The organism is Lactococcus taiwanensis (assembly GCF_014905395.1).
Lineage (GTDB): Bacteria > Bacillota > Bacilli > Lactobacillales > Streptococcaceae > Lactococcus > Lactococcus taiwanensis.
Genome location: NZ_BNDT01000007.1, coordinates 57,672 through 110,907 on the forward strand (window position 1 = coordinate 57,672; position 53,236 = coordinate 110,907).

Sequence of the window (53,236 nt, forward strand, 5' to 3'; positions counted from 1 at the left end):
TCTTCGTCATCCTTACACCAGTCAATATGAAGAGATTGATCTCTCTAGTCCATAGCCTTCTATTAAGGCACTTTCCATATAGCATTTTATTCAATCCTCCGAAATATGTATTATTGCTTTAACATTATACTACGTTTTTAAAGAAACTCCTAAAATTTTCTAAATAATGAAAGAGGACTTCTGCTCCTTACACTAAAAAACACAGCAAAGCTGCTGTATTTTTTAGTGTAAATTTTGATATGATTTCCCAAGCTATCTGCCTGTTAAAATCTTAATCTTCTGTATACCAGTCGTAGTGGAAGGTTCCTGCCTTGTCATTACGCTCGTAAGTATGCGCACCGAAATAGTCACGTTGAGCTTGGATGAGGTTCGCTGGCAGGTTTGCTGAACGATAGCTATCGTAGTAGCTAATTGCTGAAGTGAAGGTTGGTACAGGAATTCCTGCTTGAACAGCGAGTGTTACAACGTCACGAACTGATTCTTGATAACGTTTTGTGATGTCTACAAAGTAGTCATCAAGCAAAAGATTCTCAAGGTTCTTATTTTTGTTGAATGCATCTGTAATGTTTTGGAGGAATTCAGCACGAATGATACATCCTGCACGCCAGATTTGTGCGATAGTTGCGTAAGGAAGATCCCAATCGTATTCTTTAGAAGCTTGGCGAAGTTGAGCAAAGCCTTGCGCATATGACATGATTTTAGAGAAATAAAGCGCTTTGCGAATTTTTTCTACGATTTCAGCCTTATCGCCTGTGAAGTTTGCTGCTGGACCTGACAAGACTTGACTTGCTTTGACGCGTTCGTCTTTATAAGTTGAGATGAAGCGTGCAAAGACTGATTCAGTAATCAGCGGAAGAGGAACTCCGAGATCAAGGGAACTTTGAGAAGTCCATTTACCAGTTCCTTTATTTCCTGCTTTATCAAGAATTTTATCTACGATGTAGCCTTCGCCTTCATCATCTTTACGTTTCAAGACTTCTTTAGTAATTTCGATGAGGTAACTATCAAGTTCGCCTTCGTTCCATTCTTCAAAAATCGCTTGAATTTCAGCGTTATCCAAACCAAGCACACGTTTCAAGAGGTCGTAGGATTCCGCAATCAATTGCATGTCGCCATATTCAATTCCATTATGTACCATTTTTACATAATGACCAGCACCATTAGGGCCCATATAAGCGACACAAGGTTTACCATCTTGTGGTGCTTTCCCTGCGATTTGTTCAAAAATGGGTGCAATAAGATCATAAGCTTCTTTTTGTCCACCAGGCATGATAGATGGGCCTTCAAGTGCACCTTTTTCTCCACCTGAAACGCCCGTACCAATGAAGTTAATGCCAGAATCTGCAAGTTCTGCATTACGACGCATTGTATCAGGGAAATGAGTGTTTCCCCCATCAATGAGGATATCTCCTTTATCCAAGTGGGGAAGGAGAGATTTGATTGTGGCATCTGTTGCTGCTCCAGCTTGAACCATCAACATGATACGACGTGGTTTTTCAATTGTTGCAACAAATTCTTCAACTGTTTTTGTCAAGACAAAATTTTTGTCTGGGTGCTCTGCAACAACTTCTTCTGTTTTTGAGGTTGTACGATTGAAAAGGGCAACGGTGTAGCCACGTGATTCAACATTAAGGGCTAGGTTTTTCCCCATTACTGCCATACCAACAACACCAAAGTTTGCTTGTGCCATTTAAAAATCCTCCGGATTATTCTTTTATTTATAGACTACTCTAGTATAACGCAATTTTTTTCCAATTGCCACATTTATGTATGTAAATTATTTACATTAAAAAAGCTACCAGAGGCAGCTTTCTAATTTTTACCACTTTTCACTCGGATGGTTCGTCAATTCTTTCGCTTTTTCAGCAATTTTATTGGCTTCTTCTGCTAAAGGCTCAGTGTCAAGCGCTTGTGCACTATCATTGAGCTTTTCTTTAATTGTATCACTTGCTTCATCTTCTTTGTCTTTAAACTGAGCAACAACTTGAGCCACTTCATCAGCCATTTCTGATTCATCTTCATCAAAAAGCTCTTCGCCACTTTCTTTCATAGCATTGAGTTTATCCATAATTGCTTCGCGTGTTTCATTGAAAAAGTCAACTACAGTATCTTTTGAAAGCTCACCTGAATCTACTTTGTCTTTGATCATGTCACGCTTAGCCATCAAATATTCTTTCGCTTTTTCGGCTGAAATTTCACCTGAATCAAACTTTTCTTTGATTTCATTGAATTTATCGGCTGAAAAATCCACTGCATTATCTTTTAGGACATTGAGCGTCTCTTGGGGGTTTTCTTTGAAATCATCATAGATTTTTCCTGCTTCTTCACGAAGCTCGCTTCCTTTTTTAGGAGCGAGAAAAAGTGCTGCAGCGGCCCCGACGAGGGCTCCAACGAGAAATCCTGTTTTCTTAGACATAGCATAGTTCCTTTCTGTTTTGGACATTATTGACTGGGTTGTTTCGCCGCTTTCTTATCCTTTTTAACAAAGAATTTTTTGGCTGTTTTAGCAAGAACGACAGCTGAAGCTGCACTGGTTTTCCGCCCCGTTGAGGTTCTATTGAGGCGCCCAACAAGATTACGGCTTGAGGTATTGATATCTGAAACACTGACAGATAAATCAGCCACAGCGGTAAATAAGGGATCGATTGTGGCTACTTTTCCGTTTACATCTTCAAGCAAAGTGTTAGCTTTTGCCATAATATCATCTGCCTGATGAAGTAAAACATCTACGTCACTTGAAACGAGCTTAACCGTACGGTTTGCTTCCTCCACTACTTTTGAGACTTTGTGCAAGACAATGACTAAAAAGATAACTAGTATAGCGAAAGCAATCGCGATGATGAGTAATGCAATATTTCCCACGTTTCCTCCTTTTTAGGGTAGTTAAACTTTACCCCTTCAATCACATTTCATTTTAATGAAAGCGATTCTTTTTTAACTTATTATAACAAATTATTCATTTTATTTCTAATATAACTTGCTGAAAAATTTAAACAACTAAAAAACTGCCTAGGGCAGTTTAATTGAGATTTTCTTGCTTTTTTAACCGCCGCTGGATAAACAATGCACCACCTACAATTACGAGTAGAACAGAAAGCCACTGTGACACTCTAACGGGACCTAACATAAGGCTGTCAGTGCGCATCCCTTCGACAGTAAATCTCACTAGACCATACCATACTAAGTAAAAACTGAAGATATCCCCACGTTTTAAACCTTTTAGGCGGTGTCGTAAGAGAATAACCAGAAGGAAACCTGTCAATGTTCCAATACTTTCAAAAAGAAAGGTCGGCATTCGATAGTGCCCATCAATAAACATCTGATTTCTGATGAATAAAGGAAGACCGTTTAGGTTTGAGACGACTTTACCGTAGGCCTCTTGATTAACAAAGTTTCCCCAGCGCCCTAGCGCTTGAGCAAGAAAGACACCTGGAATCGTAATATCTAAGAGGTCCAAGGGATTAATCATGCGATAATAACAAAAGATGAAAAGTACAATGGCACCCGCAATAAGACTACCGTAAATTGCTCCGCCGCCATCCCACATTGCAATAATCTGCTCTGGATGCTGACTATAGTAGGACCACTCAAAAATAACATAATAGGCACGCGCACCAACTATACCTATCGGAAAGGCAAAAAGAACAAAATCAATGACATCATCACTTGTAATTTGACGTCGGGGAGCTTCTTTACAAGCCAACCATACGGCAATTGCTACGCCAGTTACAATAAAAATGGCATACCAGTGAATAGCTAGCGGACCTAGATGGAGCGCTATTTTATCAATGGCTAAAAAAGGAAAAAGATTATTCATAGTTTATTTTATTTTCTTGACTGACAAGTCTGTCAGTACTTTTTAGTTGACTGACAGGCTTGTCAGTAAGTGTTGAGCTTAGTCTTCTTCTTTGTTTTGACTAATGAGATTAGTGAGGCGATCTTCAAAAGTTTTGGTAGCATCAAAGCCCATTTGTTTAGCCCTAAAATTCATGACCGCCGCTTCAACAATGACAGATACATTCCGTCCTGTTTTTACAGGAATACGTGTTTGAGGAAGTTCAACGTCAGAAAAAGAAACGATGGCTGGCGCATTTCCTAAACGATCAAAATCTTTACTGGTGTCGTAATATTCAAGATAGATGGCCATATCGATATCAGTTGCATCTTTGACAGCCCCAGCACCAAAAAGGCTCATTACGTCAATAATCCCAACACCGCGAATTTCAATCATATTTCGCAAAATTTCGGCTGGTTCACCTGCTAAGGTAAAGGCATCACGTTGGAAAACGTCCACCCGATCATCAGCCACAAGACGGTGTCCACGCTTGACTAATTCAAGACCGGTTTCAGACTTACCAATGCCGCTAGCGCCTTGGATCAGAACCCCTACACCAAAAATATCCATCAGTACCCCATGAACAGTTGTTCGTTCTGCTAATTTTTCATCTAAGAAGGAGGTCAAAACGGAGTTGAGTCGACTTGTCGCTTCACGGGATTGCAAAAGCACGATATCAGACTTTTTGGCTGCTGCAACCATTTCACTCGGTATCTCTAAATTACGCGCGACAATGACAACTGGTGTTTCAGGTGCCATGACTTTTTTAAGCAAGTCGTAGCGATTATCCCCTACAACAGTCATCATATAAGACCACTCTTTCATCCCAAAAAGCTGAATGCGTTCGGGGGTAAAGTAATCAAAATATCCTGCCATTTCAAGCCCAGGGCGCATAATCTCGGAAGTGGTAATCTCCTTTTTTAGCGCGGTCTCTGTAGAATAAATTACGTGAAAATGAATTTTGTCAATAAGCTCTTGGACTGAAACTCCCATTTTTCTTTCTCCTGTTACTCTTACTTACTGATAGCGCTGTCAGTTAAAAAATAGAATTTTCCCACCTGTAAGCTGTCAGTTTTTTAGTTATCTATTATAAAACCGAGCAGAAAAATTAGATTTTCATTTCTCGGATCAGTTTATCAAGTCTATAAGCTAGCCAAATGCGTCGTACAAGCAGCACTCCAAAGAAGCTAGCAAAAAACCAGTCACCTGAAAGGAACGTCCAGCTGAAAATCCAAGCTTCAATGACTGTTCCAATCATAAAAGAATAAAATCGTTGTTTAGGCATGCCTCTATTATGACATTTTTAAGTAAAGGATGTCAACGCATAACGCGCCTTTTTGAGGTGCAAAAAGGGCAACCCACTTTTCCTTGTTTTATTCAAGTTCCCGCTCTTTCTTCTTTTTTGATATAATGACTTTATGAAAAAGCTTAAATATTTTCTTCAATCTGAAACGCTACGCTACATCATCTTCGGAGTACTCGCTACAGCTGTCTATGCCCTAGTCAAATGGCTGAGTTGGCAAGCTTGGCATTCTGGTTGGGCCTCAGAAACTGTCGCTCAATCTTGTAGTATCCTTTTTGCCTTTGTTACCAATAAAATTTTTGTCTTTCATCATAAGTCTGACCAACTTCTGCGCGATTTTATTAGTTTTGTATCGGGTCGTATCGTATTGCTGTTGCTGGCAATTGTTATTAACTGGTGGTTTGTCGACCAACATCCGCAGCTTCTCATGAACCTTTTTGGTCTCTCTAAGAATCGTATGGTTGCTGAATTGAACGTCTTTATTCAAGTCCTCACAATTGTCCTTAATTATCTTTATTCGAAATTTTTTGTCTTTAAAAATAAAAAAAATTCAGCTTCGTAAGCTGAATTTTTTTTTACTGACCAGTCTGTCAGTCATTATTTCTAATTTCTTTAATAAATTCCACGATTTCTCCTCGACGAGTTTCAATTTTACCTAGCTGAGTTTTTTGGTAAACCGCATTTAAGATTGCCCCTATAATCAAGACTCGAGCAATAAAGATAAACCAGATCATAAGAGCAAACACCACCAAAGACCCAATCAGCTTTAGGTCATCAAGCTGATTTAAAGCAAAACTAACATACTTTGCAATAAAGTTTGTTAAAAACACTAAGACAAACGTAGAAAAAATTGTTCCTGGCATCGTGTATCTTAACTTCCTGATTTTAACATTTGGCAAGATGAAATAAAGCAGCATCAAAGATAGAAAGACAGCAACAGCAACAGCAGGTAGGGTCATGTTGTGTAGCGTTCGGTAGAGACTACGATCAAAAGGAAAGACTCGGTAAACTTGCTCTAGTATCAATTGTCCAAAGGTTGAAAGGACAATCGAAAAATATAAGAAGAGTAAAATAGCAAACCCCGAAGCCAAACCAATAATCCGACTGATAATAAAATCACGGTGGTTAAACACTTCATAGGCTTTATTCATTGACATCTGCAAAGCGGATAAGGCACGAGAAAAAGTCCAAAAACCAGCAAGTACAGAAACGGAAAGCAAACCAGTATTGCGTTGGCTCAGTAAGTTATTAACCACTGGCTCTACACCTTTATAAATATCATTAGGTAAGTTATTCGACAGAAAAACGAGCAAGCCTGAAGTGTCAATCTGTAAGAAAGGTAAAATATTTCCCACAATCAACACCAGAGGAAAGATCGCCAATAATAGGTAGTAAGCAACAGCGATGGATGAAAGACTCATTTCCGAGCTCTTGAAAAAAGTCATGAAAGTCCTGGTTAACTCACCAGCAGTTTGGATAATTTTCTTCATTTTTTCTTTCAATTCTGCACTTTCCTCACTTCTCCTCCTAGCCACAAGCAGTAGTCATCTAAAAACTACATTCGTACTCTGACCTTTCTCTTAAGGACTCAGTAAGTTCGTTCTTCACCTTGAGAAGTCAAAATTACTGGCCCATCTTTTGTTATCACAAACTGATGCTCATATTGGCAAGAGAGACTACCATCAAAAGTGACATATCCTCTTTCTCCATCATGGTCAATTTCCCAACCCCCAGTGTTAATCATTGGTTCAATGGTTAAGACCATTCCTTCACGTAAACGAAGGCCACGTCCAGCACGTCCGTAGTGGGGCACCATTGGTTCTTCATGCATGGTTGGTCCAACGCCATGTCCTACAAGGTCACGAACAACACCATAGCCACGACTTTCAGCATATTCTTGAATAGCGGCCCCAATATCACCAATACGGTTGCCTACTTTGGCTTGTTCAATTCCAAGATAGAGACATTCGCGGGTCACATCCATCAAGTTTTTTACTTCGTCAGAAACTTCACCTACAGCATAAGCCCAGCAAGAGTCAGCAACGCCACCGCGGAATTCTTCTTGATATTTAACCATTGATTTGGCATCGTCAAAATTAAGTTTTGAAACATCAACAGAACCATCTTCAACCAAACCAAGAACCATGTCCACCTTAATCAAATCACCCTCTTTAAGAACTTGATGACGTGGAAATGCGTGAGCCACTTCATCATTCAAGCAGCAGCAAGTCGCATAAGGGAATGGATTATAATTTCCTTCATCCACTCCAATTTGTAAAGGTAAAACATTTTTTTCTTTACAAACTTTGCGGACATATTCTTCAATTTCCCACATGTCAATCCCTGGTTTAATCAGTTCTCGCAGTCCAATGTGGATATCCGCAAGGATTTTACTAGAGCGTTCCATTTGTTCGATTTCACGTTGCGATTTTAGAGTAATCAATTTTTTCTTTCCTTTATACTTAAATTATTTATTTGAAGTGTTTCATACTTCGCCAGAGGATAAATTAAGATTTACCCCAGCCACTGAATCTCTCGAAGATAGTATTTATCGCTTTATTTCCAGAGATTTCCTCCGACAATCATGAACCTTTTCAAAATCTGCTTGATGTTAAATACACTCTATTTTAACATAAATTCTCTTTTTCTTTCATCTTTTTTCTACTAATAGCAGAGCTAGCCCTTTTGTTCAAGCTCCTTCTTATAGTTTTAAGTATTGATTTGTTATGAATTTTGATATAATGTGAGTGAATGCTTTTCATTGTAATATTATTATTTTACCCAGAAGGAGATAGGAAAATGCCTTTAGCAAAAATTGTATATGCCAGCATGACAGGAAACACCGAAGCGTGTGCGGATATTGTTGCCGATAAACTTGAAGAATTAGGTTGGGAAGTAGAGCTCGATGAGTGCACGTCGGTTGATGCCGAAGATATGATGGATGCGGACCTATGTATTGTAGGGACCTACACTTACGGCGATGGAGAATTGCCTGATGAAATCGTAGATTTCTATGAAGAATTAAAAGATGTTGATTTGACTGGAAAAACTTACGGAGTCTTTGGTTCTGGTGACACTTTTTATGATGATTTCTGTTTGTGCGTTGATATGTTTGATGAAACCTTGGCAATGACAGGCGCTACTAAAGGTGCGGAATCTGTCAAAGTCGATCTATCACCCGAAGACGAAGATGAAGCGGCTCTTGAAAACTTCGCCGAAACGTTAGCTAATCAATTCTAAGCAAAAAACGCGCTAGTTAATACGCGTTTTTTTATTTAATCTTCTACCAAGTCAACTTGAGCATCAAAATACTGTTCTTGAAAGTGGACTGCCTGTAGGATTTCAGCTTGAGTGAAAGTCTCTTTTTCTGTAGTCAAAACCCATTTGTCCTCGACATCATCTTTTCTAGTGATTATAGCGATTAACTTGCCAGTGAACGTTTGAAGGGGTTTGTTGTACTCGGGCAATCGTGAAAGAATATAAACATCTTGTTCCTCACCGTCTCCCGCTATGATATGCTCAATGTAACCATAGTTTATGGGATAAACCGTACCATGGTGGACATAGCCAACAGGACGATCTATGATCGCTTTAAAAATTTCCATCTTTATCTCCCTCTCAACTCTGACCAGCTGGTCAGTAGTTTTCAAACTTGTTAGCGAAAAGTTGTTCGAATAAGCATTACATTGAAAACATCAAAATTCCTGCGGCAACTGCGACATTTAGAGACTCAGCTTGACCTGGCATTTCAATATGTACCAAAATATCCGCAGCTTTAACTGCTTCTTCTGATACGCCTGCGCCTTCATTTCCCATGACAAGAGCAAAACGCTCCTTGTGGATGGTTTGGTAAGCTACAGAGTCTGCTGATAGCGTGGTTGTTAGGATAGGCAACTTAGCCTTTTGCAAGTCTTTGAACCCTTCAGTCACACTGCTTTTAATCACAGGCAAATGAAAATGAGAGCCTTGCATGGCACGGATAACTTTTGGACTGTAAGGATCGGCAGTTTCTCCTAGGAGTAATACCCCATCGAACCCTGCAGCATCTGCTGTACGTATCATTGTGCCGACATTGCCGGGATCTTGCACATGCTCAAGTACAAGATACTTATCGCCTGAAAAGTCAACTTTTCGATTGATAAAACCAACCTCCGCTATTACGCCTTGAGGATGCTCGCTCTCAGCCAAACTTTTCAGCACTTCTGGTGTCACAAAGTTTACTGACAAACCTGTCAGTTCGGATGATTGTTTTACGGCTGTGATTGGGCGGCCGACTTTTGCTAAAAGCTTTTCTAATTTTTCTTCTTTGGAGGCTTCAACAAAGATCTGTAGCACAGGGTGATCAGCCTTGAGTGCTTCTTCTAAGAGGTGAAAGCCTTCGACTAAATAAGAGGTCTTCCGATACTTTTTCGTCAGTAACTTACGAGCTTCTTTAATTTTTTTATTTTCTTTTGAACTGATAATTTCCATACCCTCATTTTAACAGAATTTTGCGAATCTTGCTGAGGCTTATGGTATAATTGAATAAACCGTTTACAAAGGAGGACATAGGATGGTTCTTTTCAAACAGAAAAACAAGCCCACTAACTCAGAAATTCCAGTTCATCACAAGGACTCGGGTTCACGAGAACAAACTTATCGTTTACGAAGACGTTCCTCTTTTCTATTTTGTATTCTATTTGTTCTTTTAACACTCTACTTTCTACGCTAACATTACAATAAGGAGGCTGCTATGCAAAAAGTAAAAATGCTTGTTTCAGGTAAAGTCCAAGGAGTAGGCTTTCGATACTTTGTGATTATTACCGCTCGTGAACTCGGTATTTGGGGACGGGTATGGAATAATGATGACGGAACAGTGGGTATCTATGCTCAAACAGATCATCCCGAAGCACTGACTAAATTTACTGCTACTATACGCGGTGAAGCTAGTGCAAAAAGGAAACTTCCACCTTTTGCAAAAGTGACTTATGTTGAGAGTACCCCTGCACAATTCCCCGATTTTACTACTTTTGATGTGACCTACTAAATCAATGACGCCTCCTGATGAAAGCTTTCATCAAGAAGCAGTCATTTTTTAATTGTCCAAAAATTCAAGGACGCGCATGAGATCTCGCTCATCAAGAACGTACGAAACAGACGCTTTAACCAGCGGTTTAGCATTAAAAGCCACACCAGTTCCAACGCTCTGTAGCATAGGAATATCATTTGCTCCATCCCCAAGGGCAATGACCTCATCAAGACCGAGTTCATTCTCCTTTGCCCATCGCTTAACTTGTTCAAGTTTAACTGTTTTATCCACTATGACCCCAGCTGTTTTACCCGTCAGAATATTTTTTTCAATAGCTAAATGATTAGCACATACATAATCAATTTTTAACTTTTTGACAAGGGGATGCAGGACTTCATAAAAACCACCTGAAACAAGCCCAACCTTCCACTGATGAGCATGAGCATACTGAATAAGTTCCTGAGCTCCCTTTGTCAGATGAAGCTGCTTATAAATTTTTTTAACTTCTTCTATATCCAAACCTTTCAAGTAAGCCACGCGTTCTTCAAGAGCCGCTTTAAACTCTAAGTCCCCTCGCATTGCAGCAGCGGTAATCTTCGCCATCTGCTGACCCTTCCCGACCTTTTGCCCCAATAAATCAATGACCTCTTCCTCAATCAACGTTCCATCAACATCCATGACAAGAAGACGTTTTGCTTTCATCACATTCCCCTCTTATTTTTTATTAAGCGAACTCGCACTACATTATCTGCTTTAGAGAAACGTTCAATGAGCGCTTTGATTTTCTCCTCATCTTGCTCATCCAGATCAAGCAGCGTATAAGCATAATCTCCCTGCCCACGATTGACAATATTGGCAATATTGATATTTTCTTTTGCCACCGCCATTGATATTTGGGCCACGACATTGGGGACATTTTTATTAATTAAAGTAATCCGATAAGGCGAGAGTAATTCTTGAGTAACTCTTGGAAAATTAACAGCGTTAATAATCTCACCAGTTTGTAGATATGTCTGTACAGAATCTAAAGCCATTCTCGTGCAGTTCAAACCGGCTTCTTTTGTTGATCCGCCTAAGTGAGGTGTTAAAAATACTTGAGCACAATTGTTAAAGCATTCAGAACCAAAATCTGTTCCAAAAAACTTGACAATTCCTGCATCAATCGCTCTTAAAATATCCTTTTTGTTACTAATTTCATCCCGAGCATAGTTAAGTAAGATCACACCTTTTTTACATTGAGAAAGATTTGCCCAATTCAATAACCCTTGCGTTTCTGGCGTGGCTGGCATATGAACGGTGATATAATCCGATTTTTGAAGTAGCTCTGTAAGTTGATGAACACGTTTAACATGATGAGATAAATTCCAAGCATGTTCGATAGAAAGGTAAGGGTCATACCCCAATACTTTCATTCCTAGACGGCGTGCATCATTAGCAACACGTGAACCAATATTTCCCAGTCCAATCACGCCTAAAGTTTTTCCAGCAAGCTCTGAGCCTGAAAAAACTTTTTTCGCTTCCTCTACCCTCTGATCTATTTCTTCATCTGTACCAGTTTGAGCGCGGAGCCATTGATTGGCTTGTTCTAGATTGCGGGTTCCAAAGATCATCATACCTAAGACTAACTCTTTTACCGCATTCGCATTTCCACCGGGCGCATTAAAAACTACTATTCCCTCTTGGGCACATCTTTCTATTGGAATATTATTAAAACCAGCCCCTGCACGTCCTATAGCGAGGAGTTTTTTAGAAAAAGTATAATTGTGAAAAGGCTGTGCTCGGCAAATAAATGCATCGGCTTGGTCCTCCTCAACTTCATTGACCACAAAAGGTGCTTCGACTTCTGCTAAAGCAATCTGATCAATATTATTACCAATTGTTTTAATATGAAAAGTCATTTATTCTCCTCCTCAAAATCCTTCATAAATTCGATTAGCTTCCTAACTCCTTCGATAGGAAAAGCATTATAAAGACTTGCACGTAAGCCTCCTACAGAACGATGACCTTTTAACGCTAGCAACCCTCTTTTTTCAGCCTCATTAGCAAACTCCACATCAAGGTTTTGATGTGGACACCTAAAAATGACATTACAAATAGAGCGTTCATTTATGTTATAGACAGGATTATCATAAAAATCTGATTGATCAATATAATCATAAAGTAATTTCGCTTTTTTTCGATTTTGCCTTTCAAGCTCTTTTACTCCCCCTTGCGCTTTAACCCATTTAAAAATTAAGCCTGCTACATAAATAGCAAAAGTAGGTGGAGTATTATACATCGATTGATGCTCAGCTAAAACCTGATAATCAAGCATAGAGGGGAGCGCTTGATCCTTAGAGAGTAAATCTTTTTTGATAATCACTACTGTCAAACCGGCTATACCTAAGTTCTTTTGTGCGCCAGCATAAACCATACCAAACTTAGAAATATCATAATCCACAGCCATAATATTAGAACTCATGTCTGCAATAAGGGGAACTTCGTGGCTTTCAGGTAAATTCTCAGGAAAAATAGCTGTTCCTTCAACCGTATTATTGGTGGTCAAATGTAAATAGGCGGCTTTTTGGAAATCTATTTTCTCTAAATCAATTTTAAGGAGACGATCATAGTGATGATGCGCTGTTGAGCCTAAGCTAACAACATCTATGTTTTCCAATCGGCTGGCCTTAACCGCTTCTTCGTAAGCTTTTTTACCAAATATCCCAGAAATCGCATAATAGGCGGTTTTGTTCTGAGCTAAATTAAGAGGGAGCATCATAAACTGTGTAGAGGCTCCTCCTTGCAAAAATAAAATCTCATAATCTGCAGGTATGCCCATCAACGCTCGTAAATCATTCTTTGCATCTGATATAAGAGCTTGAAAATCCAAGGAGCGATGAGAAGTTTCTAATATTGATAACCCAGTATGATTAAAATTCATTATTTCACGCTTAATTACTTCCAAAACTTCCTGGGGAACAACACTCGGTCCTGCGCCAAAATTATAGTCAGCCATCTTCATCACTCCATCTTCATCTTTTTTAGGTTTTCTTTATTATAATATAATTTTCTGATAATTCAAATTAAAAAAAGTAAATTCACTGCATCCGTAGAATTTACTTTTTTTATTATTTTAGAATTAGTAAGAGATTTATTACCAATTTAATAAGTCTAGTAAGTACATGTTCCAAGCGACTTCTTTAGCATAGAAAATATTTCCTCCGTTGGAATAAAGTTTGCCTTTATTGTAAAGGAGGGAGTCTAGTGTCACATGATAGTAGGTTTGGCCGGATGTATTTCCCAAACTGGGTGCTACAACATCTCGGGAATACGCTTTTGAGAGTTTGATTGTGTTCTTTCCTCCATGTTTAGCAATATAATCCACATACGATTTCCCATAATTATAGGCTTGTACGCCAGTCCAAACATCCACATTTTTTTCTTCAGCGTATTCAAGTACCTTTGAAAGGTTTAAAATTCCTTGTTGAATACTGTCCTCTTCATTAGAAATTTCATTTGCCTTCCCATTTAAACTTTCGCTGGACTGCATGATATCTGCTTCTTTACCTTTTGTTTCTGTATAGATGATGGCTAAAGCAAGTTGAGTATCTCCGCTCAAACCTTGCGCCTTCAAACTTTTTTTAACGGCTGCTTCATACGACATAACATGTTTAACGTTCTGATGTGCCCGATAAACATAAAAACCACCGCACATTACCAGGAGCAGCACTACAATTCCAACTATTTTTTTCAACATTTTACTTACCTAATTTTAGTCGCTAAGTTCTTCTTTTACATTTCAGTTTCTATATTCTCTATTTCATGTCATATTTTGTCGCGACTATTTCTAAATCTCTTTTATTATACCATTTTTAATTTAAATAGAGCTTAATTTTGGACGTAAGAAAAAAGCAAGCCCTGCAAGCTTGCTCTACTATTAATATAAAGGAAATTCATCGGTTAAGTCTAAAACAGCCTGACGAACTTCTTCTAATTTTTCTTTATTATCATGATTGACCAATGCTTTTGAAACGAGTTGGGCAACTTGACGTGCATGTTCTTCTTTAAAGCCACGCGAGGTAATCGCTGCTGCACCAATTCGTACACCTGAGGTTTTAAAAGGAGAGAGTGTTTCATCGGGGATTGCTTCTTTATTCAAGGTGATATGGACCGTATCCAATAAATCTTGAGCTTCTTTTCCGTTGATTCCAAGATCTAAAACTTTCAAGTTAAGTAAATGATTATCGGATCCTCCAGCAATCAGGCGGAGCCCTTTTACATTTGCAAATTCTTCAGCCATAACTTGAGTATTTTTTACAACCTGATTAATATAAGTGGTGAATGCAGGGTCAAGGGCTTCTTTAAAAGCAACTGCCTTGGCCGCGATAACGTGTTCCAAGGGGCCGCCTTGTGTCCCTGGAAAAATTGCGGAATTGATTTTTTTCGCCAAAAGCTCATCATTGGTTAAAATCATCCCGCCGCGAGGACCTCTTAAGGTTTTATGTGTGGTGGTGGTTACTACATCAGCATAGGGAATAGGACTTGGGTGGACTCCTGTCGCTACTAGACCAGCGATGTGGGCCATATCCACCATCAATTTAGCCCCTACTTCATCAGCTATTTCTCGAAATTTTTTAAAATCAATGGTGCGAGAATAGGCGGAAGCTCCTGCAACAATAAGTTTTGGTTTTACCTTTTGTGCAAGCTGAAGAATTTCTTCATAATCCAATCGTTCTGTCTCTGCATTTACACCATAAGGAACAAAATGGTACATCTTACCAGAAAAATTAACTGCAGCACCATGCGTTAAATGTCCCCCCGCATTAAGATCCATTCCCAAGACCGTGTCCCCAGGCTCAATAAGTGCCATATAAGCTGCTGCATTCGCTTGTGATCCTGAATGAGGTTGCACATTAGCAAATTGGACACCGAAAAGCTCTTTAGCCCGCTCAATTGCTAGATTTTCCACTACATCAACAGCTTCTGTTCCTCCATAATACCGCTTTCCAGGATAACCTTCTGCATATTTATTTGTCAAGACAGAGCCTTGTGCGGCAAGTACAGCCTTAGATACTATATTTTCTGAAGCAATAAGTTCTATATTTTGCTGTTGGCGCTTTTCTTCTGCGTGAATTGCAGCCCAAAGCTCAGGGTCAAAACTTTCAAAATCTACTTTATCAAAAATCATAATCTCTCCTTATTTATCGCTATTTTTATTATATCTTACTCTACACGAGATATTAAAATAACTTGTTTTCTAATCAGGAATCTAATTAGAAACGTTCGGAAATACAGCCCTAACTCCCCGACAGTCTATTGGATATCTGCCAACTCAGGAACTTCTCTCAACAATTGCTCACGCGTAATCGCTCCCTGACGCAGTAAACGAGGGGTCTTGCCAGTTAAATCAATAATTGTCGTGTCCAGCCCATAAATACTGTCGTCTTGAATCGCCACTTGCGCATTTTCTAAAATCTGGGGACTCAAATCAGCAAAAAATTGCGGGCTTGGATCTCCTGTTAAATTAGCGGAAGGTCCCACTAGAACCCCTACCTTTTCAATCACTTTTTGGGTGATTTTAATACTTGGCATTCTAAAACCAACGGTCGTCTTCCCGATATGAATCCACTCAGGAACAGCATTTGAGGCTTCAAGAATAATTGTTAAGGGTCCAGGTAAAAAAGATCCTACCAATTTTTCAAGGTAAACTGGTTGATGTTTGCTATATTTCAAGATATCCGCGTAACTGGCAACATTCATATTCAAAGCTTTTTCTGTTGGACGACCTTTGACAGCATAGAGTTTCTTGACTGCTTTTTCATCCAGTGCATTCGCAAAGAGTCCATAGACGGTTTCGGTAGGTAAGATTGCAAGTTCGCTTGTTTGAAGGGCTTTGGCTGCTTTAGCTACATTGCGATCAAGTTTATTCCGATTTTTTTCGGAATTTTTAGCCAAAAGTTTTTGAAGTCTTTCCGCTTCTTGAAACAGTGCTTCACGAAGTTTCTTTATGTCATCTGGAACATGATAAGCCCGACGGAATAAGATACCGACGAGACCGTAAAATCCACCATCAACTTTTTCAATTTCATTGGCAAAATTCTTCAAGCCACCCTGAGTAAAGTTTAATGCTTCCTGAGCCTTATCCTCTTTTTCTTGAGCAATCAAAGTCTCAACATCTTTCAATTGAGCTTGGAGAAAGGAAGCCATTGTGCGTAAATCATTTTCAATTTTCATTTTAAATTCTTTCTTAAATATACTTTATCTTTTAGCTGACACCCTCTGTCAAAGAGAGCATGTTCATAATGCTCAACAAAATAATTCTTCAAAATCTGCGTTTCTTCAAAACCACATTTTTTATAAAACTGAACGTTTCCGGATACATCATCTGTACCAACCATCAGGACATCTGCGCGATTCTGATACTGCTTGATTAAGTGTTCCATCATTACTTTGCCATAACCTTGCCTTTGATATTCAGTAGCAACCGCAAAATTTTCAATTTCATATTGTCTTGGGTATTTTTCTGTCACAACAACAGCACCAATGACAGCACCGTCAGTAACTGACAGGATAAAAAGCTCGCCCTTTTTCAAATAATTTCTCAAGTGCGGTCCGTCATCAGCTAAAAGGAGCAAAGGCAAGAAGTCTTCTTTTTGTTGCGTGATTTTATCCAACTTTATCTTTTGCATACTCTAACCTCAACTCACACTAATCATGCGATCTTTACCAAAAACATCCTGATGGATACTGACAGTTTGGTCAGTAAAGTGTGCTTGAAAAAGTTGCTGTAAAAAAGGGCCCTGCTTATATCCAATTTCAAAGTAGAGTTTTCCGCCGGGCTTAAGATGAGCCCCTGCCTGACGTGCTATCTTTTCATAGATGGCGTAGCCTTGGTGAGCTGCAAATAACGCTGACTCCGGTTCATATTTGATGACCGACTTGTCCATTTCATATGTTTCATCAAATGCAATATAGGGGGGATTTGAGACAATCAAATCAAATTTTTCATCAGTAAACTGGTCCATGACGTCAGACTGTACGAACTCTACTAAGAGACCATGTTCCTTCGCATTTTCTGAGGCAAGTTCTAAGGCGGACTCTGACAAATCAGAAGCTGTTACTTGCCACTCTTTATGGGCTTTGGCTAAAGCGAGCGCAATGGCACCAGAACCGGTCCCGATATCTAACACGTGCAACTTCTCTTTTTTATTTTCTTTCAGAATGAGAGCCACTAGCTCTTCTGTCTCTGGACGCGGAATAAGCACTCGCTGATCCACTTTTAAACGTAAATCACAAAATTCAGCCCAGCCGACAAGATATTGAGGGGGTTCATCTTCTTTTAGACGTGCTGACAGCTCTGTCAGTAACTTTAAATCATTTTCACCAATTTTTTCGCGCATTAAATTCAACCAAGCCAACTTATCCAAATTATATTTGTGACGCCAGACAAATTCTAGCGCAAAAGGTTCATTTAACTCCGCTGATAGAGTGCGTACCGCTTCAATCCACAGCATTTCTCTCTTTTTCCCATCCTTGTTTATTTCGATTTTATCTCTACAAGTATAGCAAAAAAGCCTGATAAAATCAGGTTTTATGCCCCTCTCAGGATAAAGTAAAGCCTTGTTGTTTCAAAAAATTAGCAACATCTTTCCGGCGGGGCTCGCTAAGAAATTGACTCATTTCTTGCGTCCAATCGGTATCTTTTTGATGACTAGTGCGTTGCTTATAATAATTAGCGCTCGTCGCTTTATATGCTGACAGATCCGTCAGTTTCTGACGATCGTAGCCATCGACTGAAAATATATTATGCTGAGGCAAACGAGGTTTAACTTCATTGCGAAAGTTCGGATAACCAACTGACAGGCCAAATAAAGGTACCGTCAGCTCTGGCAGATCAAGAATTTGAGCGACTTTTGCTAAGTTATTGCGGATGCCGCCAATATAACAGACTCCTAGGTCCATAGACTCAGCAGCGATAGCCATATTCTGTGCTGCAATAGTAGTATCAACGACTGCCACGGTTAAAGCTTCCATATTTCGTAACGCTGCCAATTCTTGTTCATGATCACGTAAAATTTCCGCTTGGCGATACCAATCTGCCACAAAAAGATAAAAAGCACCAGTTTGATTGACGTATGCCGCCGATCCTGAGATTTCAGCTATCTCACGTCTTACAGATTCATCTGCAATTTCGATAATTGTATACGCCTGAACGAAATTTGAAGAAGAGCCAGACTGGGCCGCCGTTATTAGCAGATTTTTGGTTTCCAACGGCAGCGCTTCAGGTTTGAAATTTCTAACAGAGGCATGTTGTAACATTTTTTCGATTGTTGGATACATTTTTTCTCCTTGTCCGTAAAATAAATTCTGTCAGTACTGACAGAATTTATTTTACAACGTTTTTCTATTTTTAACCTATTTCAAAGATGGAGTAAGAATGTACTAATTTTAAATGAGCGGTAGGACACGTGTTAAAAGGTAAGCACATAAAGGAACTTGCAAATTCTCTGAAGAAAAAAGCACGCCAAACTGCTTACGATTCATATTTGTCTCACACACCAACTCTTCTAAGGTACCAAGCTTGGCTCCCAAAGATGTAAAAAATGAGCGGACAGGAGTCTGGCTGTATTTTCCGATTTCAGATAAAGGGAGTCGTTTTTTTGTTTGACTCCAATCTTTATCCTTCTTCACTTCTTGCCACAAACGACAATACTGCTGATTTTCAAATTTTTCAATGGACATACGCGTCCGTTGAGCCCGATGAAGATGCTCCGATTCTGATACGACATTTTCGGCAACAACCCAAGTATCCCCGTTGCTTCCAGTACAATGCAGTAGCTCAAAAGAAATACTCTCGCGTATTGCTCTAAAAACCGTGACTTCTGTTAAGATATTGTTCACTTTCTTAGAAGTCTGCATGCGCCTTTGTTCCTGTCCAACTTCACAAATGTTGAAACCTTCAAACTCAAATTTCATTATTTATTTAATTCTTCTAATTTCTGAGTTTGATCATAAACAATCAAAGCATCAATCACTTCGTCCATTTTCCCAGATAAAATACTATCCAACTTTTGCAAAGTCAAACCAATTCGGTGGTCAGTCACACGGTTTTGTGGGAAATTGTAAGTTCTAATCCGCTCAGAACGATCCCCAGTTCCGACAGTTGATTTACGTTCTGCATTTTGCTTATCCAATTCAATTTGTTGATAGTAATCAAAGACTTTTGTATTCAACAATTTAATAGCTTTATCCCGATTTTTTTGTTGCGTCCGTTCTTCTTGCATTTCCACTTTAATCCCAGTTGGCAAATGGACCATGCGGACCGCAGTAGCAACCTTATTGACGTTCTGTCCACCAGCACCAGAGGCATGGTAAATATCCACACGTAAATCTTTTTGGTCGATTGTCATCTCAAATTCTTCAACTTCAGGCATAACAAGCACGGTAGCCGTTGATGTATGGACACGCCCTTGTGTTTCGGTTACAGGAACACGTTGTACTCGGTGAGCACCTGATTCATATTTCAATTTAGAATAAACAGATGGACCAGAAATTAAAGCTGAAACCTCTTTATACCCCCCAATTCCCGTGATATTTGCTTCCATGATTTCGAACTTCCACCCTTGAGCTTCAGCGTAGTGCTGATACATGTTCAATAAATCACCAGCAAACAGTGCAGCTTCATCACCACCAGCAGCGCCGCGAATTTCTAAAATAATATTTTTCCCATCATTAGGATCTTTGGGAAGAAGTAAAATTTTGATTTGTTCTTCTAATTCTTCCTTTTGAGTTTTAGCATTGGAAAGTTCCTCCTTGAGCATTTCTTTCATCTCATCATCAAGGCCACTCTCTCCAAGCATCTCTTCACTATCTTGAATAGTATCGAGTACTTTCTTATATTCTTTGTAAGTCGCAACTTTATCGCGTAAATCAGCTTCTTCTCGTGAGAGCTCCATGAAACGTTTCGTGTTGGAGACCACTTCTGGGTCAGACAAAAGTTCTCCTAATTCTTCATATCTACCGATTATTGACTCTAATTGATCAAACATATTTTTTTCCTTTTATTTTTTAGTTTTTTTCAGAGGTAAATTTTGTGCCATTTTAACAAAGGATTCCCACTGTGTCACATCCTGCAACATTTCTTTTTTCAATATCAACACTTTATTTTTTCCTTCAAAAAAATGGACTCGATCAGAAAAAATCTCTACATTTCTCACATTCATTTGCGCTTTGATTTGCTCCTCGGTGAGATAAATATCAAGTGTCTGAGGTTTAAAATTTTTTAAAAAGCGACTTTTTAGTTGCCAGCTCAGAAATAAATTACCCAAAACTACGATTAAGATTCCAGATAAAAGAGGCCATAACCATTGCCCTTGACTTCTTACTAGATTAATTACCATAACGATAACCATGATACCTGAAAAAACGAGCATTAAACGCTTCGTCATCACTGACAAAATCCGTGAGTAATCCTGGGCAGTAATTGTTCCTTTAAAATGATAAAACATTTCTTTTCCCCCTACAGTTCTGGTTTAAAATAGTGCTTTCTACATACAGGGATGTAGGTTTCATTGCCACCGATTTGTAACTGTTTGCCTTCGTAAACCGGTTGACCGTCAATTGTACGAATGACCATAGTTGCTTTTTTACTGCAAAACCAGCATATGGTCTTGATTTCCTCAATCTTATCTGCTAATAAAAGCAAATATTTTGAGCCTTCAAAGAGCTCATTACGAAAATCATTCTTTAAGCCAAAAGCCATCACGGGCACTTTCAACTCATCAACAACTCGCGCAAAATCATAGACATGTTTTTTACTTAAAAACTGAGCTTCGTCAACCAAAACACAAAATGGCTTCTGAGGCAAAGCATCTACATAATCAAAAACAGCCGTTTCAGCATCAATAGCGACTGCCTCAGCCTTCATACCAATTCGACTTGCTACTGTCCCAACACCAGCCCGCGTGTCGAGGCTCGATGTCATTAGTAATACTGGCTTTCCCTGTTCTTCATAATTATGAGCAACTTTTAATATTTCAATTGACTTCCCCGAATTCATCGTCCCATATTTAAAATATAATTGCGCCATCCCTTTTCCCTTTACTATTTATTCAAAAAAATTTTTACTAAGTAAAAGTCTCATTGACCTCCACTTAGTAAAACTAATCCAGCTTCTTACTACCATATTAGCCAGTAACATAAAACTCAATTTAAATTATATCATATTTCATTTTCTTTTTAATGTTCACCTTGTACTTTTTATCATCACCAACGAGAAGTGACACTAGCTAGTTCTTAAAAAACTATTCCTTTTCCTGTTGACACTTTATCAAAAAATATTTTTTGAATAGATAATATTATTTCCATTAGTCTGAATTAATCAGTATAATTATACTATCAGAACGAATTTTATATCATACAACCTAGTCGTTTAAAAAATACTAACTCAAATGAATAGGTCTAGAATAACTTGGAAGTGAGGAAATCTATGATTAAACTTTATCTAACCTCTTCTTGTGGCTCTTGCCGAAAAGCCCGAAAATGGTTAATTGATAACCAATTAGAATACCAAGAGATTAATCTAGCGACCGGATTAAACCGCGCATCGCTCATCGAGATTCTCTCACTAACTGAGGGTGGAACAGGAGATATACTTTCCGTACAAAGTGATCTTTATAAAGAGCTTAATCTAGATTTTTCAAAAATGAGACTGGAACAATTCCTCAAAACTATCGAAGCATACCCCCTCTTATTAAAACGCCCCATTATTATTGATGAGAACAATATACAAGTGGGTTTCAATGAAGATGATATCCGCAAATTTCTCCCACGCGAATTTCGTGAAATTCAGCGCAGCGGAGCCTATTCTGTTTTTCTTAAACAATGGTTAGAATCTTTAGCATAAAATAAGAATTTAATTTAAAAACGAATCAGATTTCTTGAAGACGTTTTCTTAATGTGTTAGATTAATATTAAAGATGTATGCTATTGCATACTAGAAAGAGGTATTTTATGATTTGGTCGTTAATTGTTGGCGCTCTAATTGGATTGATTGCAGGGGCAATCACAAATAAAGGAAGCTCAATGGGCTGGATAGCTAATATCTTGGCAGGTCTAGTGGGATCCTTTGTAGGTCAGTCGCTTCTTGGAACTTGGGGCCCTTCTCTAGCGGGTATGGCATTAATCCCATCAATTATTGGAGCAGTAATTGTTGTTGCTGTCGTATCGTTTATTCTATCGCGATTGAACAATTAATCAAAAGAAAGATAAAAGAAATACTATCCTAACCTAAAAACTTTTGCTGCGAGGAAATTATATTGCATCAGCTGACATAGGTAGAGTAAGTAAAGCGTAAAAAGAAAGAGAATAGGAGAAAACAAGATGGAAAAAAACATGCAAAATTTCGAAAAAATGGAAGAACATTTTAATCAATCCTCTCACCCCTCTGGTGATTCCTCTGATATCAGAGGTGAACTTACTTATGAAGACAAAGTCGTTCAAAAGATTGTAGGTTATGCGCTCGAGCACGTGGATGGACTTCTTTCTGTTGAAGGTGGCTTCTTCTCCAACTTGACAGGCAAGTTAGTCAACACAAACAATGTTACTTCTGGTGTTGATGTAGAAGTGGGCAAAACTCAAGTTGCCGTTGATTTAAAAATCATCACAGAATATGGCAAAAATGTACCCGATATTTATGAAGAAATTAAGAACGTCATTACTAAAAAAGTGGCAGATATTACAGCACTTGATGTTGTGGAAGTCAATGTGACCGTGACAGATATCAAAACTAAATCTGAGCAAGAGGAGGATGAAGTAACGGTACAAGATCGTGTAGTTGATGCCGCCCAAAGTACTGGTGAATTTACCTCTAAACAAGTAGGTAAAGTAAAAGGTAAAGTGGATGACATGACACCAGATAAGCGCCGTGTAGATTAAATTTTTCTTAGATACAAATGACCTCTCAACAGAGGTCTTTTGTATCTAAGGCCCTCTTCTTTAAACATTCAAAAAAACTTTTAAAACGAGACCAACAATTTTATTCCAAAAAGTTTGTCCGAACTCTTATTACCTATTCAAAAAGGAGAAAATATGTCAAAAACATCTCACTTAAAAACATTTTTATACTTTATTGCTTTTATCCTAATTGTTGAGGGGATTGGCGCTTTATCAAGTCTTTTTGCAGGAGATATAAAGTCAATATATAATAACATGAAGCTCCCTCCCCTAGCACCTCCTGACTATCTCTTTGGTATCGTTTGGCCTTTGTTGTATGCTCTTATAGCAATTTCCGGTTTTCTTATTTTTCGTTTGCTCGGTACATACAAAACAGAGGCAAGACTAGCACTCACTTACTTTGTATTACAACTCTTCATCAATTTTATTTGGAGTATTATCTTCTTCAAAGGTTATTATTGGAGCGGAGTCATAACAATTCTACTTCTTGATCTCATCGTCTTTATCTGTCTTATTAAATTCCTAAAATTAGATAAAGTGTCTGGAATTTGCTTGATTCCCTATTTGATCTGGATTCTCTTTGCTACTTATCTGAGTATCGGGGTTGCACTGTTAAATTAATTAAAAAAACTGCTTCACAGCAGTTTTTTCTATATTAGTGTTTTTATCCCTCTTCATTTAAAGGCTTTTTATAAAGATAAAAAATTCCTCCAATAAGTAGAAGACATATTCCTCCTACAATCATATTATCCATTTTTTCCCCCGTTTTCGGCAAAACTTTTTTTGCTTTTTTGCTAGCAGATGTCTTTGTGTTCAAGCCACTACGAGATGAGGAAATAGAATTTTCAGTCCTGTTAGTTCCGTCATCATTAGAACTTGCCTGCGGTGTTACTGGTGTTACTGGTGTTTTTGAGTCTGAAGTAGATGAAGTACTTGTACTTGTACTTGTACTTGAATCTATGGTTGATGTAGAACTACTTGAACCTGTTTCCGTGGTAGAATTGTCTTCTTCTTCACCTTGCGATAATTTATTGACAATAGTAAAGCTGTTACCATCTTTTGTCACCGAACTTTCAAATTGTTCAGGTATATCTAATTCTGTAACTTGATATTCAAAATTATCCCCATTATTATTATACACTGGCAGATTCATAGCAACACCATTCACAGGTAACGTTTCATAAGTTTTGTTGAACCCCTCATCCTTACTAAGCGTTATCTTATCGCTTTTAGTCCATGTGTCAGAGGTAGAATTTTTTCGAGTGACCATAAAGTTTATAGAATCAGGTATTAACGGTGTTGCAACATTTATCCATTGTTTTTCAACATTTAAAATGACTTTCGGTGCTTTGATAGACGGTACTGGGAATTCTAAATATTGTTCCGTATCACTTTCTGGGTCTAATGTTGTTTCACCATTACATTGATACCATGTTTCTCCTTTAAAATCAGCGCTCTCGGTATTTATACGAACGTGGTAGGTCATGGTAATACGTTCATCCTGACCGAGGCTAACATTTTCTAGTGTCAAAATATTGTTCTCTTCACTAACTTGAATGTCTTTCGTTACATCGTCTGCTTTTTCCCATGCTCCGTCTTCATTTTTACGCCAACCTTGGAGCACATAATTTTCGGATGTAAAATTACCTGCACCTTGCAAGAGAATATCCTTCCCCATTGGATCCGTAATCGTCCCCTTTGGGATAGTCTTATCAATATTATCTGCAATATTTCCTAGAGCTTCGCCAAGTCCAGCTAAATTTTCATCAATAGTAAAATAGTTATTTGGCGTAGAAGCAATATTTTTAGCAATATATACCCCTCGATCACTTGGAGCCACACCAATTGAATAGCAGTTAATATTACTTTCTTTAATTTGAACAACTGTACCTAGTGTTGCATCGGTAACTATACTCTTATCAACTAAAGTTCCTTGTGCATCAGTAGTCCCTGATTTATCACTTGTATTATAGGCATCAGAACTGACTTGAAAATCCTTGTTGTACTTATCGGTATGATAATTATTATAATCAGTGATTTCACCCTGATTGGTGTATTCCGGTGCTCCCTCTACCGGCAAATAGCTTCGATTAGCACTCCCATCACCGATATGGATTAACATATGTTCAGCATTAGCTCGTCCACCTTGGTCTAATAATTTTTTCCCCTCTATCATCCCCTTCTGAACGAAAGTGCCCGCATGACTTTCAGCAGTATTTTTTAAGAAGTTTTCTAAAGTTGAAATATCACCAGTTAAGCCATCCGTAGCGTAAACATATCGATTATAAGCGACAATACCGACTCTTATATTGCCACTTTGAAGAGAATTTTTTAGCTCAGCACCAAATTCATCCAAACCTTTTAAGGCATTAGTAAGTTTTTCCCCCTTCATCGAAGAAGAAAAGTCGATGACAAGGACAATGTCGACTGGATGGTCAACTTGATTGCCCTTTACATCTAATGTCACATCGAACAGCCCCTGTTTACTTGCATTCGCCTGAACACTTTTTTTGAGGTAAGCCTTATCAGAATAGTTGACATAGCCCTCGTCATCAAAAGCCACACCATTGACTGCCCCATAATTGTAATTGTAAGTATCCCCATTTGGTATTCCGTTCTCAATATATACCCCATTACTGTCATTATTATACTTAAATGACGCGGTATCAGCATGAGCTGGCGATTTGATGTTAAAAAAAGAAATAAAAAATAGGGCTAAAATAATAGTTAGTCCACATTTTACTATCCTATTCTCATTAAAAAATCTCACTTTTAAAACTGCCTCCTTTTTAAATGTTATCCTTCTCCCAAATGAACAACTGAAGTTTATTAAACTTTCAGTCTTTCACATAAAAGGTCATCTTTAGAATAACTTAACTTTTAAGAGATTTCAAGGAAGAATTTAAGAGCAGCGTACCTATTATAAAAAGAGAGTAAAGAATCTTTTTTTAACAAGTAAGCATTAAAGCTTGGTTTAAGGCATTTTCTCCTCTTTTAAAATGAAAAGTTATTGGATATTTTTAGCGAAAACCGAAAAAACGACTTCTAGAGTCTATTTTTTGGTTGGGTTAGCGAGTAACCGTTTGTTTTATCTTTTGAACTAATGTTTGAATAAGAGGATCACGCTCATCAGCAAAAGTCACACCTAGAAATTCTCTCTGATATTTTTCACCAAGTTCCTGATAAGGAATTTCTTTGGTGATAAATTGCTTGGAAATTAAAGAGGCTCCTAACCCTGCACGGATGTGAGCAATGATCATTTCATTGCTACTCATTCTCACAATATTCTTAGGCAAGACCTTCTCCTCTTTCAGAAATTTTTTGACGTAATGGCCTACGCCTGAGCCTACTTCGCGTATAAAGAAAGTCCCTGTTTCCGTACTCCCTGCTAAAACCAATTCATCCTGTCCCAAAGGAAAAGTTTCCGTTTGTTCATTTGCAAGTGGTTTTTCAACCACTCCGAAGTGCAAATCATGATTTGAAACAAGATCAAACACTGTTTCTGAATCATACATTGAGATTTCTACATCCAGATGCTCTAGATCCTTTTCAAAACTCTTAAAGATATTTGGCATGAGGCTAATTGCAGCACTGTGTGAAACACCAATCTTAAAGGGGTGTTTTTTTAATTGTTTCTCTTGAATCTCAGCTTGTAATTTTTCCCAATTTTTTATATATTTGAGCGCTGGCGCATAGAGATGCATAGCAGCTTCAGTCGGGATTACTTCTTGATTTTGCCCTCTAGAAAATAATGAAGTCCCTAATTCTTCTTCTAATTTTCGGATGCGAACAGTAACAGTGGGTTGAGAGATAAATAAGTATTTACTCGCGCGTGTAAAGCTTTTGGTTTCATAAACAGCAATGAAAGTTTCAAATAATGGAAACATGGCTTCTCCTTTACTAGATTATTAAGTAGACTCGTTTAATTATCTTTTTTAATTTATTCTATTATAATAATTCATTTTACAAATTAAAACAAGTCATTTATACTGTAAGAAGTAATAAAGTACAAATATATATTAGGAGGCTACGTGTCTTTATGAAAGAAAAACTTATCTATTTTTTAGAAAAACTCCCCCTCCCTATTTGTGGGCTAATCTTAGCCCTTATCTCTTTAGGAAATCTTCTCTTAACAGTTGGACATAAAACGCTAGGAATTTTCTATATTCTTGCTGGTTTACTTTTAATGTGTCTAGTCTTTGCCAAGATAGTGTTAACTCCAAAACATGCGATAAGGAGTTTAAGAGATCCCATCATTGCTTCCGTGTCGCCAACTTTTACAATGAGTTTGATGGTTATTAGTAGCGTTCTCTGTCGTGCTTTCCCAGATATTAAGTTCATCGACGGTCTTTGGTGGTTCGCGGTAGTACTTCATTTTATATTGATGATTTATTTTTTCCTCTTACATATTATTAAAGTTCCCAAACTAAAAATGGAAAATATCTATCCAAGCTGGTTTATTACCTTTGTAGGCATCGGTGTAATTGCCAGTACTTGTCCTGCTTTTCATTTAAAGACAGGTCAGATTGTCATTTACTTTGCTCTTTTCTTCTATTTTTTGCTCCTCCCTCTAATTATTAAGCGTATATTTATTTTTAAACAGTTACATGAATCTGCTCTGCCTCTTATCACAATTCTTACTGCCCCAGGTTCTCTTTGTTTAGTTGGTTATCTCTCTGTTTTTGGAACGCAAGGCAAAAATTTTATAATTTTTCTCTTCATATTATCTCAATCGATTTACTTTCTTACCCTTTTTACGATTAGAAAAATATCACATGCTAACTTCTATCCTAGCTATGCTGCTTTTACTTTTCCCTTAGTCATTTCAGCTACAGCTGTACACCTTGTGCTCCAAAATGGTCTTCTCTCTCATCCTTTTTTCACACTTCTTTCTTATCTTGAACTCCTTATTGCTCTTATGATGGTAACTTATGTCTTGGTACGTTACCTCATCTTTCTCCTAACAAACGTAGCGTTCATATGCAAACATTAATAAAACCATTTTTTGCGCTTCTTCAGTTCGCTTTTAGAACTTGAAGTACCTCTACTTTTGTATTAGGATAAGAGAAAGAATCTTAATAAATACTGGAGAAAGATATGATAGGTTGTAGTAGTTTCACACTAGAAACAGAAGATAAAAAGCATCTCTTGTCACGTACTATGGATTTCCAAATAGAAATGGCAGAGCAAGTTGTTTTCATTCCAAGAGATAAAACTTTCAAAACCTCTTATCGTTCACAAACAACGATAACTTCCGAATATTGTTGCCTCGGGATGGGTGAACTTTCTGAAAGTGGGCCTATTCTTTTTGATGGTATTAATGAGATGGGGGTCACCGCAGCAACACTCTATTTCCCAAGGTTTGCCGAATATAGTAAAGAAGCATTAGACAAACAAGCGATTGCACCAGACAAAGTGGTTCCCACTGTCCTCACAAGGGCTCAAAACCTCCAAGAAGTCCGACAACTTTTCGAGCAAGAGATTACTATTGTTGATGAGAGTAACCCTACTTTGAATGTTACTCCACCACTTCATTACATCTTTTCTGATAAGTCTGGTCAATCCTTGATTATTGAGCCTAGAGCTGGTGGAATAGTGATTATTGAGGACTCTATGGGCGTCATGACAAATAGTCCTGACTACCATTGGCACGAAACCAACCTAAGAAATTATTTATCTTTTACGCCCCATCAACGTGAATCCGTCAATTTTTTGGGAGGAAGGCTGGATCCTTTTGGGCAAGGTTCAGGAACATTTGGTTTACCTGGAGATTTTACCCCACCTTCTCGTTTTGTTCGAACAGCTTTTTTAAAAAATTATACAACTGTTGCTGCGAATGAGATTGAAGGTGTTACCCTTTCTCATCATATTTTAGAATCTGTAAGTCTTCCTAAAGGTATTGTAATTACTGCTTCCAACTCGATTGACTATACTTGTTATACTGCATCTATGTGCTCAGAATCTGGGAGCTATTACTATTCGACCTACAATAACCAACGGATTCGTAAAATTTCCTTAACTCCAGCATTAAAAAATGAATTAGACTATAAAGAATTTCCTGTTAATAATGAAGAGGATATTCTTTCACTAAACTAATAAAAAACGTCCTGTTCTGGACGTTTTTTAATTACGAGATTAACTTGCAACCACTTCATTTAACCAATCTTTACAGAGATCGTACATTTCGATTTTTTGTTTAGGAGAAAGTTCTTCAAATATTTCATTGACGGATTCAATTTGCATACTATTGGACTTACCAAGCAGATAATCGGGCGTTACTTTAAAGTAATCTGCGATTTCCATCAACCTCACACCGGAAGGCATTTGGTGATTTTTATAGTTATTTAACGAATTTCTAGGATAGCCCAATTCTTTTTCAACTTGATTAAGGGATTTTCCGAGTTTATGACTCAGTGTTCTTAAGCGCGTATAAAATATATTATCTGTACTCATAGTTTCTCTATATTTTCTAATCTTACCTTTATTTTAAAATTAAAAAGCTCACTAAATTATCAATTTTGGCAAGCTCTAGCTAAAACATTATATCGTCTTAAATCTTTACTACGATATTTTTATACTTCAAATTCTTGATCTTCATTTTTTTCTTTCTTTTAATCTGTTTTTTGAAAATAGGATTTTTTCGTTTAGTCATCACTTTTAGTCCACCTTCTCATTCATTTCAAAGAATTATGAGTCCTCCGTCAACCAGAAGGACATTGCTCTTTTATTATAACAAACCTAAAGAGAGCTTTTTGTTCGTTTTTTGAACTCTAAAAGTCCAAATAGTGGGATTTATATTTTTAAAGGGAGATGATTAACCGCTTTCTTCCTTTTGTTTTAAGACTTTTTATTAATAAATGATTCATTTCTTTACTTTTTAAAGAGGGTATTGCTCAGTGACAGGCTTTCGGCTATACTAGTATTAGATAGAATACGATATTCATTGGAGATAAAGAATGTTTGAGAAAGATAAAGAAGCCTATTATGAGCCACTTTTTAATCGTGATATTACACATAAGGTTGTCATTTTAAAGTTACTTTACAATAAAATAGATGGTGTCAATATTGAACAGTTGATTGCTGCTACTGGCTTAGATCGGAGGACTATTTACAAATACATTAATCAATTAAATGATTTTTCACTTAAGGTTTATAATAAGGAGGCGATTGTTTATTCTCCGAATAACAATTATCGTTTTCTTGGGAATAAGTTAGATCTTCAAAATTTGAAGGTAGCCATCATTGAATCAACTCCAATTTATGCATTGGTCAAACTTTTTCTTTCAAATAAAACCGTTAACCTCCATACCTTCTGCGTGGAAAATTATATTGGTGAAAGTACTTTTAAACGTCAAATTCGCAAAGTAAACCAGCTCTTAAAATATGTAAAAGCTTCTATTTCTATACGAAAAGGCGAGCTGGTGATTTTAGGAGACGAGGCTACCATTCGTTACTGCTTTATTACTTTTTTATGGCGGACTTATCGCGGATTAGATTGGCCTTTTGATTTAATTCCCCAAGAAAAAATTGATGGTCTTGTGAACTTTATATCATCTCGCACGAGTGTCTCAATCAGTACAGGAAAACGTCAACAATTGGCTTATATTTTTGCTGTTAATATTGCCAGAGCAAATATCAAACTCGAACCGATTGAGAACAATATCCCAAGTTACTCAAGTATCTTAATTGAACTAAGTCCTTTTTATAAGCCATTTAAGGGTTATCTGGAGGAGAATTTTTCTCTTGGTAGTTCAGAAATAAAATTCATTTTTAATTTTCTACAGACCTTTCCTGATTTCTCAATGGTGAGAAAAAATAATCAAGAATTTTTACATAGTATTAAAGGACTTTCGCATCCCGTTTATAGTAGTATCAGCCAATTTATAAATTTTGTGAGAAAGCAGCATCCTGAGTTCGGATTAGAGACTAGTCAAGGAAATACATTTGTAGGTCTTCTGATTGCTTCTCATATCTTTATTGATACTTTTACAAATTGTTACTTTAATATCTCTGATATCAATTTAACAGCTTATGCAATGGATAAATTTCCTCACCTCATTCCAACAATTTATGATTTTATCTGCAAGACGAGTCCTCACCTTGAGCTGAATGCTAGAAAAACTTTAGCTGTACGTTATGCGCAAGCCTATGTTATGGTTTTTCCTCCTCAAGATTTTGAACCAGAGATTAATATTTACCTTGATACAGACGTGCCTGTTTATGTAGAAAGAATCCTCATGCGTAGTATACGTTCTGTACTTAATCCTCTATATAATTGTAAGCTAACTACAGCTTCAAATGAGGATAAAATTGATTTAGTCTTAAGCACCCTTGATTTTAACGACAGATTTTCAAAAACACCTCAACTTTTCATTAATGCAGAGCTTTCTGAAAAGGATGCAAAGTATATCTTGGCAGAATGCCGTAAAATTATTTTGGAAAAAGAAAAAGATAGAAAATAATTTAAACCATAAAAAACCTCGTTTCTGTCGAGGTTTTTTTATGAACTTAAATCTTTTTTTTCAAACCATATAAAGCTGAGCTAAGGCTAATCAAAATAAGAATAAAGAATAACACTAAAATAAGAGAAGTACCTCTACTGGTGCCCTGCGTAAATCCGTTAATCCTTTGAAAAAGTGTGAGAATACTAGCCACGAGTGCTGTTGCTACCGCACCAATAAACTGTTGGGCTGTATTGACTAAAGCATTACCATCCGAGAGCTCTTGTGCTTTGAGAGTACTTAAACTAGAAGTCATAAGATTACTGTAAGAAATTCCAAGGCCTAGCATCATAATCATGTGCGCTCCTAAAAGAAGAAAGAGTGATTTTGTAGCTAGAAGAACAAAGAGAAGAACAAGTCCCACACTTGCCAAAATTAAACCTGTAATAATGGGTTTTTTTGCTCCAATCTGATCCAGTAATTTCCCTGAAATAGGGGCTAATATAGCACCAATCAGTGCTCCAGGGAACATGAATAATCCCGCAATAGAGGAATTATGTCCTCCTGAGACTTGTAAATAGTTAGGGATTAAAAATGATAGGCCTAAAAGTAGAGCTTGATACACTAAAAGGCTAAATAAAAGTGCCACAAAGCGCCGATGCTTTAAAATAGATAATTGAATAAGGGTTTCTTGGCGATTGTAATGAACGAAAAGTAAGGCGCTCACTACTCCAACAAGCAATAAGCTAAAGAATAAGATAAGACTGTCAGCACTCAAGGCCCAAATAAAGGCAACAAACATGAAGGAAAGGGTAAGTACAGGTCGCCAAGCCAAAGGTTTCTTTTCTTTTGGTACTTCTTGTGGAAGGGAAAATAAACCAAGAATCAGCGAAATAATGATGAGTGGAAAGAGAAAAACATAGATGTATCGCCAATCAAGAATATTGGCGATAATTCCCCCATAAGTTGGACCAATAGCTGGTGCAATCGAGGTTGTGAGCGTACCCAGTCCCATCATAGCTCCTCTTTTTTCTAGAGGTGCTTTCGTTAAAATCAAATGGAACATCAGAGGAAGCCCAATTCCTGTTCCTATCCCTTGGAAAAGCCGTCCTAATAACAGCAACGTAAAGTTAGGAGAAAAGCAATTTATCAGGACGCCCACCATAAAAAAGAGGTTGGCAACTATAAAAAGTTGGCGTGCTGAAAAGCGCTGATTAAAGTATGAAGAAAGGGGAATAATAACTGCGATTACTAATAAATAAATCGTTGTTACCCATTGAATTTTTGAGGTATTCAGACCAAACTCCTGGATCAATTTTGGAAAAGTAACATTCATCGCTGTTTCGATAAGTACTCCTGAAAATGATAAGAGCCCTGCGGCAATCACTGCAGCTAAAAGGTGAAAATTTTGTGTTTTTTTCATGCAATAAGTGTCCTCCTATTTTTAAACAAAAAGAGGCGAAATTATTATTCTTTAAGGAATAATAATTTCGCCTCTCTATCGACATAATTTCTTATGTTATCTGTACGAAAGTTATAACTCGACCATTATACTATAATTATAAAAAATTGCAAGTTTTTGTCTTCTTTTATGATAAAATAGAGAGAGTTTATTAATAGAAAGAAAAATATAGTTGGACTATATTTTAAAGGTTTATATTATGCCGTTTGTTCATGTAGAGTTATTTGAAGGACGTACTGTGGAGCAAAAAGCTGCCATTGCTAAAGAGATTACTGCTTCCATTTCTAAACATGCAGGTGCGCCTGCTTCAGCAATTAATGTTATTTTTACTGACTTGCCTGAAGGAACCCTCTTTCAAGCTGGAGAAATAAGAAAAAAATAAGGTGTTCCCCCTTTATTGTTAGTGACGGTTCTATCCTTACTGACGGAACGGTCAGTTCCCCCAAATGAAAGAAGATAAGCTTTTCTTGAAAAAGTTTTTCGATTAGGCTAAAATGAAGGCAAATAGGAAAGATGGATAAATTATGAAAGTATTGATTACTTCTGGTGGAACGACCGAGCCGATAGATGATGTACGTGGAATTAGTAACTTTGCCACAGGTGCACTTGGTAAATTGACGGCTGAGTATTTCTTACGCGCAGGCCACGAGGTCATCTTGCTCTCAGGTGATAAGGCACTCCGCCCTGAACCTCAAGAACGATTGACCCTAGTACCTATCATGGGTACTCAGTCGCTTTATGAAGTGATGCAAGATGTTGTACCCCAAGTTGATGTTGTGGTACACAGTATGGCAGTGAGCGATTATCGCCCTGTTTATATGACAGACTTTGAGCATTTACCTGATGAGCTGACAGAAGCATCATTAACCACTTTTCGGCCAAAAAGAGAAAAGAAAATTTCATCAAAGGCTGATTTCCAGATTATGCTCCTCGAAAAGACCCCTAAAATTATCAATGCGGTCAAGCAGTGGAACCCTGATGTGCTCCTTTTTGGCTTTAAACTCCTTTCGGGTGTAACTCCCGAACGACTCTTGAAAATTGCACACGAAAAATTAAGTCAAACAAAAGCTGATTTTATTATAGCTAATGATTTGGAAAATATTCAGGGTCAAGCGCATTTGGCTTATCTTGTGTCAGAAAAAGATGCTGACCAAGTCATCAGTATGAAAAATAAGTCGCAAATTGCTGCAACAATTCTTAAAAAATCGGAGGAACTTCGTCATGACTAAAATTACTTTGGCTGTTACTGGCTCTATCGCTGCCTACAAAGCCGCTGATCTTGTCTCCTTATTAACGAAGCAGGGTCATGAGCTCACCGTCTTGATGACCCGAGCTGCTACTCAATTTATCACGCCCTTAACTTTACAAGTCCTCTCGAAAAATAAAGTCCACTTGGATATTATGGACGAGGAACAACCTGCTGTGGTCAATCATATCGAATTGGCAAAACAAACAGAGCTTTTTCTCGTAGCGCCGGCAACAGCAGATACCATCAGCCGCCTGGCACAAGGACGTGCTGATGATATTGTCACTTCTGTCGCTCTGGCCCTGGAACCTGGTACACCTAAGTATTTGGCACCTGCGATGAATACTAAAATGTATCAACATCCCCTCACCCAAAGAAATATTGAGATTCTTAAAAAAATAGATTATAATATGATTCAGCCTAAAAAATCTCTTCTGGCTTGTGGAGATTTTGGTGAAGGCGCCCTTGCTGAGCTAGCTGATATTGTTTCTGCGCTCCAGCCATCATTATAAATTGATGTGTTTTTAAATTAGTGTTAATGTTAACCTTATCATAGGCACATCTCATGAGGTATTTATGAAAAAATCAAAAGCGTCTGATGTGGCAATTTTAGCCATCTTTATTGCAATCATGGTTGTCATCCAAATTTTGAGTCAAATTATCTATAGTGTTTGGCCCTTACCAATCGTGCCTACCCTGTTACACATTCCTGTTATCATTGGTTCGATCGTATTGGGAGCCCGTAAGGGCGCGTTCCTTGGATTAGTAATGGGAATAATTAGTCTGGTCAATGCTACAATTGTCACTCTCCCTTCGAGCTTTCTTTTTAGTCCGTTACAACCACTACCAGGAACAAATCACGGCTCAATGTGGGCTCTGGTAGTTGCTATTGTGCCAAGGGTTCTGGTTGGCCTTCTACCAGCTTATATCTATAAACTGATGCCTCGTCGCTTTGGCGCTGGTTTGGCAGCTTTTGTGGGAACAGCAACAAATACAGTCCTTGTTTTAAGTTTTATTTTCCTATTCTTTAGGACGGTCACTCATCAAACTTTCGGAGCATTGCTTGCTTCTATTATCACTGGTAATTCTATTGCTGAGGTGATTATCGCTGTCATCTTGACGATGGCAATTGTACCTGCCTTAACTAAGGCGCGCCAACATACTTAACTAAAATGAACAATCTACAGGTGAGATTGTTTTTTTTGTTAGAAAAATGTTATAATGTAAGCGTTGATATAGAATATATAGGAGAAGACTTATGAAAAAAATATTAAGTTTCGACATTGACAACACACTCAATGAACCAAAAATGCCGATTTTCCCTGAAATGGCCGAATTACTTGCCGAATTGTCTCAAAAATATATAATTGCGCCGATCTCTGGACAAAAATATGATCAATTTTTGATTCAAATCATTAACAATTTGCCTGAACACGCAAAATTGGAAAATTTCCATTTATTTGTTGCCCAAGGAACTCAATATTATGCCTATAAAGATGGCGAATGGAAACAAGTGTTCAATTATGCCCTGACTGATGAGCAAGCCAATGCCATCATGGGCGCCCTTGAAAAAGCAGCGCGCGAATTGGGATACTGGGATGAATCTGTTCTTGCCCCTGGGGATGAAATCAATGAAAATCGTGAATCCATGATTGCCTATTCTGCTATCGGTCAAAAAGCAGGCGTCGAAGCTAAACAAGCTTGGGATCCAGATATGACCAAACGGAATGCGATTGCTGAGCTTGCTAGTCAGTATGCTCCTGAGTTCGAATTTGAAGTGGCTGGAACAACTACGATCAATGGTTTTGTTCCTGGTCAAAACAAAGAGTTTGGTATGAATCATTTGATGGAAGAACTTAATGTGACGAAAGATGAAATTCTTTACTTCGGAGATATGACTCAACCAGGTGGTAATGATTATCCTGTTGTACAAATGGGAATTGAAACCATTACCGTCCGCGATTGGAAAGAGACTGCAGCAATTTTGAAAGCAATCATTGCTATGGAAAAAGCATAAACTTTCGTTTATAAAGCGATTAAAACCTGCTTATCAGCAGGTTTTTTTTAACAAAGTTTACAAGTTCTTATTTTGATTCTTAAGAGTGTACTGACCGAGCTGTCAGTGACTTTTCATCCTTTAGTCCTATTGAAATTAAGTCAAAATTTAGGTAAAATAGGTAAGTATGTTTAATTTATAGAAAGTGAACTTATTTGAAAAAAATGAAGAAAAAATTAACTCTGGCGGGACTGACTGCAGCAGGTCTTCTGCTTTTGTCTGGCTGTGTCCAAACACATATTGTTGATGGTGTGCGCGTGCCAACGGAAGCTGCTACACATGGGATAACTTATAATTTGCTCGTGCGTCCAATGTCTGCTTTTGTTGACTTATTTGCACATAATCTAAGCATGGGCTATGGTTGGGCCATCATTTTAGTTACCTTGATTATCCGTTTTCTCATCTTGCCTTTAGGTTTAAACCAAGCTTACAAATCAACTTATATGCAAGAAAAAATGGCTTATCTTACCCCAGTATTTGCCCCTTTACAAGAGCGGGTTAAAAATGCACAAACTCCTGAGGAACGCATGGCAGCCCAACAAGCGTTAATGGCGGCTCAAAAAGATAATGGAATCAACATGTTTGCCTCTTTGGGCTGCTTGCCTATGCTGATTCAATGGCCTTTCTTTATCGCCCTTTATAATGCTGCTGCTTATACCACAGGAATTTCTAGCGCTACATTTTACGGGATTAACTTGGGGCATTCTAGCATTGTCTTAACGATTATTTCCGGTGCGCTTTACTTTATCCAAACGTGGATTTCAACCTTATCGATGACCCCTGAACAGAAGAAAACAGGGATGGCCATGTTAATCATGAGCCCAGCGATGATTGTTATCTTTAGTTTCATGTCTCCAGCTGGTGTTGCCCTCTATTGGGCCGTAGGTGGTCTTGTGATGGTCATTCAACAAATCATCATCAGCTTCATCATGAAACCTCGGATGCGCCGAAAAATTGATGAAGAATTTACAAAAAATCCTCCAAAAATCAATAATGAAGGCCTTAAGGATGTCACTCCTAGCAGTGTTCAAGAAAATTTTAAAGCCATCACTAGTGAACGCAATGATAAGGAAAAACAAAACAAAACTGGTGGACGAAATGCTGGAAAGCAAAATCGTAAATAATATACACCTTTAACAAATAAAAAGTTACTGACAGATTGGTCAGTAACTTTTTTATACTTTTGGCTATAAAAAAACTGACCAGTTGGTCAGTTTTTATTTATCCTTAAGTCAAATGAACACCTTTGTCAACGTAAACGATGTCTCCAATCATTCCTGAAGCAAGAGGGCTAACAAGGAATGCTGCAGTATGACCTACTTCTTCAATCGTCACACCAACTCCATCAGCAGTACGGCTATCTGATTCTTTAATCAAATCTTTATAACCGGTTACGCCTGAAACTGCAAGAGTTTTGATGGCTCCAGCAGAGATCCCATTAACGTGAACACCAACATGTGCCATCTCAGCAGCCAAATACCGAACTGTTGATTCAAGAGCAGCTTTGGCAATTCCCATGACGTTATAGTTTGGAATCGCACGTTCTGAACCCATATAAGTCAAGGTTACAATCCCAGCACCCTTAACGAGTAAAGGTTTTGCTGCTTTTGAGACAGCAAGTAAGCTATATGCAGAAATATCTTGTGCAAGAGCGTATCCATCACGAGAGATGTCTGTGACATTACCGCCAAGCTCTTCTTTTTTGGAATAGGCTACGGCATGCACCAATCCATCAATTTTACCTACACGGGCTTCGATTGTAGCAAAAGCTCGGCGAATTGACTCATCAGAAGCTACATCACACTCTACTAACAAATCTTCTGGTTCAGATAGTTTTGCTAATTGTTTTTCCATGCGCTCATTTTGATAGGTGTAAATGAGTGTCGCACCTTGATCTTTCATCGCCTTCGCGCATCCCCAAGCAATTGATTTATTGTTGGCAACGCCCATGATGACGATTTTTTTACCTTCTAAAAACATAAATAAAATAAGTCCTTTTCTCTCATTAATTTACGTGTTGTGAGGAGAAAACTCCGAACACGCCTAATAAAAAGTTGACACTCCTACAAAAAATTGCTAAGATTAATTGTAAAAGGTTTTGTATATCAAAATACTTGATACATAAAATTTTAACTTAAAAAACTGGAACTGTCAAGCTGGAAATTTACTGACCGCTCTGTCCGTTTCGCCCTTTAAGTATTTCCAAAAGAAAAGGAAGATAAAATGACTAAAAAATATGCAATGACGGCCACTGAGGTGATGGAGGTGATTCCAAATCGCTATCCTATCATGTTTATTGACTATGTTGACGAGCTTTCTGAGAATAAAATTGTTGCCACTAAAAATGTGACGATAAATGAAGAAGTCTTCAACGGTCATTTTCCTGGAAATCCAACCTTCCCCGGTGTCTTAATCCTTGAGTCGCTTGCTCAAGCTGGGTCAATTTTAATTCTTAAAAAAGAAGAATTTCAAGGTAAGATGGCCTATATTGGTGGAATTGATAAAGCGAAATTCCGTCAAAAAGTGACTCCAGGTGACGTGATGAAACTTGAATTTGAAATCACTAAATTCCGTGGTAAAGTTGGAACAGCTGATGCTGCTGCTTATGTCGATGGAAAAAAAGTGACCACGTGTCAATTTACTTTCATCGTTGATGAAGCCGCTGACCAGACAAAATAACATAAGAAAAATACTGACAGAACACAAAAAGTAGCTGTCAGTATTTTTTTTTATAGTTTTTCGATGAAGTCACAAAGTAGGCTCACATGTTGCTCCAAGTTTTTGAGCACAAAACTTTCATTAACCACATGAGCTTGGGCATGTTGCCCGGGACCAAACACAACCGTGGGTATTCCGACCGCTTCAAAAAGTCCCTGATCATTGGAACCCACAGCAGCTGTTAATTTTGCTGCTGACAGCTCGGTCAGTAACTTTATAATAGGAGTTTTCTCATCGGTCAGTGTTGATAAGACCGGTTTAACCACATCTTCGTAGGTAAAATGATATTGCCGTGCTAAAGCCGTCATAACATTTTGAAAATCAGCTTCTAACTCTGGAGTTAGCCGGCAATCCACAATCACTTGTGCTTGAGCTGCTGTCTTATTCGGTGAAGTAGCATCACCTGCAGTGACAGCTGTTGCAACAAAAGAAGGAAGCCCTAAGCGATCGTTTTTGTAGATGGCTAAGCTTTCCGCAATTTTATCTATAGCAGCTAAAAACTTACTGGCTTTGCCCAATCCACTCTCACTAAAATGTATTTGATCGGAAGCATGTGCTGCTCTTCCTTGAAAGGTCAATCTCATAAAATGATTGCCTCGCTGACCGATGTAAATTTTTTCCAAATCTGTCGGCTCAGCAATAATACAGAAGGCGGATTCATAATGTGTGTTGTTTACAAACCACTGCGCAAAATCTTCTGAGCCTTGTCCATCTAGTTCTTCACGCGCTGTGCCGACCACCCAAATATCAGGGCTGACCTCTTTTTCTACTAAAGAAAAGGCTGTAAGTAGATTGCCAGCTACTCCTGCTTTCATATCGCTCACCCCAAGGCCATAGATTTTGCCCCCTTGTACCACAGCACGAGTAGGTTCATACGTCCAATCCGCCTGTGCTCCTGGAACAACCGTGTCTACATGTCCACTTAAAATAATAGCTTGTCTCGCTTTGGGTGAGGCTTTTAACTGCCCAGCCACAAAATTTTTCTGACGAAGCACAAAGTCAAACTTTTTTTCCTCTAGGAGTTTTTCAATGTAACTTAAGATTTTTTCTTCTTTACCTGATGGAGAGGGAATTTCAACAAGGTTCTTGAGAAGTTCTATTGCTGTTGTCATTGTTCCCCCTTATTTATTGGCTGATTGAGAAAGTTTATAATTGCTCTGGATTGATTGCTCAATTTGTCCATTTGCTTTTTGTGACTTAATGACTTCATTAATCACTTTTGTCAATTCTGTTTCACCTTTTGGTAAGGCAACAGCAGAACCATAACTATCAGTAGGGGTTTTAAGCTTAAGCTTCGCAATCGCTAAGTCTGGATTAACAGCTACATAACTTTTGGCAATCAAACCTTCAATCACTGCTCCTTGCACCTGACCAGCTTTGACCTCGTTAATTTCATCTGTGATCGCAGGAAGGGCAATTTCGCTGGCTCCCTTAAGTTGCTTTTGGACGATTTCTTCTTGAATAGCGCCTTTTTGCGCCGCTACTTTCTTACCTTTGAAATCTGCAGCACTTGTATAACGCTCAAGCTCTGATTTTTTTACTACAAGCGCGTTATCGGCCTCGTAATAAATATCAGAAAAAGCTACACTTTTAGCACGCTCAGGCGTCTTAGAAATGCCAGAAATTGCTATATCAGCCTTTCCTGTACTCAAACTAGCCAGCACATTATTAAAATCCATGGGTTCAATCTGGACTTTAACTCCCAACTTTTTAGCAATTGCTTTTGCCAGATCAATATCAGAACCAACCACTTGGTTTTTTCCATTTTTTAACATTTGAAATTCAAAGGGTGGATAATCTGGTGAAACTGCTACCTTCAAAACTTTAGCGCTTTTAACTCGCTCTAAACTACTTTTTGAGGTTTGCGTTTTATTCCCACAAGCCGTTAGGGCCGTAAGCGCCATTAGGCTTATTATTCCAACCATCCATTTTTTTGTATTCATTTGTTTCTCCTTTTTATACGACGATAAGCATAATTATACACTTAATTAAAACAAAGTCAACTATTTTTGTATAATTAATCTTTGTTTTGTGATAAAAAGGCTTTTGTAAGTCTTTTTATTATAAAAAGCAAAATAAAAATTCACTTTAAAAGTGAATTTTTATTAATTTATTCTTCTTATTCTTCCTAGTCCATTGCACGGAGTTCCAAAACCATATCACGGAGTTGAGCAGCTCCTTCAAAGTCAAGGGCACTAGCTGCTTGTTGCATTTCTTTTTCTAATTTAGCAATCAACTGCTTGCGCTCTTTCTTATTCATCGCACTTGCATCAACTTCCTCAAGCTCACCAGAATCTGTTTTCTTAGTGATGGCAATCAAATCACGAATTTCTTTTTTGATGGTTTGAGGCGTGATTCCATGTTTCTCATTATAAGCCATTTGAATTTCACGACGACGTGCCGTTTCATCAATGGCGTGCTTCATTGAGCGTGTAATCTTGTATTTTTCGCCTTCGTATTCTGTATAATAGCCACTATCTAATATTTCCTTATCGGCAGGATCATTTTCGTCAAGTGGTTTAGCCATATCAGAATAAAGGATAACGTGCCCTTCACTATTACGTGCCGCACGACCGATTGTCTGAATCAAACCACGTTCATTACGTAAAAATCCTTCTTTATCAGCATCCAAAATCGCTACTAAAGAAACTTCTGGCACATCTATCCCCTCACGCAGCAAATTAATTCCCACCAGAACATCAAAGACTCCTAAACGCAAATCCCGAATAATTTCGGTTCGTTCTAATGTTTTGATATCCGAGTGCATATATTTAACTTTTATCCCCATTTCCTTGAAATAGGCCGTCAAATCTTCGGACATCTTTTTAGTCAAAGTCGTAACAAATACTCGTTCATTTTTCTCAGCTCGTTTATGAATTTCACCAACTAAATCATCGATTTGTCCCATCATTGGTCGAACTTCTACGACAGGATCTAATAGACCTGTTGGACGAATGATTTGTTCAACAATAGTATCGGTCTGCTCCATCTCATAGTCGCCAGGGGTTGCTGAAACATAAACAATTTGATGCACATGACTTTCAAATTCTTCTCTTTTTAACGGACGGTTATCGAGGGCTGAAGGCAGACGAAAGCCATAATTACAAAGCATTTCTTTACGCGCTCTGTCCCCATTATACATTCCTTTTACTTGCCCCATGGTCATGTGAGATTCGTCAATCATAATCATGAAATCATCAGGAAAGAAATCAAGCAAAGTATAAGGAGGTTCGCCTTCCTCACGCCCGTCCATATGACGTGAATAGTTTTCAACCCCATTACAATAGCCCATTTCACGGAGCATTTCGATATCGTAGTTGGTTCTTTGTTCTAAACGTTGAGCCTCAAGAAGTTTTCCTTCTGAGCGGAAAACTTTTAATTGCTCTTCTAATTCTGCTTCTATCTTGGCAATTGATTCTTCCATACGGTCATCATTTGTCATGAAATGTGTCGCTGGGAAAATGGCCAAATGGTCCACTTCACCTAAAACTTGTCCGGTCAAAACTTCAATTTCACGGATGCGGTCAATTTCATCACCGAAAAATTCAACACGAAAGGCATGCTCATCACGAGAGGCTGGAAAAACTTCTACAACATCCCCACGAACGCGGAAACAGCCCCGTTGAAAGTCAATGTCATTGCGCTCAAATTGAATTCCTACCAAATCGTTTAAGAGTTGGTCACGAGAAATTTCTTGCCCCGGACGCAATGAAACCACGGAATCTTGATACTCTTTGGGTGAACCCAAACCATAAATACAAGAAACTGAGGCCACAACAATCACATCGTTTCGCTCAAGTAAAGCCGAGGTTGCACTGTGGCGTAACTTATCAATTTCATCATTGACCGAACTGTCTTTTTCAATATAGGTATCAGAACTTGGCACATAAGCTTCGGGTTGATAATAATCATAGTAGGATACGAAATACTCCACGGCATTGTTTGGGAAAAATTCTTTAAATTCACTGTATAATTGACCAGCTAATGTTTTATTATGCGCCATGACCAAAGTGGGTTTGCCCGTTTGAGCAATGACTTGACTCATGGTATAGGTTTTCCCCGTTCCTGTTGCACCACGTAAAATCTGCGCTTTTTCTCCATTTTCGATATTTTCTACTAACTCAGCAATCGCCTCACCTTGGTCACCGGCTGGCTCATATTTTGAAACAAGTTCAAATTTATTATCTGTTATTCTTTCTATTGGCATACTTTTTCCTTTAATTCTTTTCTATTAGGTTTGAAAAATAAGCTAATGCTTGATGATAAACCTCATTTTTAAAGCCGAAATCCATTTTCATAAGGTCAGAAAGAGCTAAAAATTGATAAGTTGAAAATTCAATTTCTTCGGGATGGCTTTCAAGATTAATTTTTGCTTCTTCATGCAATCGGACAAGAAAATAATGTTGTTCTTGGCCAGCATAAGTCCAAGTTGGAAATTTCATCTCTTTAGGAAAATCATATTTTAAAGTTCCTGGATATTGTCCAATGATTTCAAAATCTTTGGTCCCAATTTCTTCTGAGAGTTCTCGAATAATCGCTGCCTCTGGTTTTTCACCAGCTTCAATACCGCCTTGTGGAAAGCCCCAACTGGCGCCATCGGCTCGTTTTCCTAACCAAATTTTATTTTCATTATTAAGAATAATGGCTGCGACGTTTTGTCTGTATTCTTTCATTTAATTTTTACTTAAATCCTTTCTACTTCTGGATTTGATCAAATTTTCTTACTGACAGCTCCGTCAGTAAATCTTTAATTCAATTTTACCATTTTAAGACGAAAAAATATGCTATAATTGAACTATATTTACAAAAAGAGAAGGAAGTGTTTTTTAATAATGAACCGTGATGAAATTCAAGCCAAATTAATTAAACCAAGCCATATGATTAATATGGAAGATATTATCCGTGAAGGCTACCCTACTTTGCGCGAAGTAGCACAGGAAGTAGCTTTACCTTTATCAGATGAAGACATTATCTTGGGTGAGAAAATGATGCAATTCTTGCAAAATTCTCAAGATCCTGTCATGGCTGAAAAAATGGGGCTCCGTGGTGGAGTTGGACTTGCAGCAAACCAACTTGGCTTGCTCAAAAAAGTCATCGCCGTTTTGATTCCCAATGAACCTGAAGTTGATGAAGATGGAAATGAAATTGCCCCTAAAGAAGCTTACAAAATGCGTGAAATCATGTATAATGCAAAAGTGGTGAGCCACTCTGTCCAAGATGCGGCTGTTGAAGGTGGTGAGGGCTGTCTTTCTGTTGACCGCGAAGTACCAGGTTATGTCGTTCGTCATGCCCGTGTGACTGTGGAATACTACAACAAAGAAGGCGAAAAGAAAAAAATTCGCTTAAAAGATTTCCCAGCAATTTGTGTTCAACATGAGATTGACCACACGAACGGTGTGATGTTCTATGACCACATCAATATGAATGACCCTTGGGAAATTAAAGATGGCATGATTATTGTAAAATAAAAAACAAGGAAAAGTTACTGACAGCTCTGTCAGTAACTTTTTTTACTGCTGCATAGAGCGATTTAGACAGAAAAATTACTGATCAGTAAGCGGTCAGTAATTTTTTATTTCTATTTCTTAAAGTTTACTGACGAGCAGGTCAGTAAAAATTATTTAGCGATTTTTGCAAAGTATTCAAGCGTACGAATTAATTGAGCAGTGAAACTCATTTCATTGTCATACCATGCAGCAGTTTTAACCAATTGTCCGCCGTCTTTCAAATCTGTCACTTCAGTTTGAGTGGCATCAAAAAGGGAACCATAAGCCATACCGATAATATCTGATGAGACAATTTCATCAACATTATAGCCAAAGCTTTCATTTGCTGCCGCCTTCATGGCTGCGTTGACTTCATCGACAGTGACATGTTTTTCAAGCACTGTGACAAGTTCCGTAATTGATCCTGTTGGCGTTGAAACACGTTGCGCATGACCTTTCATCAAACCAGAAAGTTCAGGCAAAACAAGACCAATTGCTTTAGCCGCTCCGCTTGATGCTGGAACAATGTTTTCAGCTGCTGCACGCGCACGACGGAAATCTCCACCACGGTGTGGGCCATCAAGTGTCATTTGGTCACCCGTATAAGAGTGAACAGTAGTCATTGTTCCCCCCTTAACGCCAAAGTTTTTATTTAAGGCATCCGCCATTGGTGCTAAGCTGTTTGTCGTACAAGAACCTGCAGAAATGACTGTTTCAGTGCCGTCAAGAATCGTGTGATTGGTATTGAAGACAATCGTTTTAACATCATTTCCACCAGGTGCTGTAATAACGACTTTCTTCGCTCCACCAGGATGCAAATGTTTTTCTGCTTTTTCTTTTGTCGCAAAGAAACCTGTGGCTTCAAGCACGATTTCAACCCCAGAATCAGCCCATTGAATGTCTTCTGGATTACGTTCAGCCGTAACTTTGATGAATTTTCCGTTTACTTCAAAACCATCTTCTTTCACTTCCACGGTACCATTGAAGCGCCCTTGTGTGGTATCGTATTTCAGCAAATGGGCAAGCATTGCTGGGTCTGTCAAATCGTTGATATGGGCAACTTCCACGCCATCGACTTCTTGAATGCGACGTAATGCCAAACGCCCAATCCGACCAAACCCGTTAATTCCAACTTTAACTACCATGATGTAGTCCTCCGTTTTTTTATTTAGATGAGTTTTCTCTCTTTTTTTGCTATAATAGAAATAAATAATTATAGTTATTAGAGATATCTCTTATCTCTAATATAAATGATACTACTTTTTGTAGCACCTGTCAATTATTTTCACCAAAAATATTTAAGGAGTTTTATTATGAAATTATCTTCTGGTTGGGAACAATCGGTTTACGTCTTGCTGATTTTGGCAAGACTTCCTGAGAATCGGACCATGTCATCAATTGCACTTGCCAATCGCCTCAAAGTTTCTCCCTCTTATCTCAAAAAAATTATTAAATCTTTAGTCGATGAAGGCCTTTTGCGTTCTACCCCAGGAAAAAATGGCGGCTTCTCCCTCAATAAAGACCTTCACGACATTAGTTTTTATGATGTTTTTTTAGCCATTGAAGGACGGGGACGAATTTTTCAAAGTCAAGGGCTTTTGCAAAATTTTATCGGAACAGAGTCAGGGAAAGCTCAGCGTTGTGCCATTACTACAGCCCTTGATGAAATCGAAAATACACTTGTACGCACTTTATCAAATGTGTCACTCGCCCAAGTTGCCGAGGAAACCCAGTATAACTACAATCTCGGCTATCTTGATGAATGGATTGACGGAATGGATTAAAAAACTTACTGACGGAGTTGTCAGTAATTTTTTTTATTATTTTATTTCACTGTAAGTCTGATTTCTCAACAGAATCATCTTACTCGGCAGGGACTGCTTCATCAGTTGTTTCTGTCGTTTCTTGCGCTTGGTTGGAGATGACGATTTTATCATCAATCACATCAGCGACCAATTCTTTATATTCTGGATGTTCAATATAAAAATCAGCAATTGGATCTTCAATATGTTCTTGAATTGTACGACGCAGTGGACGCGCACCCATTGAAGGGTCATATCCTAAATCAACTAATTTTTCTTTTGCAGCTTGAGTGACTTGCAAGTGGATTTCATTACGTCCAATTTGTTGGTTGACATCACCCAGCATGAGATCAACAATTTTAAGTAAGTTTTCTTTACTCAATGCAGAGAATTCAATAATTCCGTCAAAACGGTTCATGAATTCAGGGCTAAAGAAATCACCCAGTTGACCAAGCACTGATTTAGTTCGTCCTTCACGGGCAGCACCAAAACCGACAGAGGCTTCAACTTTACCCGTTCCGGCATTAGAGGTCATAATAATCAAACTATCCTTAAAGGATACGGTCCGTCCTTGTGCATCTGTCAGGCGTCCATCTTCAAGAATTTGCAAGAACATGTGCATCACATCCGGATGTGCTTTTTCGATTTCATCTAATAAAATCAAACTGTAAGGATTACGACGAACACGTTCAGTCAATTGACCTGCTTCTTCATAACCTACATATCCTGGAGGGGCTCCAATCAATTTGGCCACCGAATGTTTTTCCATGTATTCCGACATGTCAAAACGAATCATACTTTCACTTGAACCAAAAAGTTCCATCGCCAATTGTTTAGCAAGTTCAGTTTTACCAACACCAGTAGGTCCGACAAAGAGGAAAGAACCAATTGGACGATTAGGTTTACCAAGTCCCACACGAGAACGACGGATGGCTTTAGCAATCTTATCCACTGCTTCATCCTGTCCAATCACATGAGCTTTCAAATCATCAGCCAAATTAATCAATTGGGTTTGTTCTTTTTCTTTCAAATCACCAACTGGAATTTGAGTTTTTTGCTCCACAATTTGCTCAATATCTTTCTCAGTGATGACTGGACTTTCTTCATCTGAAACCTCATGATTTTGCAATTCACGGAGTTTGCTGATTTGGTCACGGAAATGAGCGGCTTTTTCAAAATCTTCAGCTTGAGTCGCTTCATTTTTCTTCTTTTCTGCTTCTGCAATTCGACGATTGATATCTTCAGGATCAACAAATTTAAGTGTTAGATTTTTCTTAGAACCCGACTCATCCAAAAGGTCAATGGCTTTATCTGGTAAGAACCGGTCTTGAATGTAACGATTTGACAAATGAGCAGCTGCTTCAATCGCCTCATCAGTGTATTTCACGTGATGATAATCTTCATAGCGTGGTTGAATCCCTCGAAGAATCGTAATCGTTTCTTCAACTGATGGTTCATCAACTTTGACCGGTTGCATCCGACGTTCAAGCGCAGCATCTTTTTCAATGATGCGATATTCATTGAGCGTTGTTGCTCCGACCAATTGAAGCTCACCACGCGCAAGCGCAGGTTTTAGGATATTTCCTGCATCCATATTGCCATCACCGGCAGAACCAGCACCAACAATTTCATGGATTTCATCAATAAACATAATCACATCATTACGTTTTCTGATTTCATCCATTAATTTTTGCATTCGTTCTTCAAATTGTCCCCGAATTCCTGTTCCTTGAACAAGAGAAACAACATCAAGACGTATCACTTCTTTATTTTGTAGTTTTTGTGGCACATCTCCGTCCACAATTTTTTGCGCTAAACCTTCAACAACTGCTGTTTTACCAACACCAGGTTCACCAATTAACACAGGATTATTCTTAGTCCTGCGATTTAAAATCTCAATGACCCGTTTGATTTCTTCATCACGCCCAATCACTGGGTCAATTTCACCACGACGAGCTGACTCTGTAATGTTAATTCCAAATTCTTCTAACATTCCTTTAGGTTGTTTTGCCCGAGGATTTTGCGGACCGCGCGGACCACGTCCACCTGTTTGTGTTGGTGGCGTTTGATTGGCATTTCCATTGAAATCTTGCCCATGTAAGGCGCTGAAAATATCATTAAATGGGTTGAAAGGTTCGTCAGTATTACCGTTTGAAGCATTTCCTGCACCAAACAACGCTTCTTGCCCACCAGATTTCATAATTTGATAGCAATTTTGACAAAGATCAATTTGTTTTTTCTGACCATTCAAACTTGTATAAAGGTGAATCGTCGCCTCATTAATATTACAATTTTGACAAAGCATCGCTTTCCTCCTTTGATTCCTTATCCATTCTTTGTGTGCAAAGGGCACACGCAGTGTTCGATTCTTTTGATGTGCAACTTTTTGCTAAGTACAACGCCATAAAAGTGAGCATTTATTTTTATTTTACATCAAAAGGAAAAAATCAATGCATCATATCTCCCTCTTTAGATAAAAAGTTTGACCAATTTTGACCATTGATAGTTTTATTATAATCATTTTATAAAAATTTAGCAAGTCTTTTGCTTTTTTCGTCTAAAAAACTTACTGACAGCTCTGTCAGTAAGTTTTTTTTACATAAAGTCGCGCAAAGGTTTTGAACGACGAGGATGACGCAATTTTTTAATAGCTTTAGCTTCAATTTGACGAATCCGCTCACGAGTCACTTTGAATTGTTTACCGACATCTTCCAGAGTGTGCATGCGTCCATCATCAAGGCCAAAACGCATCCGCAAAACATTTTCTTCACGGTCAGTGAGGGTATCCATCACTTCATCCAATTGCTCACGCAAAAGCACGCGGTTCGTGTAATCTACAGGAGATTCAATCACATCATCTTCGATAAAGTCTCCCAAATGTGAATCATCTTCCTCACCAATAGGTGTTTCAAGAGATACAGGTTCTTGTGCTATTTTAAGGACTTCGCGTACTTTATCCGGAGCCATATTCAACTCTTTACCAATTTCTTCTGGTGAAGGGTCACGTCCCAGATCTTGCAAAAGATTACGTTGCACACGAATCAATTTATTGATTGTTTCAACCATATGCACTGGAATACGAATTGTACGCGCTTGGTCAGCAATGGCACGTGTAATGGCTTGGCGAATCCACCATGTCGCATAAGTAGAGAATTTGAAACCTTTCGTGTGGTCAAATTTATCCACAGCTTTCATCAAGCCCATATTTCCCTCTTGAATCAAGTCCAAAAATTGCATACCGCGTCCAGAATAACGTTTTGCAATTGAAACAACAAGACGCAAGTTAGCTTCAGCTAACATTTGCTTAGCAAATTCGGCTTCTTCACCACCAGCAATGATTGCTTCAGCAAGCTTTGTTTCTTCTTCCAGCGAAATCAGTGGATAACGACCAATTTCTTTCAAATACATCCGCACTGGATCATCAATTCGAACATTCGTGACGATTTCGTCCATGGCTGTATCTGAAACTTCTTCTTGCTCTACCTCATCTGTCACAAGCGCAAGCGGGCTAGGATTACCATCCTTATCCACAATCGAAATGCCTGCATCTTGAATTTGTTTAAACAAATCTTCCAACGCGTCATCAACGATTCCATATTTGACTGAAAGTTCGTCCATGATTTCCACATCCAATGCTTCACCGAGCGGTTTACGCTTTGCAATATAGTCTTTCACAGCTTTTTCAAAAGCTTTCACATCAAAGGTTTCCCCGTTTGCTTTGATTTCAACCTTGGCGATGGATTCTGGCACTGCCCTCTTTTCCACAACAACTGGTTTCACGCCTAGGGCATCAAGAAGACGACGTTCTTCCCCAGGACCAACAGAGCTTGAATGTGATTTTACAAGTAAGCCAATCTCTTGCGCTTTTTCAACCAAAACACGGTTTTGAACGCCTGTTTCTTTAGCGATTTGACTAATTCTTTTTTTATTTCCTGCCAATGCAATCCTCCTCAATGGCTAAAGCCCTTTGACAAACCTGTCAGGACTATTTGACAACTTACAGCCTGATCAGTAACTTATCAGTACTAAAAAATTATTATAATTTTTTCTTTTGATTAATAATTTGAAGTGTTAACTCTAACTCGCGCTCATGATTTCCAGCCTTTTTGGCTGCCTCTAATTGCTGAATGAGTTCTTCAAATTTCAATTGCTCCATCTCCTTAGAAAAAGCGGCAACCAAATCATTTATTTCTTGACTTGACGCAGCTTCTGGTAAATCTAAGCCGATGATCTGGTAAAACAAACTGCGCAGCTCCCCGCTTAATTCACTTGCCAGATGGGTTTCATCAATTTCCTCATACACCATCGCCTCCAGTAAAATTTTATCAAATAACTCTTGATAACGTTTATGGACAAATCTAAAGTTTTCATCCTGAGCAAATTTTTTCAAAACAGCAGAATGATAAATCATCCGGTGCAATAACTGCTCCTCAGCCCGCTCAGAACGTGACAACTTAGGCACCACAGTTTTAGAAGACTGCTGCGTCCAATTATTGCGTAAAGCAGAGCTACTCGCCCCTCCTCTGATTGGCTCATCATCCATAGGTGGAGGTACTAACCAATCCTCAGGTAATTGTTCAGCCAAACTTGATCGTTCTGAATTACTGATGGAACTGTCAGTAAGCTGCATATTTTCCCGCCGCATATTGACAGCACGCTCCACTTGATTATACTCGAAATCAGGTAAAATCTCAACTAATTTTCTTATATATGCGTCTTGTGCCGTAATCGATGGAATTCGTGCGATCATCGGCGTTATTTGCTCAATAAAATCAAGTTGTACTTGCAGATTTGTTAGGTTGGCAGGCCGTAAAAAATCAATCAGAAATTCGACGGGCTGAATTCGACCAGTCTCCATCAGTGCTGACAACCCTGTCAGCCCATAAGTCTTAGAATATTCATCAGGATCTAGCCCCTCAGGTACTTTTACAATTTGAACTTGTACTTCCCCAATTAACTCGAGCGCTTTATAAATTGCATTTTGCCCTGCTGAATCTCCATCATAAACTAATACGAAATTTTTAGCAAATGTCTTTAGACGCCGCACATGCTTTTCCGTTAAGGCCGTTCCCATAGAAGCGACAACATTGGTTATCCCCGCTTTGTAGGCAGCGATAACATCCATGAATCCTTCCATAAGATAAACTTCACGCTGCTTGGTGATGCTTGGCTTTGCCCGATCTAAATTCCACAATTCGAAAGACTTATCAAAAATTGCCGTCACCGAAGTATTTATATATTTCGCCTTAGCAGAATCATTCTCCTGCCACTTTCGTCCAGAAAAGCCAATCGTTTGTCCATATTCATTCGTAATAGGAAACATGATCCTATTTGTAAAAGCATCAAATACTTTTCGATTAGAATAATGAAACAGACCAGAATTTACTAAAATATCTTCTTCAAACTTAGAGGATAGATTTTGATAAATAAAATCCTCTTCCTCAGGAGCCAATCCAATATTGAAATATTTTATAGTATCGGCATCAATTCCCCGTTCTTCTAAGTAATGTCGCGCCTGCTCTCCCAAAGTCGTTGACATCAGTAATGTATTGTACAAACGGGCAGCCTGATTGTTAATCTCATAGAGAGGAGCATTGGGATTTTGCTTGTCCTCACTTTTTTCACCGAAATCAATCTGAATCCCTGCAAAATCAGCCAGTTCCTTAACCGCGTCTACAAAGCCAATCTGCTTATATTCCTTCAAAAATTCAATTACATCTCCCGACTTACCACAGCCAAAGCAATGGTAAAATCCTTTTTCAGCATTCACATTGAACGATGGTGTTTTTTCGCTATGAAAAGGGCAGAGTCCCAAGTAGTTCTTCCCATTGCGAGATAAAGCTACATATTGTGAAATTAAATCCGCAATATTAACCGAAGTTTTAAGCTCGTTCACTTCGTCAGTCGTTAGAAAAGCCATTCCCCCTCCTTTCTAAACCCTATTATCTTTAAACTTTAAAACTCAAAATTATAAAAATAATACTTTAACGTCCAAAAGACGCCTATTCACCAATAGACGTCAAACAAAGGGGGGTAAGGGATTCGAACCCTCGCGCCGGTTTCCCGACCTAACGATTTAGCAAACCGTCCTCTTCAGCCTCTTGAGTAACCCCCCACAGGCTTATTAACAATGAATAGATACATAACATACCCATTATGGGAATTCCAGGATTCGAACCTGGGACCCCTGCGTTATCAACACAGTGCTCTAACCAACTGAGCTAAACTCCCAAATATAAAGCGGATGACGAGAATCGAACTCGCGTAGCCAGCTTGGAAGGCTGGGGTTCTACCATTAAACTACATCCGCATAAAATAGCTCTAAGCTAAAGTGGCGCGAGACGGAATCGAACCGCCGACACATGGAGCTTCAATCCATTGCTCTACCAACTGAGCTACCGAGCCAAAAATATGGATCTTGCTGGACTCGAACCAGCGACCGATCGGTTATGAGCCGATAGCTCTAACCAACTGAGCTAAAGATCCAGCTGATAAATATAGCGGCGAAGGGGATCGAACCCCCGACCTCTCGGGTATGAACCGAACGCTCTAGCCAGCTGAGCTACACCGCCATTTTGACAATTAAGTCAAAGTAAGAAAATCTTACTAATCGGGAAGACAGGATTCGAACCTGCGACACCTTGGTCCCAAACCAAGTACTCTACCAAGCTGAGCTACTTCCCGTTATATGCAAGCGGTAGGATTCGAACCTACAACCGCCTGATTCGTAGTCAGGTACTCTATCCAGTTGAGCCACGCCTGCAATATAACAATAAATTTAAACTAGAATTCCTAGTTAAGCGAACGACGAGATTCGAACTCGCGACCCCAACCATGGCAAGGTTGTGTTCTACCCCTGAACTACGTTCGCAATACCTTTTCTGCCTTTCGACAATGCCGACTACATGATTCGAACACGCGACCCTCTGATTACAAATCAGATGCT

55 protein-coding genes and 9 tRNA genes are annotated in these 53,236 nt (G+C 38.5%); 19 read left to right on the forward strand and 45 right to left on the reverse strand.

The window, feature by feature from the left end:
* Positions 1–271: 271 nt before the first annotated feature.
* The 6 genes from gnd to JKP71_RS08595 form a co-directional block, all read right to left on the reverse strand.
* On the reverse strand, positions 272–1,690 hold the full coding sequence (gene gnd / locus JKP71_RS08570; protein ID WP_200407703.1) for an NADP-dependent phosphogluconate dehydrogenase: 1,419 nt from the start codon (positions 1,688–1,690) through the stop codon (positions 272–274).
* A gap of 129 nt (positions 1,691–1,819) precedes the next feature.
* Positions 1,820–2,416, reverse strand: a complete 597-nt coding sequence (locus JKP71_RS08575; protein WP_075524462.1) for a YtxH domain-containing protein — start codon at positions 2,414–2,416, stop codon at positions 1,820–1,822.
* 26 nt (positions 2,417–2,442) lie between these two features.
* Positions 2,443–2,862, reverse strand: a complete 420-nt coding sequence (locus JKP71_RS08580) for a DUF948 domain-containing protein (RefSeq protein WP_200407704.1) — start codon at positions 2,860–2,862, stop codon at positions 2,443–2,445.
* A 157-nt stretch (positions 2,863–3,019) separates the two neighbouring features.
* Complete coding sequence (gene lgt / locus JKP71_RS08585; RefSeq protein WP_200407705.1) at positions 3,020–3,817, reverse strand: prolipoprotein diacylglyceryl transferase; 798 nt, start codon at positions 3,815–3,817, stop codon at positions 3,020–3,022.
* A 78-nt stretch (positions 3,818–3,895) separates the two neighbouring features.
* The gene (gene hprK, locus JKP71_RS08590) at positions 3,896–4,828 is read right to left on the reverse strand and encodes an HPr(Ser) kinase/phosphatase (protein WP_075524459.1); all 933 of its coding nucleotides are present in this window, start codon (positions 4,826–4,828) and stop codon (positions 3,896–3,898) included.
* 115 nt (positions 4,829–4,943) lie between these two features.
* Positions 4,944–5,120: a DUF3272 family protein gene (locus tag JKP71_RS08595; protein ID WP_075524458.1), complete on the reverse strand. Its 177-nt coding sequence runs from the start codon at positions 5,118–5,120 to the stop codon at positions 4,944–4,946.
* Between the two features lie 133 nt (positions 5,121–5,253).
* Between JKP71_RS08595 and JKP71_RS08600 the strand changes: the two genes are divergently transcribed.
* Positions 5,254–5,700: a GtrA family protein gene (locus JKP71_RS08600; RefSeq protein WP_200407706.1), complete on the forward strand. Its 447-nt coding sequence runs from the start codon at positions 5,254–5,256 to the stop codon at positions 5,698–5,700.
* 28 nt (positions 5,701–5,728) lie between these two features.
* Here the strand turns inward: JKP71_RS08600 and JKP71_RS08605 are convergent, their stop codons facing one another.
* Both JKP71_RS08605 and JKP71_RS08610 read right to left on the reverse strand, forming a co-directional pair.
* The gene (locus JKP71_RS08605; RefSeq protein ID WP_075524456.1) at positions 5,729–6,628 is read right to left on the reverse strand and encodes a YihY/virulence factor BrkB family protein; all 900 of its coding nucleotides are present in this window, start codon (positions 6,626–6,628) and stop codon (positions 5,729–5,731) included.
* A 98-nt stretch (positions 6,629–6,726) separates the two neighbouring features.
* A complete protein-coding gene (locus tag JKP71_RS08610) occupies positions 6,727–7,581 on the reverse strand; it encodes a methionyl aminopeptidase (RefSeq protein ID WP_200407707.1) in 855 nt (284 codons plus the stop codon).
* 356 nt (positions 7,582–7,937) lie between these two features.
* Between JKP71_RS08610 and JKP71_RS08615 the strand changes: the two genes are divergently transcribed.
* On the forward strand, positions 7,938–8,378 hold the full coding sequence (locus tag JKP71_RS08615; RefSeq protein WP_075524454.1) for a flavodoxin: 441 nt from the start codon (positions 7,938–7,940) through the stop codon (positions 8,376–8,378).
* A 35-nt stretch (positions 8,379–8,413) separates the two neighbouring features.
* Here JKP71_RS08615 and JKP71_RS08620 read toward each other — a convergent pair whose 3' ends face one another.
* Together JKP71_RS08620 and JKP71_RS08625 are read right to left on the reverse strand one after the other, a co-directional pair.
* On the reverse strand, positions 8,414–8,743 hold the full coding sequence (locus tag JKP71_RS08620; protein ID WP_200407708.1) for an inorganic diphosphatase: 330 nt from the start codon (positions 8,741–8,743) through the stop codon (positions 8,414–8,416).
* Between the two features lie 76 nt (positions 8,744–8,819).
* Positions 8,820–9,608 (reverse strand): TrmH family RNA methyltransferase, encoded by a 789-nt coding sequence (locus JKP71_RS08625; RefSeq protein ID WP_200407709.1) that lies wholly within the window; start codon positions 9,606–9,608, stop codon positions 8,820–8,822.
* A 262-nt stretch (positions 9,609–9,870) separates the two neighbouring features.
* On the opposite strand from JKP71_RS08625, the gene JKP71_RS08630 reads away from it, so the two are divergent.
* Complete coding sequence (locus JKP71_RS08630) at positions 9,871–10,164, forward strand: acylphosphatase (RefSeq protein WP_200407710.1); 294 nt, start codon at positions 9,871–9,873, stop codon at positions 10,162–10,164.
* Between the two features lie 48 nt (positions 10,165–10,212).
* Here JKP71_RS08630 and serB read toward each other — a convergent pair whose 3' ends face one another.
* The 13 genes from serB to JKP71_RS08695 all read right to left on the reverse strand — a co-directional run bounded on the left by serB (position 10,213) and on the right by JKP71_RS08695 (position 21,214).
* Complete coding sequence (gene serB / locus JKP71_RS08635) at positions 10,213–10,848, reverse strand: phosphoserine phosphatase SerB (protein WP_200407711.1); 636 nt, start codon at positions 10,846–10,848, stop codon at positions 10,213–10,215.
* Complete coding sequence (locus tag JKP71_RS08640) at positions 10,848–12,044, reverse strand: phosphoglycerate dehydrogenase (RefSeq protein WP_200407712.1); 1,197 nt, start codon at positions 12,042–12,044, stop codon at positions 10,848–10,850. Before JKP71_RS08640 ends, serB begins: the two co-directional genes overlap by 1 nt.
* Entirely contained in the window at positions 12,041–13,141 is a 1,101-nt protein-coding gene (gene serC / locus JKP71_RS08645) for a 3-phosphoserine/phosphohydroxythreonine transaminase (protein ID WP_200407713.1), read from the reverse strand. The genes JKP71_RS08640 and serC overlap by 4 nt, the downstream gene beginning before the upstream one ends.
* Before the next feature lie 138 nt (positions 13,142–13,279).
* Positions 13,280–13,882, reverse strand: a complete 603-nt coding sequence (locus JKP71_RS08650; RefSeq protein ID WP_200407714.1) for a lysozyme family protein — start codon at positions 13,880–13,882, stop codon at positions 13,280–13,282.
* A 180-nt stretch (positions 13,883–14,062) separates the two neighbouring features.
* Positions 14,063–15,313 carry a serine hydroxymethyltransferase gene (gene glyA / locus JKP71_RS08655; protein ID WP_075524446.1) on the reverse strand — a complete coding sequence of 417 codons (1,251 nt, stop codon included), beginning with the start codon at positions 15,311–15,313 and terminating at the stop codon, positions 14,063–14,065.
* A 125-nt stretch (positions 15,314–15,438) separates the two neighbouring features.
* Complete coding sequence (locus JKP71_RS09620) at positions 15,439–16,359, reverse strand: L-threonylcarbamoyladenylate synthase (RefSeq protein ID WP_200407715.1); 921 nt, start codon at positions 16,357–16,359, stop codon at positions 15,439–15,441.
* A complete protein-coding gene (locus tag JKP71_RS08665) occupies positions 16,356–16,814 on the reverse strand; it encodes a GNAT family N-acetyltransferase (RefSeq protein WP_200407716.1) in 459 nt (152 codons plus the stop codon). The genes JKP71_RS09620 and JKP71_RS08665 overlap by 4 nt, the downstream gene beginning before the upstream one ends.
* Positions 16,815–16,823: 9 nt before the next feature.
* Positions 16,824–17,639 (reverse strand): peptide chain release factor N(5)-glutamine methyltransferase, encoded by an 816-nt coding sequence (gene prmC, locus JKP71_RS08670; protein WP_200407717.1) that lies wholly within the window; start codon positions 17,637–17,639, stop codon positions 16,824–16,826.
* Positions 17,640–17,727: 88 nt separating this feature from the next.
* Positions 17,728–18,465 (reverse strand): oxygen-insensitive NADPH nitroreductase, encoded by a 738-nt coding sequence (gene nfsA, locus JKP71_RS08675; RefSeq protein ID WP_200407718.1) that lies wholly within the window; start codon positions 18,463–18,465, stop codon positions 17,728–17,730.
* 108 nt (positions 18,466–18,573) lie between these two features.
* On the reverse strand, positions 18,574–19,101 hold the full coding sequence (locus JKP71_RS08680; protein ID WP_200407719.1) for a hypothetical protein: 528 nt from the start codon (positions 19,099–19,101) through the stop codon (positions 18,574–18,576).
* Positions 19,101–20,174, reverse strand: a complete 1,074-nt coding sequence (gene prfA, locus JKP71_RS08685; protein ID WP_075524441.1) for a peptide chain release factor 1 — start codon at positions 20,172–20,174, stop codon at positions 19,101–19,103. The genes JKP71_RS08680 and prfA overlap by 1 nt, the downstream gene beginning before the upstream one ends.
* A gap of 12 nt (positions 20,175–20,186) precedes the next feature.
* Complete coding sequence (locus JKP71_RS08690) at positions 20,187–20,633, reverse strand: hypothetical protein (RefSeq protein WP_075524440.1); 447 nt, start codon at positions 20,631–20,633, stop codon at positions 20,187–20,189.
* An 11-nt stretch (positions 20,634–20,644) separates the two neighbouring features.
* Entirely contained in the window at positions 20,645–21,214 is a 570-nt protein-coding gene (locus tag JKP71_RS08695) for a thymidine kinase (RefSeq protein ID WP_075524439.1), read from the reverse strand.
* Positions 21,215–21,601: 387 nt separating this feature from the next.
* Between JKP71_RS08695 and JKP71_RS08700 the strand changes: the two genes are divergently transcribed.
* The 4 genes from JKP71_RS08700 to JKP71_RS08715 all read left to right on the forward strand — a co-directional run bounded on the left by JKP71_RS08700 (position 21,602) and on the right by JKP71_RS08715 (position 23,700).
* Positions 21,602–22,030: a Spx/MgsR family RNA polymerase-binding regulatory protein gene (locus JKP71_RS08700; protein WP_234446125.1), complete on the forward strand. Its 429-nt coding sequence runs from the start codon at positions 21,602–21,604 to the stop codon at positions 22,028–22,030.
* 107 nt (positions 22,031–22,137) lie between these two features.
* Positions 22,138–22,380 carry a GlsB/YeaQ/YmgE family stress response membrane protein gene (locus tag JKP71_RS08705; RefSeq protein ID WP_075524437.1) on the forward strand — a complete coding sequence of 81 codons (243 nt, stop codon included), beginning with the start codon at positions 22,138–22,140 and terminating at the stop codon, positions 22,378–22,380.
* Between the two features lie 156 nt (positions 22,381–22,536).
* Complete coding sequence (locus JKP71_RS08710) at positions 22,537–23,061, forward strand: Asp23/Gls24 family envelope stress response protein (protein WP_234446127.1); 525 nt, start codon at positions 22,537–22,539, stop codon at positions 23,059–23,061.
* Positions 23,062–23,214: 153 nt separating this feature from the next.
* Positions 23,215–23,700: a TspO/MBR family protein gene (locus JKP71_RS08715; protein ID WP_200407721.1), complete on the forward strand. Its 486-nt coding sequence runs from the start codon at positions 23,215–23,217 to the stop codon at positions 23,698–23,700.
* Positions 23,701–23,743: 43 nt separating this feature from the next.
* Here JKP71_RS08715 and JKP71_RS08720 read toward each other — a convergent pair whose 3' ends face one another.
* Together JKP71_RS08720 and JKP71_RS08725 are read right to left on the reverse strand one after the other, a co-directional pair.
* Entirely contained in the window at positions 23,744–25,849 is a 2,106-nt protein-coding gene (locus tag JKP71_RS08720; protein ID WP_200407722.1) for a VWA domain-containing protein, read from the reverse strand.
* 298 nt (positions 25,850–26,147) lie between these two features.
* Positions 26,148–26,966: a LysR family transcriptional regulator gene (locus tag JKP71_RS08725; RefSeq protein ID WP_200407723.1), complete on the reverse strand. Its 819-nt coding sequence runs from the start codon at positions 26,964–26,966 to the stop codon at positions 26,148–26,150.
* A gap of 152 nt (positions 26,967–27,118) precedes the next feature.
* Here JKP71_RS08725 and JKP71_RS08730 point away from each other — a divergent pair, with 152 nt between their 5' ends.
* Positions 27,119–28,072 carry a TDT family transporter gene (locus JKP71_RS08730; RefSeq protein ID WP_200407724.1) on the forward strand — a complete coding sequence of 318 codons (954 nt, stop codon included), beginning with the start codon at positions 27,119–27,121 and terminating at the stop codon, positions 28,070–28,072.
* 104 nt (positions 28,073–28,176) lie between these two features.
* Entirely contained in the window at positions 28,177–29,175 is a 999-nt protein-coding gene (locus tag JKP71_RS08735; RefSeq protein WP_200407725.1) for a choloylglycine hydrolase family protein, read from the forward strand.
* 39 nt (positions 29,176–29,214) lie between these two features.
* Here JKP71_RS08735 and JKP71_RS08740 read toward each other — a convergent pair whose 3' ends face one another.
* Positions 29,215–29,532, reverse strand: a complete 318-nt coding sequence (locus tag JKP71_RS08740; RefSeq protein WP_075524432.1) for a helix-turn-helix domain-containing protein — start codon at positions 29,530–29,532, stop codon at positions 29,215–29,217.
* A gap of 503 nt (positions 29,533–30,035) precedes the next feature.
* Between JKP71_RS08740 and JKP71_RS08745 the strand changes: the two genes are divergently transcribed.
* The gene (locus JKP71_RS08745) at positions 30,036–31,541 is read left to right on the forward strand and encodes a helix-turn-helix domain-containing protein (RefSeq protein WP_200407726.1); all 1,506 of its coding nucleotides are present in this window, start codon (positions 30,036–30,038) and stop codon (positions 31,539–31,541) included.
* A gap of 46 nt (positions 31,542–31,587) precedes the next feature.
* On the opposite strand, the gene JKP71_RS08750 is transcribed toward JKP71_RS08745, so the two are convergent.
* Positions 31,588–32,943, reverse strand: coding sequence for an MDR family MFS transporter (locus JKP71_RS08750; RefSeq protein ID WP_200407727.1), 1,356 nt, complete (start codon positions 32,941–32,943; stop codon positions 31,588–31,590).
* 238 nt (positions 32,944–33,181) lie between these two features.
* Between JKP71_RS08750 and thmT the strand changes: the two genes are divergently transcribed.
* The 6 genes from thmT to yidC all read left to right on the forward strand — a co-directional run bounded on the left by thmT (position 33,182) and on the right by yidC (position 37,408).
* The gene (gene thmT / locus JKP71_RS08755; protein WP_200407738.1) at positions 33,182–33,364 is read left to right on the forward strand and encodes a 2-hydroxymuconate tautomerase; all 183 of its coding nucleotides are present in this window, start codon (positions 33,182–33,184) and stop codon (positions 33,362–33,364) included.
* A gap of 142 nt (positions 33,365–33,506) precedes the next feature.
* Complete coding sequence (locus JKP71_RS08760) at positions 33,507–34,211, forward strand: phosphopantothenate--cysteine ligase (protein WP_200407728.1); 705 nt, start codon at positions 33,507–33,509, stop codon at positions 34,209–34,211.
* Positions 34,204–34,740, forward strand: a complete 537-nt coding sequence (gene coaC, locus JKP71_RS08765) for a phosphopantothenoylcysteine decarboxylase (protein ID WP_075524428.1) — start codon at positions 34,204–34,206, stop codon at positions 34,738–34,740. Before JKP71_RS08760 ends, coaC begins: the two co-directional genes overlap by 8 nt.
* Positions 34,741–34,804: 64 nt before the next feature.
* Positions 34,805–35,395: an ECF transporter S component gene (locus tag JKP71_RS08770; protein ID WP_200407729.1), complete on the forward strand. Its 591-nt coding sequence runs from the start codon at positions 34,805–34,807 to the stop codon at positions 35,393–35,395.
* A 91-nt stretch (positions 35,396–35,486) separates the two neighbouring features.
* Positions 35,487–36,245, forward strand: coding sequence for an HAD-IIB family hydrolase (locus tag JKP71_RS08775; RefSeq protein ID WP_075524426.1), 759 nt, complete (start codon positions 35,487–35,489; stop codon positions 36,243–36,245).
* A gap of 194 nt (positions 36,246–36,439) precedes the next feature.
* Positions 36,440–37,408, forward strand: coding sequence for a membrane protein insertase YidC (yidC, locus tag JKP71_RS08780; RefSeq protein ID WP_075524425.1), 969 nt, complete (start codon positions 36,440–36,442; stop codon positions 37,406–37,408).
* Positions 37,409–37,511: 103 nt separating this feature from the next.
* On the opposite strand, the gene fabI is transcribed toward yidC, so the two are convergent.
* Complete coding sequence (gene fabI / locus JKP71_RS08785) at positions 37,512–38,264, reverse strand: enoyl-ACP reductase FabI (protein WP_075524424.1); 753 nt, start codon at positions 38,262–38,264, stop codon at positions 37,512–37,514.
* A 243-nt stretch (positions 38,265–38,507) separates the two neighbouring features.
* On the opposite strand from fabI, the gene fabZ reads away from it, so the two are divergent.
* Complete coding sequence (gene fabZ / locus JKP71_RS08790) at positions 38,508–38,963, forward strand: 3-hydroxyacyl-ACP dehydratase FabZ (protein ID WP_075524423.1); 456 nt, start codon at positions 38,508–38,510, stop codon at positions 38,961–38,963.
* A gap of 50 nt (positions 38,964–39,013) precedes the next feature.
* Here fabZ and JKP71_RS08795 read toward each other — a convergent pair whose 3' ends face one another.
* The 4 genes from JKP71_RS08795 to JKP71_RS08810 all read right to left on the reverse strand — a co-directional run bounded on the left by JKP71_RS08795 (position 39,014) and on the right by JKP71_RS08810 (position 43,675).
* Complete coding sequence (locus tag JKP71_RS08795; protein WP_200407730.1) at positions 39,014–40,114, reverse strand: M20 family metallopeptidase; 1,101 nt, start codon at positions 40,112–40,114, stop codon at positions 39,014–39,016.
* 9 nt (positions 40,115–40,123) lie between these two features.
* On the reverse strand, positions 40,124–40,945 hold the full coding sequence (locus tag JKP71_RS08800; RefSeq protein ID WP_200407731.1) for an ABC transporter substrate-binding protein: 822 nt from the start codon (positions 40,943–40,945) through the stop codon (positions 40,124–40,126).
* 185 nt (positions 40,946–41,130) lie between these two features.
* On the reverse strand, positions 41,131–43,209 hold the full coding sequence (gene uvrB, locus JKP71_RS08805) for an excinuclease ABC subunit UvrB (RefSeq protein WP_200407732.1): 2,079 nt from the start codon (positions 43,207–43,209) through the stop codon (positions 41,131–41,133).
* 10 nt (positions 43,210–43,219) lie between these two features.
* The gene (locus tag JKP71_RS08810; protein WP_200407733.1) at positions 43,220–43,675 is read right to left on the reverse strand and encodes an RNA pyrophosphohydrolase; all 456 of its coding nucleotides are present in this window, start codon (positions 43,673–43,675) and stop codon (positions 43,220–43,222) included.
* A gap of 159 nt (positions 43,676–43,834) precedes the next feature.
* Between JKP71_RS08810 and def the strand changes: the two genes are divergently transcribed.
* On the forward strand, positions 43,835–44,470 hold the full coding sequence (gene def, locus JKP71_RS08815; RefSeq protein WP_075524418.1) for a peptide deformylase: 636 nt from the start codon (positions 43,835–43,837) through the stop codon (positions 44,468–44,470).
* 149 nt (positions 44,471–44,619) lie between these two features.
* Here the strand turns inward: def and gap are convergent, their stop codons facing one another.
* Positions 44,620–45,633, reverse strand: coding sequence for a type I glyceraldehyde-3-phosphate dehydrogenase (gap, locus tag JKP71_RS08820; RefSeq protein ID WP_075524417.1), 1,014 nt, complete (start codon positions 45,631–45,633; stop codon positions 44,620–44,622).
* A gap of 168 nt (positions 45,634–45,801) precedes the next feature.
* Here gap and JKP71_RS08825 point away from each other — a divergent pair, with 168 nt between their 5' ends.
* The gene (locus tag JKP71_RS08825) at positions 45,802–46,272 is read left to right on the forward strand and encodes an Rrf2 family transcriptional regulator (protein ID WP_075524416.1); all 471 of its coding nucleotides are present in this window, start codon (positions 45,802–45,804) and stop codon (positions 46,270–46,272) included.
* A gap of 79 nt (positions 46,273–46,351) precedes the next feature.
* Here the strand turns inward: JKP71_RS08825 and JKP71_RS08830 are convergent, their stop codons facing one another.
* From JKP71_RS08830 to JKP71_RS08885, 12 genes are all read right to left on the reverse strand, one after another.
* Positions 46,352–48,595, reverse strand: coding sequence for an ATP-dependent Clp protease ATP-binding subunit (locus JKP71_RS08830; RefSeq protein WP_200407734.1), 2,244 nt, complete (start codon positions 48,593–48,595; stop codon positions 46,352–46,354).
* A 290-nt stretch (positions 48,596–48,885) separates the two neighbouring features.
* Entirely contained in the window at positions 48,886–50,229 is a 1,344-nt protein-coding gene (gene rpoD / locus JKP71_RS08835; protein ID WP_082272265.1) for an RNA polymerase sigma factor RpoD, read from the reverse strand.
* Positions 50,230–50,326: 97 nt separating this feature from the next.
* Positions 50,327–52,210, reverse strand: a complete 1,884-nt coding sequence (gene dnaG, locus JKP71_RS08840; RefSeq protein ID WP_200407735.1) for a DNA primase — start codon at positions 52,208–52,210, stop codon at positions 50,327–50,329.
* Between the two features lie 107 nt (positions 52,211–52,317).
* A tRNA-Ser gene (locus JKP71_RS08845) sits at positions 52,318–52,405 on the reverse strand.
* 42 nt (positions 52,406–52,447) lie between these two features.
* Positions 52,448–52,521: transfer RNA gene (locus JKP71_RS08850), tRNA-Ile, on the reverse strand.
* Between the two features lie 8 nt (positions 52,522–52,529).
* Positions 52,530–52,600, reverse strand: a tRNA-Gly gene (locus JKP71_RS08855).
* A gap of 22 nt (positions 52,601–52,622) precedes the next feature.
* A tRNA-Phe gene (locus JKP71_RS08860) sits at positions 52,623–52,695 on the reverse strand.
* Positions 52,696–52,702: 7 nt separating this feature from the next.
* Positions 52,703–52,776, reverse strand: a tRNA-Ile gene (locus tag JKP71_RS08865).
* A 12-nt stretch (positions 52,777–52,788) separates the two neighbouring features.
* Positions 52,789–52,862 (reverse strand) — tRNA-Met (locus JKP71_RS08870).
* Between the two features lie 38 nt (positions 52,863–52,900).
* Positions 52,901–52,974, reverse strand: a tRNA-Pro gene (locus tag JKP71_RS08875).
* A gap of 5 nt (positions 52,975–52,979) precedes the next feature.
* Positions 52,980–53,053: transfer RNA gene (locus tag JKP71_RS08880), tRNA-Arg, on the reverse strand.
* Positions 53,054–53,089: 36 nt separating this feature from the next.
* Positions 53,090–53,161: transfer RNA gene (locus JKP71_RS08885), tRNA-Gly, on the reverse strand.
* Positions 53,162–53,236: the final 75 nt, after the last annotated feature.

Bases quoted from the DNA above. Each gene is read 5' to 3' on its own strand.
- gnd (WP_200407703.1), bottom strand. From the start codon at position 1,690: ATGGCACAAGCAAACTTTGGTGTTGTTGGTATGGCAGTAATGGGGAAA.
- JKP71_RS08575 (WP_075524462.1), bottom strand. From the start codon at position 2,416: ATGTCTAAGAAAACAGGATTTCTCGTTGGAGCCCTCGTCGGGGCCGCT.
- lgt (WP_200407705.1), bottom strand. From the start codon at position 3,817: ATGAATAATCTTTTTCCTTTTTTAGCCATTGATAAAATAGCGCTCCAT.
- hprK (WP_075524459.1), bottom strand. From the start codon at position 4,828: ATGGGAGTTTCAGTCCAAGAGCTTATTGACAAAATTCATTTTCACGTA.
- JKP71_RS08595 (WP_075524458.1), bottom strand. From the start codon at position 5,120: ATGCCTAAACAACGATTTTATTCTTTTATGATTGGAACAGTCATTGAA.
- JKP71_RS08600 (WP_200407706.1), top strand. From the start codon at position 5,254: ATGAAAAAGCTTAAATATTTTCTTCAATCTGAAACGCTACGCTACATC.
- JKP71_RS08605 (WP_075524456.1), bottom strand. From the start codon at position 6,628: ATGAAGAAAATTATCCAAACTGCTGGTGAGTTAACCAGGACTTTCATG.
- JKP71_RS08615 (WP_075524454.1), top strand. From the start codon at position 7,938: ATGCCTTTAGCAAAAATTGTATATGCCAGCATGACAGGAAACACCGAA.
- JKP71_RS08620 (WP_200407708.1), bottom strand. From the start codon at position 8,743: ATGGAAATTTTTAAAGCGATCATAGATCGTCCTGTTGGCTATGTCCAC.
- JKP71_RS08625 (WP_200407709.1), bottom strand. From the start codon at position 9,608: ATGGAAATTATCAGTTCAAAAGAAAATAAAAAAATTAAAGAAGCTCGT.
- JKP71_RS08630 (WP_200407710.1), top strand. From the start codon at position 9,871: ATGCAAAAAGTAAAAATGCTTGTTTCAGGTAAAGTCCAAGGAGTAGGC.
- serB (WP_200407711.1), bottom strand. From the start codon at position 10,848: ATGAAAGCAAAACGTCTTCTTGTCATGGATGTTGATGGAACGTTGATT.
- JKP71_RS08640 (WP_200407712.1), bottom strand. From the start codon at position 12,044: ATGACTTTTCATATTAAAACAATTGGTAATAATATTGATCAGATTGCT.
- serC (WP_200407713.1), bottom strand. From the start codon at position 13,141: ATGGCTGACTATAATTTTGGCGCAGGACCGAGTGTTGTTCCCCAGGAA.
- JKP71_RS08650 (WP_200407714.1), bottom strand. From the start codon at position 13,882: ATGTTGAAAAAAATAGTTGGAATTGTAGTGCTGCTCCTGGTAATGTGC.
- glyA (WP_075524446.1), bottom strand. From the start codon at position 15,313: ATGATTTTTGATAAAGTAGATTTTGAAAGTTTTGACCCTGAGCTTTGG.
- JKP71_RS09620 (WP_200407715.1), bottom strand. From the start codon at position 16,359: ATGAAAATTGAAAATGATTTACGCACAATGGCTTCCTTTCTCCAAGCT.
- JKP71_RS08665 (WP_200407716.1), bottom strand. From the start codon at position 16,814: ATGCAAAAGATAAAGTTGGATAAAATCACGCAACAAAAAGAAGACTTC.
- prmC (WP_200407717.1), bottom strand. From the start codon at position 17,639: ATGCTGTGGATTGAAGCGGTACGCACTCTATCAGCGGAGTTAAATGAA.
- nfsA (WP_200407718.1), bottom strand. From the start codon at position 18,465: ATGTATCCAACAATCGAAAAAATGTTACAACATGCCTCTGTTAGAAAT.
- JKP71_RS08680 (WP_200407719.1), bottom strand. From the start codon at position 19,101: ATGAAATTTGAGTTTGAAGGTTTCAACATTTGTGAAGTTGGACAGGAA.
- prfA (WP_075524441.1), bottom strand. From the start codon at position 20,174: ATGTTTGATCAATTAGAGTCAATAATCGGTAGATATGAAGAATTAGGA.
- JKP71_RS08690 (WP_075524440.1), bottom strand. From the start codon at position 20,633: ATGTTTTATCATTTTAAAGGAACAATTACTGCCCAGGATTACTCACGG.
- JKP71_RS08695 (WP_075524439.1), bottom strand. From the start codon at position 21,214: ATGGCGCAATTATATTTTAAATATGGGACGATGAATTCGGGGAAGTCA.
- JKP71_RS08705 (WP_075524437.1), top strand. From the start codon at position 22,138: ATGATTTGGTCGTTAATTGTTGGCGCTCTAATTGGATTGATTGCAGGG.
- JKP71_RS08710 (WP_234446127.1), top strand. From the start codon at position 22,537: ATGGAAGAACATTTTAATCAATCCTCTCACCCCTCTGGTGATTCCTCT.
- JKP71_RS08715 (WP_200407721.1), top strand. From the start codon at position 23,215: ATGTCAAAAACATCTCACTTAAAAACATTTTTATACTTTATTGCTTTT.
- JKP71_RS08725 (WP_200407723.1), bottom strand. From the start codon at position 26,966: ATGTTTCCATTATTTGAAACTTTCATTGCTGTTTATGAAACCAAAAGC.
- JKP71_RS08730 (WP_200407724.1), top strand. From the start codon at position 27,119: ATGAAAGAAAAACTTATCTATTTTTTAGAAAAACTCCCCCTCCCTATT.
- JKP71_RS08735 (WP_200407725.1), top strand. From the start codon at position 28,177: ATGATAGGTTGTAGTAGTTTCACACTAGAAACAGAAGATAAAAAGCAT.
- JKP71_RS08740 (WP_075524432.1), bottom strand. From the start codon at position 29,532: ATGAGTACAGATAATATATTTTATACGCGCTTAAGAACACTGAGTCAT.
- JKP71_RS08745 (WP_200407726.1), top strand. From the start codon at position 30,036: ATGTTTGAGAAAGATAAAGAAGCCTATTATGAGCCACTTTTTAATCGT.
- JKP71_RS08750 (WP_200407727.1), bottom strand. From the start codon at position 32,943: ATGAAAAAAACACAAAATTTTCACCTTTTAGCTGCAGTGATTGCCGCA.
- thmT (WP_200407738.1), top strand. From the start codon at position 33,182: ATGCCGTTTGTTCATGTAGAGTTATTTGAAGGACGTACTGTGGAGCAA.
- JKP71_RS08760 (WP_200407728.1), top strand. From the start codon at position 33,507: ATGAAAGTATTGATTACTTCTGGTGGAACGACCGAGCCGATAGATGAT.
- coaC (WP_075524428.1), top strand. From the start codon at position 34,204: ATGACTAAAATTACTTTGGCTGTTACTGGCTCTATCGCTGCCTACAAA.
- JKP71_RS08770 (WP_200407729.1), top strand. From the start codon at position 34,805: ATGAAAAAATCAAAAGCGTCTGATGTGGCAATTTTAGCCATCTTTATT.
- JKP71_RS08775 (WP_075524426.1), top strand. From the start codon at position 35,487: ATGAAAAAAATATTAAGTTTCGACATTGACAACACACTCAATGAACCA.
- fabI (WP_075524424.1), bottom strand. From the start codon at position 38,264: ATGTTTTTAGAAGGTAAAAAAATCGTCATCATGGGCGTTGCCAACAAT.
- fabZ (WP_075524423.1), top strand. From the start codon at position 38,508: ATGACTAAAAAATATGCAATGACGGCCACTGAGGTGATGGAGGTGATT.
- JKP71_RS08795 (WP_200407730.1), bottom strand. From the start codon at position 40,114: ATGACAACAGCAATAGAACTTCTCAAGAACCTTGTTGAAATTCCCTCT.
- JKP71_RS08800 (WP_200407731.1), bottom strand. From the start codon at position 40,945: ATGAATACAAAAAAATGGATGGTTGGAATAATAAGCCTAATGGCGCTT.
- uvrB (WP_200407732.1), bottom strand. From the start codon at position 43,209: ATGCCAATAGAAAGAATAACAGATAATAAATTTGAACTTGTTTCAAAA.
- JKP71_RS08810 (WP_200407733.1), bottom strand. From the start codon at position 43,675: ATGAAAGAATACAGACAAAACGTCGCAGCCATTATTCTTAATAATGAA.
- def (WP_075524418.1), top strand. From the start codon at position 43,835: ATGAACCGTGATGAAATTCAAGCCAAATTAATTAAACCAAGCCATATG.
- gap (WP_075524417.1), bottom strand. From the start codon at position 45,633: ATGGTAGTTAAAGTTGGAATTAACGGGTTTGGTCGGATTGGGCGTTTG.
- JKP71_RS08825 (WP_075524416.1), top strand. From the start codon at position 45,802: ATGAAATTATCTTCTGGTTGGGAACAATCGGTTTACGTCTTGCTGATT.
- JKP71_RS08830 (WP_200407734.1), bottom strand. From the start codon at position 48,595: ATGCTTTGTCAAAATTGTAATATTAATGAGGCGACGATTCACCTTTAT.
- dnaG (WP_200407735.1), bottom strand. From the start codon at position 52,210: ATGGCTTTTCTAACGACTGACGAAGTGAACGAGCTTAAAACTTCGGTT.